Source organism: Oxynema mangrovii CENA135, assembly GCF_016632315.1.
GTDB classification, from domain to species: Bacteria; Cyanobacteriota; Cyanobacteriia; order Cyanobacteriales; family Laspinemataceae; genus Oxynema; species Oxynema aestuarii.
In genome coordinates this window covers 1009235-1066905 of sequence record NZ_JAEOXH010000002.1, presented here as the reverse complement: position 1 = coordinate 1066905, position 57671 = coordinate 1009235, and the positions used below count along the sequence as shown (strand labels likewise).

Genomic DNA, 57671 nt, shown 5'->3' with positions numbered 1-57671 from the left:
CCCAATAGTTAGTCCCAATACTTAGAGCGTCATTTAGAGGGCCGAAGATCGGGCGGCCTTTTCCAGGGAATCGCGCACCAGCTTGGCGAGGCGATCGCTGCTGTCGGGAACGGCCAATTTCCCGGCGTTTTCGCTCATTTCCACCAAGATTTGCGGCTGGTTCAACCATTGCAACACTTGCGCTTTTAACGTGTCCGCCGTCAATTCCGCTTGAGGGTAAACCACGGCGGCTCCGGCTTTAGCAAATCCGGCGGCATTGATCGATTGATGGTCTTCCGCCGCAAAGGGAAAGGGAATCAGCACCGAGGGAGTGCGCGTCACCGCTAATTCGGTCAGGGTTCCGGCGCCAGCGCGAGAAATAGCTAAATTCGCCCGTTGAAATAAGCCCGCCATATTGTCGTAAAACGGGAGGGAAAGATAGTGAGGATGCTCGAAACTGTTGGCGTCCGGGTCGTTTTCTCCGGTTTGATGGACGATCCAAGCCCCCGCATCGAGCCAAGCGCTGGCGCACTGGCGCACCAGTTGGTTGACGGCGACGGCCCCTTGAGATCCGCCGACGACAGCGATTAAGGGGACCTCTGGGGGGATCGGTAAATCGAGGGGAGTGGGGGTTAAAAAGGGGTGGCGCACGGGGGTACCGACCCAGACGACGCGGGCGCCTTGTAAGTAAGAGCGAGCGTGTTGGAAGCCGACGGCGACGACTTCGCACCAGCGACTGAACCAGCGCGTCACTTTGCCGGGTAAGGCGTTGGATTCGTGGAGGATGACGGGTAAGCCGAGGGAACGCGCGGCGAGGATGGCGGGTGCGGCGATGTAACCGCCTGTGGTGAAGACGCCGTTAAAGTGACCGCGTTGGAGCAAGCGACGGACTTGGAAGGTGGAGGTGACGAGGCGAGCTAGGATTTTGAAGGTTCCGAGTCCGAGGCGGGTTTGAAAGCCTTCGACGGCGATCGTGTGGAGGGGATAGCGATCGCCGATCAATTGGGTTTCCATGCGGTGGGGGACGCCGAGCCATTCGATCTGATAGTCGCTCAGTTGCTCGGCAGTGGCGATCGCCGGAAATAAATGACCGCCCGTACCACTGGCGGCAATTAACAGTTTAATCGGTTGGTTGCTCAAGATTCGGGAGTTCTCCTAGGGCTGAAATGCAGTTGAATTGAGATCGTATCGTCAAGGTGAGAAGAGTTCGGGGGGCGATCGCCACCCACGCACTCCCACTGTAAAAGCGAGAGAACCGGAAAATCAAGAGCGATCGCGGTGGCGGAATTTTGCGGACTTCAGAGAGATTTTGCTATGTTTTGCAAGGAATTTGGGGTAGGGACGGTGAAGAGATCCCATAGGATCGGTTGAAATCGCCCAGGCGATCGCCGATCTGGCCTTCTGTAGTTTTGACACGAGTTGCGATGCGTAATTTCCCCCCTATTCCGGCTCTGAGCCTCACCGTGCGCGATCTCGGCCCGATCGCGCGATCGCCCGTTTTGCGTTGGCTGCGCTGCCGCTCGCTCGCTTCCGTACTGTTGAGCGCGACCTTGTGGACCGCAGGGGGAATCGGGCCGCACGCGATCGCCGCCGCCTCCCAACAGCAAGTTCCGCCGACGGTGACCAACTTAATCCGGCAAATCGACGGGGCCGCCAACCGTCAGGATCTCGGCAGTTTGTTGCAATTTTACAGCCCGCGCTTCACCCATTCCGACGGCTTGACCCGGGAGACCCTCGCCGCCGCTCTCACTCGCTTGTGGGAACGTTACCCAGACCTGGACTACCGCACCCGGGTCGAATCCTGGGAAGCAGTGGATAACGGCTTTGAGGTGGAAACGGTGACGGAGATCGAGGGAACGGGGATCTCGAGCGATCGCGCCGTGCGCCTGAGAGCCACCTTGCGATCGCGCCAGCGCTACGAAAACGGGCAAATGGTGCGCCAAGATCTGCTCGCGGAGAATACCGAGGTCACCTCCGGGGACAATCCCCCCGAGGTCAAAGTCAATTTACCCGACGAAGTGCGCGTCGGCGGACGCTATAACTTTGACGCGATCGTCTTGGAACCGTTACGCGACGATTTGCTGTTAGGATATGCGATCGACGAACCCGCGCGGGCCGATCGCCTCTTAAACCCCTCTGAAGTGCAATTACAACCCCTGGCGGCGGGGGGGATTTTCAAAGTCGGTCGAGCCGGGGCGATCGAAGATAGTCTCTGGATTTCCGCCGCCTTGTTCCGTCACGACGGTTTGAGTTTGATCACCCGCCGCCTGCGTATTCTCGATCGCGGCGATCGCAACAGTCATTTGCCCTTCTAACAGACTCGGCGATCGAAGGGGCGATCGATCGTCGCGCCGATCCCCTTACCAGCGCCCCTTTCGCAAGCGTCCGAACCATAGATAGCCGCGCCGTCGAGCCGTTCTGAATCGGCGCGATCGACCGAAAACCATGTATTTGCTACCGGGATAAATCCAAAAGGCAAACACTAAAAACTTCGACGTCAACCAGGCAGTTTCTTCGATGTCGAGCAAATAGGTCGCCAATAACGTCGTCAAGGTCGAGTGTAGGACGAGGGCGCTTCCGGAGACGATCGCATAACGAAAAGCCGCTTCGAGTAAATTGCGCTCGAAGCGAGCAAATACCCAAAAACGGCAAAGGCTAAAGTGAAAAATTCCCCCCGCCAGGGAGCCGAAGACGGCCCCTCGCGGAACTGGAAGCTCGAACAGCCTGACGAACAGCGAAAAAACGATAAAATCTAGAGCCGTGGCTAAAAAAGAGGCCACGCTCAATTTGCTCATATCCTGCAGGTGGCTGCGGAGCGCTCTAAAAACACTCGATTTAATAAATTCCATAGTTACACGAACTCCCCCGTCTCAAATTAGCAGGGCTTGTGGGTTATCTTCACTCCTTGTCGCTCGAATCCATTCCCATCCCAGCCATGACGAGCGATCGGCGGGCGACGGGTAAAGCACTCCTGAAATCGTCAACCCGTCATTGCTGGCGATCGCGCGCCGATCGCCGAGGCTCGGGCTTTCTTTTATTGAGTGGGTTTTCAAGGCCAGTCAGGAGCATCATTATGCCAGTTGCCCAACTGGACCGTCAAAAAGGGCGATCGCCCACCGGGGTCGGAATCGGCTCTGGGTCGATCCACGATCGGCCAACCGCGCGAAGATCGCGACGCCGCCAATCCCTCAAACCCTTAACCACGAACGCCTAGACCCGTCCCTCGGCAGGGAGACTCTAACTGCATGGTAGCCCATACCCACCTGTAGCCATCGGCTGTCTTGGGTGATAATTCTTTAAGGAGCCTCAAGTTCGTCGGCCAGCGATCGCGCTCCATCATCGATCGGCCCGTCTCGAACCGCATCTCGTCCAGCGCAGTCGGACCGTACCAATCCAGCAGAGACTATGGCAATTCGTAGCCGTACCTAGCCAGTCTCCAGTCAGCCAGTAGCATCAGGGAATGGGGGCAATACGCATGAATATCGAGCGCCGATCTGACCCATCGTGGTTTGACGCTAAAGTCAAAGGAAAATCCGATCCGTCGCGTTCGCGCGGCGACTCCCCGGGAGGAGCGAACACTCAGTGCACGTCCGGACAAGCAGGGTGCGAGTACAACGGGAGCGAACGAGAACGAGAATGCGCCGAACTGCGCGAACAACTCGCCCGGACTACGGCCCAACTCGAACAATACCGCAATTATTACGAACAATTGCCCGGTTTTTACTTCAGTCTGACCTCGGAGGCGATCCTCGAGCAAGTCAGTGCGTTTGCGGCGCGACAACTGGGATATTCGCGCGATCGCCTGCAAGGTCAACCCTTCGCTACCCTCTTGGACGGTCCGCAAGAAGTCCGAGCCTTCCGCCAGTGGTGGACGGGCGCCGATTGGCAGCATCGCACCGATACGGAGCAAATCCACGCGCGCGAAGTCACCCTTCAACGCGCCGACGGTTCGCCCTTATTTTTGCGCCTCAGCATCCGCACTGTCCCCGCACTTCCCCCGGGAGACGGTCGAGGGTCGAGGACGTTTCCCCATCCCCCGAACGAACCGGAACGAGTGTTGCTCGTCGGCGAAGACATTGGCGATCTCAAACAAGCGCTCAAACATTTGGAACAACAGCGTCAATTCGGGACCCAATTGCTCGAAGCGACTGATGTTTTAGTGCGCAATTTCGTCTCTACAGTCCTCGATACCGCCAATTCTTTAGTGGTGGTGCTCGATCGCGAGGCGCGGATTATGAGCTGCAATCTCGCCTGCGAGAAGACGACGGGCTACCGCTTCGAGCAAATGAGCAATCGACGGGTGGCGGAGTTGTTTTTAATTCCCGAAGAGGTGGAAGCGTTCCAAACGGTTTTAGCGCAATTGAGTTCGGGAACCGGGCCGAATCACCACGAAAATCGCTGGTTGACCCGGGATGGCGAGTTACGGACGATCGCCTGGTCGAATACGGCGATTTTTGAGGAAGATAGCGATCGCGTCAAATACATTATCTGTACCGGGATCGACATTACCGAACGCCGCCAAGCGGAACAAGCCCTGCGCCAAAGCGAGGAACGCTTGCGAACCCAGTACAAGCACATCCCGATTCCGACTTTAACCTGGCAGTGCGTCGGCAATGAGTTTTTCTTGATCGACTACAACGATGCGGCGTTGGCGATGACCGGGGGCTGTGTGGCGCGCCTGTTGGGAAAAAGCGCACGCTGCATGTATGCGGACTGTCGGGAGTTGGTCGAGGAGTTAAGCTGTTGTTTTCGGGAACGACGCACGATTAAAAGCGAACGGTTTTATCGCTTTTGCGCGACCGCCGAACCGAAACATTTCGCGATCGTTTACGTGTTCGTGGCGCCGGATATGGTGATGGTCCATACCGAGGATATTACCGAACGCAAACAGTTGATGGGGGCGTTGCAACGACAGGCCCGACGGGAACGTCTGGTGGGGGTGATTCAAGGACGGATCCGCCAGTCCCTCGATCTCGATCGCATTCTGGCGACGACGGCGAAGGAGGTGCGCCGTTTCTTGCAAGTGCAACGGGTCGCCATTTACCGGGTCTCCCCTCCCCTCACGGAAGGCGGTTCTCGGGATTTGGGTTTTGTGGTGGAATCGCGCACGTCGGGGGTTCCGTCCCTGCGGGACCAATCTTTGGACTGGCGCTGGTTCGACCCGGAACGGGAGTGTGCTGGCGACGGCTTACCCGTGCGCGCGATCGCCGATCTCGAAACGGCGGATCTCCCCTCGGCGGCGATCGCGCGCCTGCAAGCTTTGGGAATTCGCGCTCACCTGCAAGTCCCGATCTGGATTCGCGAACGTTCCGGGGTCGCCCCCGAGTCCGATCGCCCTCTGGAAGGGGGAGACCGTCTCGAACTCTGGGGGTGGCTGTGGGTCGATCGCTGTTCGGCCCCGGGTCCGTGGGAGGCGCCGGATATCGATTTCGTCGAACAAATTGCCGGAGAATTGGCGATCGCCATCCAACAAGCGCTCCTCTATCGCCAACTCCAACTCGCCAATCAGGAGTTGGAACATTTAGCCAGTCTCGACGCCCTCACCGGATTGGCGAATCGCCGTCATTTTGATGCCTATCTCAATCGCGAGTGGCAGCGACTGGCGGCGGCAGGAGTACCGCTTTCGTTGATTCTGTGCGATATCGATTATTTCAAGGCTTATAATGATACTTACGGCCACTTGGCGGGCGATCGCACGTTGCGCGAGGTCGCCGATGCCTTGCGCTCTACGTTGCGCGAGGGCGAGCTCGGGGCGCGCTACGGCGGCGAAGAATTTGCCCTGATCCTACCCCATACGGGCGCTGAAGACGCGATGAGAGTGGCTCAAACCGTGCGATCGCGCATCCATACGTTGGCGATCGCCCACAAAGCCTCGTCTCTCGGCCAAATCGTCACCCTCAGCTTGGGGGTCGCCACTCGGGTTCCTTCGGCGAACTTGTCTCCCGCTTCCCTGATTGCGGCGGCGGATGACGCCCTCTACAGCGCTAAAGCCCTGGGACGCGATCGCGCCATCTTCCACAATTCCATCGGTCCTCCCCCGCGCCATTCCCCTTAATCGGATCGGTCACTCCGGAAACTTTAATAATTTTTTATAATCCGCCTGTCGTTGTCGGCGATCGCGCCTCAATCCCCACCCCTTGCGGCGATCCGGGTCTCTCTCCCCCCCGACTCGACCCTATGGGGTCGGCCTGACTCGCTCCCTCCGAGTTGCCGCCCTGATTTTGCATAAACTTTGCATTTTATATTCTGGTATCGGCGATCGCGGTGTTGCTTAAATAGAGATCGAATGGCTGAGAAAATGAGTTTAAACGAGTTTTTTTTAAAAAAAACAAGTTAAAAACCTCAAAAAATTAATTTTCTCCTCTAAAATCACTCTTTTCAAGCAGAAAAAATTTTCTCGACGGGTTCCTCTTTTTCGAGTAAAACAGGCAGATATAATACAATTTGCTCCTTAAAAGGGACGGCGATCGCCCACGTCTCGCCCTCGAACTCCCAGCATGATTACTCAAGATCGACCCCTCGCCGACCTCAGACCCTGGATCCCAATTTTGGGCGCCATCCCGTAAATTAGGATAGGCAATGATAAGATCGCAGGGAAAGACCACAATCCCGAGCGGATTATCGGTGATACTGTTGACTTCCCTATTGTATAGCGCATGACGATGCTGACATCTCCAACTCCCTCCGTTCCTACAGGCAAAACATCTAAACTTGAAGGTATTAAAGAACGCAGTAACTTCCTGCGCGAACCCCTCGCTACAGAACTGCTAGAGGATACCACGCACTTTAGCGGTGACGGGGTGCAAATTCTTAAATTTCACGGGTCTTACCAACAAGACAACCGAGATAATCGGGTCAAAGGGCAAGAAAAAGACTATCAATTCATGTTGCGTACCCGGTCTCCGGGAGGCTTGATTCCGCCCCAACTGTATTTAGCCCTCGATCGCATCTCCGAAGAATACGGCAATCAAACCCTGCGCGCCACCACCCGTCAGGGCTTCCAACTCCACGGCATTTTAAAGAAAAACCTGAAAGCGGCGATCGCGGCGATCGTCCAAAACATGGGATCCACCCTCGGCGCCTGCGGCGACCTCAACCGCAACGTCATGGCGCCGCCCGCCCCGTACAAAAATCGGCCAGATTACACCCTGGCGTGGCAGTACGCCGACAACATCGCCGACCTGCTCACCCCGCAAACGGGCGCCTATTACGAAATTTGGCTCGACGGCGAAAAAGCCATTAGCGCCCAAGAAGACCCCGCCGTAGTCGCCGCCCGCCAGCGCAACGGTAACGGCACCATTTTCCAGGATAAAGAAGAACCGATCTACGGCACCCACTACATGCCGCGTAAATTCAAGTGCGCCGTTACGGTTCCCGGCGATAACTCCGTCGATCTGTTTTCCCAAGATGTAAGCTTGGTGGTCATTACCGACGAGGCGGGGGAACTGCAAGGCTTCAACGTCTACGCGGGCGGCGGGATGGGCCGCACCCACAATAAAGAAGAAACCTTCGCCCGGGTCGCCGACCCCATCGGCTACGTCAGCAAAGACGACGTTTACGATCTGGTCAAAGCGATTGTCTCCACCCAACGGGATTACGGCGATCGCGTCAACCGCCGTCACGCCCGGATGAAGTACCTAATTCACGATTGGGGGGTCGAGAAATTCCGCGCCTCGGTCGAGGGCTATTTCGGCAAGGCGATCGAACCGCTCAAACCCTTACCCCCGTTTAAATACGAGGACTATCTCGGCTGGCACGAACAAGGAGACGGCAATCTCTTTGTCGGCTTGTCGATCCAAAACGGTCGGGTTTGGGATCGAGATAGCCTACAGTTGCGAACCGCCTTGCGCGAGATCGTCACTCGCTACAACGTGCCGATGCGGGTCACCGCCAGCCAAAATATTATCCTCTACGAGATCCAACCCGCATGGCAACGGGAAATTCAGGAGATTCTGACGCGCTGCGGCATTCAGTCGGAAACGGATATCGACCCGTTAGAGCGCTATTCGATGGCTTGTCCGGCGCTGCCCACCTGCGGTTTGGCGATTACCGAGTCCGAACGGATTTTACCGTCGATTCTCGATCGCGTGCGGGCGGTGCTCGATAAAGTCGGCTTGTCCGAGGAACATTTCGTGATTCGGATGACCGGATGTCCCAACGGTTGCGCCCGTCCGTATTTGGCAGAAATGGGGTTTGTGGGGAAATCACCCAATGCTTATCAACTCTGGTTGGGGGCCGATCCGAACCAAACGCGCTTATCCCGGGTGTATTTGGAAAAATTAGAGATCGACAATCTCGAAGCGACCCTCGAACCGTTGTTTGTTTATTTCAAACAGGAACAAGCCAGCCGTCCCCAACGGGAGAGCTTTGGCGATTTTTGCGATCGCGTCGGCTTCGAGGCATTGCGTCAGTTTGCGGCGAGTTATGCCACGGGTTCGGCGACGGCGCCCGCGACGGAGAAGTCAGCCAAGCGTCCCCCCCGCCGCCGCATTAACGTCCGTGACGAGGTTTACCAACAAGTCAAGGTGGAAGCCAAGCGTCAGGGCCGACCGATGAGCGAGTTGGCGAGTGAGGCGATCGCGGCGTACTTGGAAGGGCTGAAGTCTCACGGTTAGTTCTATAGACGTTAGCGCGATTCTGCTCGGCAGAATCGCGACCGCCGAGCCCGAGGCGCGTTTGAACGAGGTAAGTTTTGGATCTATGCAACGAGTGGTTATCGATCCCTCGCAAATCGACGGGGGTAGGGTCCGCCTCGATCGCGAGCAAAGTCATTATTTATACCGAGTGTTGCGCTTGCACGGGGGCGATCGCTTTATCGCGATTGACGGCGGCGGTCGCTGGTGGCTGGCGCAGTTGTGCGCCGAAGCCCAAGCGGAGTTACTCGAAGAAATGGCCGTGTCTACGGAATTGCCGATCGCGGTAACGGCGATCGTGGGGTTGCCGAAGAGTGGTTTTGACGAGATCGTGCGACAGACCACGGAGTTAGGGGTGACGACGATCGCCCCGGTGACGAGCGATCGCACGTTGTTGCGTCCGAGTCGGCAGAAGTTGGAGCGTTGGCGGCGGATCGTCAAAGAAGCTGCCGAACAGTCGGAACGGCAGATCGTACCGGACTTGCGCGATCCCGTGCCGTGGGACGCGGCGATTGCTGCGGTGGGGGAGGCGCGCCGTTATCTCTGCGTGGCGCGGGGGGACGACGTGCCGCACTTGTGCGAGAGTCTGCGCGTTAGTTCCGGGGAAGCGGTGGCGATCGCCACCGGACCCGAGGGCGGCTGGACGCCTGCGGAGGTGGAACGGGCGATCGCCGCCGGGTTTCAACCCGTGTCCCTGGGTCGTCGGATCCTGCGCGCCGTCACTGCCCCGGTGGTCGCCTTATCTATCATTGCGGCAGCTTACGAGGGATAAGGTGGCGATCGCGAACGGCTTTGTTGTATTGAGTGTAGATCGGACATGGCAGCGACGACCCTTAAAATTGCGACGTTTAACCTGCGCTACGACAAACCGGATCCGGGGGATTGCGCCTGGAGTCGGCGGCGGCAGGTCGTGGCGGAATTGATTTTAAGGGAAGCGCCGGAGGCGATCGCCACCCAAGAATTGCTCCCGTCCCAGCGCCACGACCTGCATCGCTTATTGCCGGAGTACGAGAGTATCGGGCGCGATCGCGACGGATCCGGGACGGGAGAATGTTGTGCGATTTTTTATCGGCGATCGCGGCTACATTGTGTCGAACACGGCGATTTTTGGTTGAGCGAAACCCCGGACATTCCCGGCAGCGTCTCCCCCGAGTGGCAAAATCCCCTACCGCGCCTCACGACCTGGGGCCTGTTCCAACCCGCCGAGGGGGACGGGGCGAACGCGAAGGGAGAACCAAGCCGGATCGCCATTTTTAACACCCATCTCGACTACCGCAGCGCGATCGCCCGGGAACGAGGCGCCCGCTTAATTGCCGATCGCCTCGCCCAACTCTCCCCGGACGGGGTGCGGGCGATCGTCGCGGGAGACTTTAACGACGAGGCCCACAGCCGACCGCGCCAGATCTTGGGCCAACCCCTCCCTAACGGCATCCACTTGGAAGACGCGATCGCCGCCTTGAGTCCGGAAGAACAACTGACCTTCCACGACTTTCGCGACCGCCCTTTTGCGGCGATCGATACCCTGTACTGCGATCGCCGCTTCAAATGCCACGGCGTCCGCGTCAACCGCGATCGCCCCCACGGGATCTGGCCCTCGGATCACTTCCCGGTCTGGGTCGAACTGGAAGTTTAACCTGTCTCCAGCCCCTCAATCGCTCAATAAGCCAGCACGCAATTACGTCCCCGATCCTTGGCTTGATACAATGCCTTATCTGCCGTGCGATAGAGAGATTGAATATCCTTGCCATCCTCCGGATATTCGGAAATCCCGGCACTGAAGGTGATGTAAAATCGGTCTTCTGGCGGGCCGACGGATAAATCGTGGTTGACCATCTGCAACACCTGATTTAAGCGCTTGACCCCTTCGTGCTTGGTCATGCCGTACATCCCGACGATAAACTCTTCGCCGCCCCAGCGTGCGACCACATCCTCGCTGCGGAAGGTGCGTAACAGGAGTTTGCCTAATTGTCTCAGAACCGCATCTCCCGTGGCGTGTCCGTAGCGATCGTTAACTTGTTTGAAGCGATCCAAATCTAAAATAGCCAAACAAAGCGGTCGGTCGTGACGTTCCGCTTGATGCAGGTACTTGCCCAACTCTTGAGTAGATTTGCGGCGGTTGGCTACTCCGGTGAGGGCGTCGGTTTCCGCCATATTGCGTAACAGTTGGGTGCGTTCGAGACGGTTGACGATCCGGGTGACCAACTCGGGGCCGACGATCGGCTTGCTCACGTAGTCGTCGGCGCCGGAGGCAAAGACTTGATGGACTGTTTCCGGGTCGGTATGGCCCGTTAAAAAGAGGACGGGTAGACCGCTCCATCGCGGATCGTTGCGAACCACCTGACACAGTTCGATGCCGCTCATGTGGGGCATTTCGACATCTAAAACGATCAAATCCGGGGCGGACAGTTCCAAGGTATCCCAGAAGCGCTGGGGGTCGGAAAGGGCGATCACGCGCATTCCCCACGGTTCGAGGAAGGTTCGCAAAAGCGTCAGGATTTGCGGGTCGTCATCGACGACCATGACTTGGGCTTCCGTGGTGTGGGTGCGCTGCAACACTTGGGTGACCGCTTCCATCACCTGGGAGGGAGGAACGGGTTTTTCTAAAAAGGCGTGTCCGCCGAGGCGGGCGACTTCGAGGCGGTCTTCGACGCTGCCGTGTACGGTGGAGACGAGGACGGGAACCGGGGGAGTGCGGTTGGTGAGTTCTTCGAGGAGTTTGAAGCCTTCTTGCTTGCGGTCTTCTTCGTTGGCGAATCCCGTCCCTAGGGGAATCGCGGCTAATGCCTCCGGCGTCGCGCCGCTATCGGAGGCGCCATCGGGATCTACGGGTAAGGAGATGTCCAAAAGAACTACATCCGGGCGGCGGCGGGCGATCGCCTCGCGCGCTTGTGCGACTTGGCGGGCGACAAAGACTTTCATCCCCCAGCGTCCGGCTTCTTGGGCGATCGGTTCGCTCAGTTCGCGATCGTCATCGACGACGAGCAGAAGCGGGCGATCGTCTTGAGATCCTTTGTTATTACGGTCGTCCTCCCGACGTTTGTCGTCGATTTCGGCGCGCAACTGCACGACTAAATCGGCGAGATAGAGGGCTTTTTCTTCGGGAATGTCGGCACAATCTAACAATTGTTCGACTTGGCGGGCGAGTTGGGATCCTTCGTTAAAGCCGAAGGTTCCTAAAGATCCGACCAGTTTGTGGGCTTCGTGCTGGGCGCTTTGGCGTAGTTCGTTGTCGAGGTGGCCTTTTTTAAGGGCGATCGCCGCTTTTTCGACGACGGTGACGCGATCGCAAATCCGGTCTTTAAACCGTTCCCAAACTTTGGCGACGGCGGCTTGGGTTTGTTGTTTTTGTGCTTCGGTGACGGTGGGGGGATCGTTTAAAGAGAGTTGGAGGGTATCGGCGATCTGGCGCACTAAGGTTTCGCCGTCAACCGGATCGCCGACGAAGGCGATCGCCTCCGATCCCTCGTTCGTCTTGCGCCGATCGCCTTTTTTGGCCTTCGTTTTCCGTTTTTTCCCGGTGGCGGCGATCGCCTCGGTATCGGTACCGTCCGGAACGCAGTAAACGATCGGCAACTTGTCCGTCAGTCCTTTACTTCCCGCCTGTCTGAGGACTTCGACCGCCGCCGGATTGCTCAAGCGATGGGCGATCGTCAATAACGACCAACGTTTTGCCCCCAATTGCTCTAAGGTTTCTTCTCCGGTCTGCACGCTGCAAATTTCGACCTCGGACAGGCGCTGGCGCAATTGTCCGACCAATTCCTCATCCAATCCGGCGACCAACACATCGATCGCCCTCGGGCCTTGGGCTTCCGTCGGCAAGGCCTTGAGACGATACCCCAACCCGTACACGGTCTCGATCAAATCTGCCGGAGCTCCGACCGCTTTTAACTTCTGGCGCAATCCCTTGATATGAGCGCGGATCGTATCTTCTGCCGGAGGTTCTTCAAACGACCATAAATGATCTAAAATCGCGCTGCGGCTGTAGACGCGGTTACTATTACGTAAAAATAATTCTAATAAGCGATATTCCGTGGGAGTGAGGGTGACGGGCTTGCCCCCAAAATGAACCTCGCAGGTACTCGGGTTGAGCTGCAACTGACCCCATTCGAGGACCGGAGGTAACGGCGAGTTTCCCCGACGCAACAAGGCGCGAATCCGGGCGGTCAATTCCGCCAATTTAAATGGTTTGACCATGTAGTCATCGGCTCCTGCATCCAAGCCTTTGACTTTATCTTCGGTAGAATCTTTAGAGGTTACTAACAGAATGGGCATTTGATAGCCCTCGGCGCGCAAGCGGTGGCATAAAGTAATACCATCGACTTTCGGCAACATCAAATCGAGCAGAATTAAATCGTAGGCACACGCTTCTATGAGATTCCAACCGACTTCGCCATCGGTCGCCACATCCACTACGTAGTTTTGCTCGCTTAAGTTGGCTACGAGTGCTTCGGCAATCGGTTCGTCATCCTCGACCAGTAAAATTCTCATCGCGGCTTTATCAATCACAAATTTTTACAAGTTTGAGCGCCCCCACTCAAACCATTTCAAACATTTCTAACATTTCACAATCCCAATGCAGATTGGCGATCGCCCGTTTTCCGGCAAGGAAGGCTTTCACGATCGCCGATCCTCCCTGACAACAGCATAAATTCCTGGGATGGCGTTAGTGCATCTGTTGAGAAGAAACTGCACGATCGCGCGGTGACCCGGGGGGCGATCGCTGTTGGAGATGGAATCAGCTTGTGGGAAAAAAAACGTCCCTCGGCCCTCGGGGGAGAACCGCCGCGATCGACATGCCCGCCTGTTTTAATTGGCGATGGGTAAAGTACGAACCGACCTCTTCGCACTTTCCGATCGCGGGAAAACAATAGGAATACGACAAGAGAAATTCAAGTGAACTACCGCTATTGAATCAAAGATTACAATAGCGGCTTCCCTCTTCACTGGGGACTGCGCTAGATAGAACTGAAGTTCTACCACATCGTCTTACATCCCCTCCAAGGGCAGTAGAGCGAGTTCCTAACTCTAATATCCGTAAGCCTTCATTTTTGAGATTGATGGCGGCATTGATATCCCTGTCATGATGGGTTTGGCAATGTTCGCAAGTCCAGCTCCTCACATCAAGAGACAGGCTTTTGATTTGATTGAGGCATACATGGCAGGTTTTAGAGGAAGGAAAAAATCGATCGACTTCTAGATAAACTTTTCCTTCTGATTCGGCCTTGTACTTTAACATCGTACAAAACATCCCCCAACCGACATCACTAATCGCTTTGGCGAGTTGGTGATTGCGAACCATGCCTTTAACATTGAGATTCTCAACCACAATCACTTGGTTTTCGTTCACTATCTTACGGGATAGCTTGTGGAGAAAATCTTCACGACAGCGACTTATTTTGGCGTGAATCTTGGCAACTTTTACCCGCGATTTATGGCGGTTGTTGCTGCCTTTCCTTTTTCGAGCGTGTTTTTGCTGTTTTCTTTTGAGGTTTCGCGCGTGTTTATTAAAATGCTTGGGATTATTATATTTCGACCCCTCACTGGTAATCGCAAAATCGGTCAGCCCTAAATCAATGCCAATGGCTTTTCCTTCAGTTGAGAGAAGGGGAGGTTCTTTTCTACCCTCTACCAAAACTGAAGCATAATATTTACCATCTGGATTTTTGGAGAGGGTTACAGTTTTGATTTTTCCCTCAAAACTTCGATGCTGACGACAACGCACTAACCCAACTTTAGGCAGTTTGATGTAATTTCCCTCAACCTTAACATTTTGAGGATAACTGATAGATTGCCTTCCCTGCTTGGATTTAAATCGGGGTAATTTTGCCCGGTTCTCAAAGAAGTTTCGATAAGCGGTTGATAAGTTCAACGCCACGACTTGCAAGCATTGGGAATAGACATCTTTTTTGAGCCAAGGGTATTCCTTTTTGAGGGTAGGTAATAATCCCTGAAGATAACCCCTTGATAGACCTTTTCCGGTCGATCGATAAGTCTCTTGGCACAAATTTAACGCATAGTTCCAATACCAACGACAGCAACCAAAGCTCTTGGCTAAAGTCGCTTGTTGCTCGTGGGTTGGATAGATGCGGTATTTGTACGCCTTGAACATTATCGCCGATATAGCCAGACGATCGGATTATCACTGATTTGCCGAAGAGTCGCTTTCATTCCCCGATTCTACCGAAGGTGAATCGGGGAATTCCCGCTCCCATTGTTAAAAATTGTCAAGAGTTCGAGAGTTAAAACCTGTACCTCGATCCTACTTCAGGGGCAAGAGCAACACGTTGAGAAGAGGATTGAGAAAACGATTTAACAATCGTTGTCAGAAGATAGTCAGAAGATAACGAGTCGTTAGGGGGATTTAATATTCATAGTAACTTAGTCCACGCGATCGACTGAATAATATCGATTCAAAAGCGATGCGATTTCCACTCTGGAGATATTCAATTTTTACATAAAGCGCGTGGGGACGAACTGCACCGGGAGGGACGGTGGGGGCGCCTCGTCGATGTCCCCGTCGCGCTCATTTTCAGACCGATCCGGCGATGCTGCGCAGGAACCGCCAACGCGATCGCCGAATGACGGTCCGGTATCTTTGGCAGCAGCGCCATTGCCGGGGATTCGTGCTAGACTCGCTGCGTTTGTCATTGCGTCCGTGCGGAAGAAAGGGCGATCGCCGAGTCTTCGCCATCGCATCGACTTGTTTAGAATCTAGAGGTTTCCCCAGTTATCGGATTGGAGTTTTACCCGATCGCACTAGCTTATGAGTTTAGACGTTCAAGTCATTACCCCATCGCACGTCATTTGGGATGCCCCTTGTGACGAATTAATTTTACCCAGTAAAGACGGCTTGTTGGGTATTTTAAGCGGTCACGCCTCCTTGGTGACCTTCGTGACCGTCGGCGTCCTGCGGATTCGCTTTCAACAGGTCTGGATTCCCGTATTTGTGATGGGAGGACTGGCACAAGTCGAATACGATCGAGTGGTCATTTTGGTCAATGATGCTTGTCGGGGAGATGCGATCGACGTGCAGCAGGCCCAGGACGCTTTGGAAAAAGCTCAAGATCGCCTCACGAAGACTCTAAACCCTAAAGAACGCTGGCGGGCCGAACAATGCCTCAAACAGGCTCAAGCCGAACTGAGTGCCGCACGGGAGTTTCCCCAACCGCTTAAGGTAAGCTTACCGGAAGTCAGCGCAGGCGGGCGATCGCGGGCCAGCCAATTTCCTTTAACTTTTCAGGGGTTCGGGGAGCTATAAATCCCGCGCTGTATGTGAAGCATCAGCGTCGGGAGAGATGGACTAACCTTGAAAAGTCGATTCCCCACCCTATGGGAAGGGCCAAGCCCTACGATGGGGATGAGACCAGCATTTACCAGCAGCTATAGCCTGTAGTCAATTACAGTCATACTGACCATGAACTACACTTACCGAATCTATCCAAATGTCGTACAGCAGACTGAACGGCGATCGTGGCTTGAGACGTGCACAGGCGTATATAACTAAGTTTTGCGCGAACTCAAAGACTGGATTGCTTCGCGTAAGTGTCAGGTTGGAAGTCAGAGAGCATCATTATCCTGAGTGTGGGGATCGAACGCATCGCGATACGCCTTCGGCGTCGCTACGCGAACGTGCTGTAGCAGAGATGGTTTTGCATCGTGGACAAGAAAACGTAGTAACCCAGGGACTCTGGGGAATGGAAAGCGCCTGTCAAGTCGGTCTGTCGGGGGTCTATGACCTAAAATAAGTGGCGTGAAATAAGTGGCGTGGGGCCCGAATACCCAATCGCGTTAGCGTAGCGGTGCATAGCACGGTTGGGAAGCCCGCGCTGTAATCTTTGATTCAGCGTCGGGAGGATGTCACGGAAAGTTGCGATTTGCGCGAGAGGGTAGTTGTATGAGGAAGGCACGACTGAAAATGGACTGGATGGCTGATGGGGTTTGGGTTTCGGGGCTTTTACGGCTTGGGGGGTCTCGCGCAAATGCTGTAATACTGATGGGGTCTGGGTTTCGGGGTTTTCGGTTTGGGGCGGGGGTTGTGCATTTTGGGCGATCGGTGTTATTCTTGGGAGGTCTCGCGCAAATGCACCTTGAAAACTGCATACTGTCAAGGTTCTAGAAGGGGGGCCTCGAAATTCCCTAAAATCCCTTTGAGGGATTGAAACTACTGTGTACCCGTGGGTAACCTCAACCAATACGGCTCGAAATTCCCTAAAATCCCTTTGAGGGATTGAAACTTAAGCATTTTTCAGTACCTGGAACTAAAAGAGCGACTCGAAATTCCCTAAAATCCCTTTGAGGGATTGAAACAGACGGCGGAAAATTCGCTACCGGCGGGGTGGTCGATTATTAAGCTCGAAATTCCCTAAAATCCCTTTGAGGGATTGAAACTGAATTTGCCTCTCAGAATTTCTTCATTATTTCGCCTCGAAATTCCCTAAAATCCCTTTGAGGGATTGAAACTAGATTTCCAACTTCCAGCTCCAGACTTTCATTTCTCGAAATTCCCTAAAATCCCTTTGAGGGATTGAAACACTGAATGGGATGGCTCCAAGGCTGGACTAGCGGAATTGATTCTCGAAATTCCCTAAAATCCCTTTGAGGGATTGAAACATTTAGTTGACTTAGTCCGGGTTGAAATTTTGAACTCGAAATTCCCTAAAATCCCTTTGAGGGATTGAAACAGGTGACAGGAAATTTTCGGAACGGTGATCCTAAACTCGAAATTCCCTAAAATCCCTTTGAGGGATTGAAACTGTGTAAGGGCGTGGTGTGCTTGGATGCGAACGCCTCCCCTCGAAATTCCCTAAAATCCCTTTGAGGGATTGAAACCGAGAAAATGGGGAGGATATCACCCTCCCCATCGGAATCTCGAAATTCCCTAAAATCCCTTTGAGGGATTGAAACCCGGATTTGCCCAAGCGATGGGCAGCCAATTATACTCGAAATTCCCTAAAATCCCTTTGAGGGATTGAAACAATCCAATCATCTGGAGTACTCCAAGAAGACTGAACCTCGAAATTCCCTAAAATCCCTTTGAGGGATTGAAACTTTGGCGAAAAACTTGCTTTCTGCCTTCGCTTCCCTCGAAATTCCCTAAAATCCCTTTGAGGGATTGAAACGGCGTAAGTGAGAACGGCACCGCTCAAGTCGGCGCACTCGAAATTCCCTAAAATCCCTTTGAGGGATTGAAACAATCCAAATTGATGATTACTGCCTGGTCGCGGCTCGAAATTCCCTAAAATCCCTTTGAGGGATTGAAACCGGGATAGGTTGGTACCGACCAGGTTGGTGCCGATAACTCGAAATTCCCTAAAATCCCTTTGAGGGATTGAAACATACGGGATCCAATCTCAACCCGGGATCCAAATCACCCTCGAAATTCCCTAAAATCCCTTTGAGGGATTGAAACCTCATGCTATACTGTGAATGCGTCCCGCCTGAGAAGACTCGAAATTCCCTAAAATCCCTTTGAGGGATTGAAACGGCGCCGCTTAAATTGGCGCCACTCAGAGTGGTACCGCCTCGAAATTCCCTAAAATCCCTTTGAGGGATTGAAACTCCAACTTTTCGCTGAAAGACTTGTGCCTGCCTGCTCGAAATTCCCTAAAATCCCTTTGAGGGATTGAAACGCTAAGGTCGGCGCCCTTTAGGTAGGCGCCCTCTAGTTTCTCGAAATTCCCTAAAATCCCTTTGAGGGATTGAAACGAGGTGTCAGTCGCCGGGATCGGAGAGGGTCATCCCCCCTCCCTCGAAATTCCCTAAAATCCCTTTGAGGGATTGAAACGATGCCGCAAGGCGTTCTATAGCGAGAGACTGCAAATCTCGAAATTCCCTAAAATCCCTTTGAGGGATTGAAACGGTGCGGGATAGGTTGGCGCCTGTCAGGTCTGCGCCTCGAAATTCCCTAAAATCCCTTTGAGGGATTGAAACGGCGAAAGCGGAAAAAGGGGAAAGGCTAGCCATTGTTAAAACTCGAAATTCCCTAAAATCCCTTTGAGGGATTGAAACGCTAAGGACATCGGTGTATTGACAAATGTAGCTACAAAACTACCTCGAAATTCCCTAAAATCCCTTTGAGGGATTGAAACAAGGACTCCGAAGAGTCGAAATCCACCGATCGGCGTAAACTCGAAATTCCCTAAAATCCCTTTGAGGGATTGAAACTACTCCATTAAGGAGTTTGCCTCGTAAGTCGGCACCGCTACTCGAAATTCCCTAAAATCCCTTTGAGGGATTGAAACTAGTTTTATATTAGGTACCGGAGCCAGAGTAAGGCTCGAAATTCCCTAAAATCCCTTTGAGGGATTGAAACACACTGATCGGGTCCATGCAGAAATTCCTCACTATCAGCTCGAAATTCCCTAAAATCCCTTTGAGGGATTGAAACATTCGCTTGAAAAACGGTAAAATCACCCAAACTCCAGCTCGAAATTCCCTAAAATCCCTTTGAGGGATTGAAACGAAGCCAATTGCCATCCCTACGAGGAATTGGCTCCGCCTCGAAATTCCCTAAAATCCCTTTGAGGGATTGAAACGTTTAAATGTAACCGCTTAGAGCTCTCCTCATCTGTGACTCGAAATTCCCTAAAATCCCTTTGAGGGATTGAAACTGCCATCAACGTATTTTTGGTATCGAGAATTGATTTGTAACCGCGATCGATCCGGATCGCGAAGCGAATGGATCGCTCAATTTAAAACTGTTTTCCCGGCGACCTTCCCGGTGTTGTCGATTTCGTAAACTAGAGGCACTCCCGTTTTCAGTTCCAACCCGGGGACTTCTTCGGTGTCGAGACCGTCGAGTTCCATGACGATCGATCGCAGGGAATTGCCGTGGGCGGACACTAACACGTTATCCCCCTGTCTCAGGTGCGTCAAAATGCGATCGCGGAAGAAGGGTAGGGTACGGCGGGCCGTGTCTTCCAAGCTTTCTCCCCCAGGCGGTCGGGTCGCAAACGATCGCCGCCAGCGATGCACCTGTTGTTCGCCGACTTTCTCGGCCATTTTTGCCTTATTGTACCCTTGCAAATCGCCATAGTAGCGCTCGTCGAGGGCCTGAGCGAGAAAAATCGGGATTTCTTCGTCCCGATGCCCTTCGTATTTATCCCAGCCATGCCATTGAGGATCGTCGGCATCGTGCTTGAATACCGGGCTTTTGCCGCCACACAGACCCTCGCTTTCCGTCAGACAGATCGCCGTGGTTTCGATCGCCCGTACCAGCAAGCTGGTAAACGCCACATCGACGACATATTCCCCGAGTTTACTGGCGGCGGCGATCGCTTCCCGGCGCCCGACGCGATCGAGGGGAACGTCCACCCACCCGGTAAAGCGATTCGCTGCATTCCACGTACTTTGACCGTGGCGGATCAAAATCAGTTGAGCCATAGGTGATTAAACTTATTTTCTCACGATTGGGAGCTGCCTTCATTATCCGGCGATCGCCCCTACGGCTTTAACTACCCTCCGATAGAGCTTTGCAAGCTTTTCAGCCTACCCGCGCAACCACGACGCCAAACAGTGCCAAAAGCGATCGCCCCACCACGCCGCTAGCACCCCACACAAGACAGCAGAGGCGATCGTAATCACCATCCCGTCCATTCCCCCGCCAAACACAGCCCAACCGACCAGGGCCCCTGCCAAAGCACCGCAAATAAAGCGAACGATATAAAGCGCGTAATCGGGACGTTTGGGCGGGGTGGGAGAGTTCATGGCACGACGTTGAGGGTTGACTGGCGAGAATTGCTTTTCTAGAGCATTCGCCCTCGATGGTTGCAACCTTTTTCAAAAAAAACTCGATATTGCAGCAATCTATACCATATTTTCGATCGAACTCGTAACGATATTTACAAAGATTTATTAACAAAAGCGTTACGCTGAATCCAGAAACTTTCAAAATCGTTTCAGGACGGTTTCCCATGGGTTTAAACAAACACGTCGAAATTGAAGTTTTAGAATCCATGCAATCCGGCATGGCCCAATTCTATACCCCCCTATCTTGTCACGAAACCATGCTCGTGCAAGTTCCGCCCCGTGCCATTGACGACCTGTTCGTGCATCACTTTCAAACCGATCGCCTGTTGGTCGTGCGCGGCAGTTTTGTGTTAGTAGTGTTACAAAATCGCCAATATCGCTATCTGCCGTTGAGCGATCGCCATCTGACAGTCATTACCATTCCTCCGGGGGTTCCCCACGGGGCGTTAAATTTCAGCGACGAACCCTGTTTAGTCGTCAATGCCGCGATCCGACATGGAAAGGCGATCGAACGCGATTATCGTCCCATGAAACCCCGTTTGGCTTACGATTTAGACGCGGCCAAAGCCGCTTTAGATCGGGAATTGGCAACGGCGATCGGCGCCTGAGTTCTCTCCCAAAATTATGCCCCTGATTAAAGTTAAAGTCAAACCGAATTCCAAACAACAAAAAATCGATCGCGAAGCCGATGGCAGTTTGACCATTCGCTTAAAATCGCCCCCAATTGAAGGAAAAGCGAACGACGAACTCATCAAATTACTGGCGAAAACGTTTAAAGTTCCCAAATCCGCAATTACCATTAAATCCGGTGCAACTTCCCGCAACAAACTCGTCGAATTGCCCGATTTGACTTGAAGGGCGATCGGGTGCAATTTTGACCCGTAAAATTCACGCAAAAGCCAAAACCCCAGAACGTTCTCAGAGATAGAGAGATCGAGCGGCGATCGGTTTTTATGATACATTAAAAAATGTAAACATCCTGAAAATCGTTAACTTATCGAATCTCGTGGAATCGCAACTTTCTCTATCCTCCTCACCCAAATCGATTAAATCATTCATCCAAACCATTTGGGCCGACAGCCTCACCATCTTATGGGGAGACTGGCTGGATTTGCGCGTCAGAATCGTTCAAGTCGCCGCCTCCGGACTCGTCTCTCCCCTCATTTACATTCTCGCCTTCGGCTTGGGATTGGGAAGTACCTTAAAACCGGGGATGGGAAGTGGCAATAGTTATTTAGAATTCATGCTACCGGGAATGGTCGCTCTTTCTTCGATGACTATTGGCTTTGGCGGAACCGTTTTTTCAATTTGTGGCGAACGGTTATTTACGAAAAACTTTGAAGAAATGCTTTTATTGCCGATCCATCCGATCGCCTTACATTTCGGTAAAATGATGGCGGGAATTTTGCGCGGTTTGATGACTTCGGGATCGGTGATTTTAGTGGCTATTTTATTTACCGGGAAAATCTGGAGTTTTCTCAACCCACTGTTTTTACTGATCTTAGTTCTCAACTGCGCCGTTTTTTCTGGTTTGGGCGTCATCGTCGGGTTGAGTGTAAAATCCCTAGAAAGTGTGGGTATTTATAATAACTTTATTATCGTTCCCATGTCTTTTCTCGGCGCGACCTTTTTCGATCCCGCACAACTGCCCAGCGCCTTAAAAAGCGTCGTTTATTTATTACCATTAACTTACACCAGTATCGGATTGCGTGCTGCCGCCTATCAAAGCACTCAATTTCCCTGGTATAGCGTAGCCGTTTTATTGATTCTGGCCGTTATTTTATCGGCGATCGGAGCTTATAAATTTGCCACGCAACAAGATTGAATGACTCTCGAACCATCGCCTTTCTAAAACAAATACAGCAATTGACGCTGTCATGAGAGACAAGAGGCAAAGATCCCGCTAAATCTCCCTTAAAAAAGGAGATTTAGGGGGATCGAAATGTACCGCCCAACAGCGAAAATGTAAGCTACCGTCGATCGCCTTTTAACGGATTGGATACAGGAACGATAAAACAGAAGTGGTCAATAGAGAAAGAGGGCAAGCTTCTAACTTGTTTTTGCAGTAAAGAAGAGCAGCAAATCATAAGCGATCGCCCCCTTTTAATGTTACGAAAAATAGGGTTTTCGATCGCCGATTTTCTCAAAACCTTATTTTTTCCTAAAATTTCCCGTTACCGACGATCGCCGCCGAGAAAGTCATCATAATAGAAAAGACGGCGATCGCCCAGGAACAGAACGATGGCAAAACTCAACGCCCTCACCGCGTTTTCGGCGCGAAAATGGCATCAATTGAGTGTAAAACAGCAACGGGGGGTGAAAATTGCCCTGGGGCTGCTCTTCCTCGCCGCAATCGTGCGATCGCTGCCCTATTTAATGCCGATTCGCGCCACGGATATCGCCCAAACCGAACAGGCGATCGTTTTTCGCGATCGCAACGGACTGCCCCTGGGGACTCTCCTCACCCGCGATCGCGATCGCACCGCCGTCGTCGGCCTCGATCGCGTTTCCCCTCACTTTATACAAGCCATCCTCGCTGCCGAAGACAAGCGCTTCTACCGACACGGTGCGTTAGACTTGCAAGCGATCGCGCGATCGCTGCTCGAAGCCGTCCAAGCCCGCCAGATCGTCTCCGGCGCCTCCACCATCACCATGCAACTCGCGCGAATGCTAGAACCTGCGCCGCGCACCCTCCCCCACAAACTCGGCGAAATATGGCTGTCCTGGCGCCTCTACGCAGGCATGAGTCGCGACGAAATCTTGCACGCTTATATCAATCGGTTGCCGATGGGCGGCAATCTCTACGGCGTCGAAGCCGCCGCCCGCACTTATTTCGGCGTTCCCGCCAGCGATCTCACAATCGCCCAAGCCAGTTTACTCGCCGCCATCCCCAACGACCCCAACCACCTCAACCCCAACACCCACTGGGACCCCCTCAAACGGCGCCAGCAATACGTCCTCGATCGCATGGTCGCCGACGGCTACATCACCCCCCAGCAGCGCGATCGCGCCTACGCCGAACAGCCCCAACGCTTAGCGGGCGATCGCGGCATTGAGGCCGCCCCTCACTTCCTATTTTGGCTGGCAAACCAAGTGCCAGATACGGTATCTCAAGTGACCACGACGATCGATCGCCCCTTACAAGAATTTGCCGAAGCCCAAGTCAAGCAAATGGTGCGCGCCCTCGCCCCCCACGACGTGCGCCACGCCGCCGCGATCGTCCTCGACAACCGTACTGGAGACGTTCTCGCCTACGTCGGATCCCCCGACTACTTCGGCGACGATCGCCTCGGACGCAATGACGGCGTGCAAGCCTTACGCCAACCAGGATCGACCCTCAAACCCTTTTTATACCAATTCGCCCTCGAACAAGATATTATCCAGCCGAATACGATTTTGGCCGACGTACCCACTCACTACGCCATCCCGGGGGCTAAATTATACAGCCCCGTCGATTACAGCGAAAAGTTTTTAGGCCCCGCGCGGGTTCGCCTCGCCCTCGCCAACTCCCTCAACGTCCCCGCCGTCAGGGTTTTAGAAAATGTAGGCGTGTCCGCCTTCCTCGATCGCCTCCACCGCTTGGGATTCGACCATCTCACCCAGTCCCCAGAACATTACGGCTTGGGACTCGCCCTCGGCAGTGGTGAAGTGAGCTTGTGGGAACTCGCCCGCGCCTACCTCACCCTCGCCCGTCGGGGAGAGGCGATCGCCCTCAACCCCCAAATCGACGCCCCAACTTCTCACAATCCCCGGCAAATTGGCGATCGCTCTCACTGGGGGTTAATTATCGATATGTTAGGCGATCGTTACGCCCGGGCGCGCGCTTTCGGCGTCGAATCCGTCCTCGACCTCCCCTTCCCGGCGGCGGTTAAAACCGGGACTTCATCGGACTTTCGCGATACCTGGACTGTCGGATTTACCCGGGATTACACCGTCGCCACCTGGGTCGGCAATTTTAGCGGCGATCGCATGAAACAAGTTTCCGGCGTCACTGGGGCCGCCCCTTTGTGGAATCGTATTATTTTACACTTGCACGAAAACCGCGAACCCGCCCCCTTTCCGAACCCTCCCGGTTTCGTCAAACGCCCGATTTGCGCCACCACCGGGGTCAAACCGACGCCGGAATGTTCCGCAGTAGTTTTAGAATATTTTGAACCTCAAGATTTAGCCAACTACGATCGCCCGCATCCGGTCACTTTATCCGACGATTATAATGAATGGTTGGCGCGACAAAACACTCCCAAAGCGATCGCCGATCCCGTTAAAATTGTCTTTCCTCAAAATGACGATTATTTCGTCTTAACGCCTCACGAAGAAACGGCAAAAATTCAACTCAAATTAGCCGGAATTCCCGCCGATCCGGTGGAATGGCGCATCGGCGATCGCGCGGGAGTGCGGAAACGGGTAACGACTGAAGGAAAAAATTCCTTATTTTACGAACTTCCTACCGGAAAATGGACAGTCGAGGTTAACAGTGGCGATCGCCGCGATCTCATTACTTTTGAAATTCAAGCCACTGAATCCCCCAACGCCCCCCGGGGTTTCTCGATTTCCGATCGCCCCCAATCGACACAAAACGACTAAATTTTACAGTCTCTGCTTCACTGCTTGCAAAAGGAACAATTTCTAATTCTTTTTTGCAGATCGGGCAATTCGATTTATCATAAAGATCGGCCACGATCGCCATGGCTAAGTTCCTTATCTTCAATGGCAAGATGAATCGAGAAACCTTGAGAATGCAAGCGGTTCAATCCCCGATTATCCCCATCGTCGGTGAGTTAATTCGGCAACATCCGGGAACAATTTCTTTAGGACAAGGGGTGGTTTCTTATCCGCCGCCGCCTCAAGCTAAAAATGCTGTTTTATCCTTTTTTGAGAATCCAGATAATCATAAATATAAGTCCGTTCGAGGGATTCCCGAGTTACTGGATCTTATTGAAACTAAAGTCATCAGTGAAAATCAGATTAACATGACTGACGATCGCTGTATTGTCGTCACGGCGGGCGGGAATATGGCGTTTATGAATGCGGTGTTGGCGATCGCCTCTCCCGGAGATGAAATTATTATTCAAAGCCCTTATTATTTCAATCATGAAATGGCGATCGCGATCGCTGGATGTCGCGCCGTCATCGTCGAAACTGACGAGAATTACCAACTCCGTCCGGAGGCGATCGCGGCGGCGATTACCCATCGAACTCGTGCAGTGGTGACCATTTCTCCGAATAATCCCACCGGGGCAGTTTATAGCGAATACGCTTTACGTTCGGTCAATAAACTATGTCGCGATCGCGGGATTTATCATATTACCGATGAAGCTTACGAATATTTTATTTATGATGGCGCACGCCATTTTTCGGCGGGTTCGATTCCTGGAAGTGGCGAGCATACGATTTCCTTATTTAGTCTTTCTAAGGCTTACGGATTTGCCAGTTGGCGCATCGGTTATATGGTTTTACCGAAGCACTTACTCGATTCGGTGAAAAAGATTCAAGATACGATTTTAATTTGTCCTCCGGCGATCTCGCAATTTGCCGCGTGTGGCGCTTTAACGGCGGGCTTCGCTTATTGTCGCGATCGCATCGATCGAATTGCCGAAGTTCGTCATCTCGTACTCGATTTACTCGAACCGATTCGCGATTTATGTACGATTCCCGACGCGAAAGGTGCTTTCTATTTTCTGCTCAAAGTGCATACCGATTTAAACGCGATGGAACTCGTCGAAAAGCTGATTCGCGAGTATCGGGTTGCGGTTATTCCGGGAACGACCTTCGGGATTGAATCGAGTTGTTATTTGCGGGTGGCGTATGGCGCGTTAGAACGAGAAACGGCGGCGGAAGGAATCGGTCGGTTAACCCGTGGTTTGCGCGGAATTATCGCTGTTTCCTAAGATCCGATAAGATTCAAGAGGCGATCGGGAATAATAAACCCAGTTAAATAAAAATACTGGGGGCATCTCCATGAAAGAGGGAAGTATAGGATTTTCGATCTTATTTATGATTGCGATCTTGTTCCTGGCGATTTGGAGTTTAATCGAACAAATTGAGGAAAATAAGAGGGAACAGCCCGTCGATCCCCTCAGTTTTGTGAGGGGCGATCGCCTCCAAGTTTGATAAAACTAGCACTAAAACTTTTCTCGTTGGAAAGAAAATAAAGATTTAATATTTCTTTTTTAGTTGGGGGGAGTAGGGTTCGAGTCTAACTTTGTAGGTTGTTTATCTTTTAAAATGCATGGTCACGAGGTGGTCAGAATGCCCGCACTACCAAAAAGTATGGTGTCGAAGTAGGGGTTTAGTCAGCAAAATCTAGAGTAGGGGTTTGGTAACCAAACCCCTACAAGATTTTTTGATATTTTCTTTATAAACAGTCTCATAGGAACTTCACTCGTTTGACTCATGCAGTTTAAATGTCTAACAGCTTAGGATCCAGGGGGTCGGCACTCGACGGCAAAGAGGAAAACCGAAAAAATGATTGTTGAGGACGCATTGGTGGGGAAAAGGCGATCGCCACTGCCCATGTTCGCCGCGAAAGCGGTACAATTCTCAAGCTGAAGTCGCGATCGCATAAGTTGTATGGACATCCAATGGCAAACCGTTAAAACTTACGAAGATATCCAATATCACAAAAGTGATGGCATCGCCAAAATTACGATCGATCGCCCTCACAAGCGTAATGCTTTCCGTCCGAAAACGGTTTTCGAGTTGTACGAGGCGTTTTTAGATGCCCGGGAAGACGGCAATATCGGCGTGGTTCTGCTCACCGGGGCCGGACCGCACAGCGATGGGAAATATGCCTTCTGTTCGGGGGGCGATCAAAGCGTGCGCGGTGACGCGGGTTATATTGACGATGCGGGGGTTCCGCGTTTAAACGTCCTCGATTTGCAACGACTGATCCGGTCGATGCCTAAAGTGGTGATTGCGTTAGTCGCCGGATACGCGATCGGTGGCGGTCACGTCCTGCACGTTATTTGCGATTTAACGATCGCGGCGGACAATGCAATTTTCGGACAAACCGGACCGAAAGTCGGCAGTTTTGACGGCGGTTTTGGGTCGAGTTATTTGGCGCGGATTGTCGGACAGAAAAAAGCCCGAGAAATTTGGTTTCTCTGCCGTCAGTACGACGCCCAACAAGCGTTAGAAATGGGTTTAGTCAATTGCGTGGTTCCGGTGGAACAACTCGAAGCTGAGGGAGTTAAATGGGCGCAAGAAATTTTAGAGAAAAGTCCGATCGCGATTCGTTGTTTGAAAGCGGCATTTAATGCAGACTGCGACGGTCAAGCGGGATTGCAAGAATTGGCGGGCAATGCCACCTTGTTGTATTACATGACTGAAGAAGGATCGGAAGGGAAAAAAGCCTTTTTAGAAAAGCGATCGCCGGACTTTCGTCAATATCCTTGGCTGCCTTAATTGGGGGGAATAAACTTTCGTCATTCGTCAAAATTGGGCGATCGATCGCCAAGGGGTAAATGTTGCTCGATCGCCCAATTTCAAGCCATAGAATTTCTCTTAAAAACGGCGATCGCCTGCCGAGATTTCAATTCGTTCTCAAATTTAGGATGCCATGTACGATCGTTTATCTGAAGATTTAAATCAGCATTTACCCGCCGTTGACGTGGCGATCGTCGGCGCCGGAATGGCAGGATCGATCGTCGCCCGACGATTACGCCAAATGGCTTATCGCGTCGTCATCGTCGAAAAATCCCGAGGGGTCGGCGGACGAGTTGCGACCCGAAGAGTGCACGATACCCATGCCGACCTCGGTTTACCCGCGTGGTCGGTGCAGGGGAAATTCATGCAGGGCATCCTTACCGCAATCTCTCGGCGAGAGACGATCGCCCCTTGGACGGATACGATTTACGAATTCGACGGGGAAAGTTTTGTAAAAAATACGCACTGGTCGCCCGCCTATGTTTCCCCCGCAGGGATCAACCGGATCGCCAAATATCTCGCGTCCGGACTGGAGATTTGGCGGCAACGGCGCGCCGTGGCGATCGCCCCTACCCCGGCTCGTACTTGGTATATTTCCCTCGAAGGGACGGGAAGCGATGGCAGTGAAGCGACACCGATGGGGTTAACGGCGAAGGCGATCGTCCTCGCCATCCCCGCGCCGCAAGCAGTGTCCCTGTTAGAAACAGTAAACGGCCATTTCGCGCCCCATTTCCTCGATACCGCGCGATCGGTGGCATACGACCCCTGTATTACCGCGATCGCGGGCTATTCCCCGGACAAACAAGGGGAGATCCTGCGGCGATCGCCCCCTTGGCGCGCCGTTCGCTTCCCAAGTGACCCCGTTCTCGCCTCGGCGAGCTGGGAAAGCAGCAAACGCACGGGCGATCGCGCTCCGGTTTTCGTGTTCCACAGTAGCACTACATTTGCCGAAGCTCATTTAGATACAATAGATCTTACTCAAGTGGCGCAAAAGTTGCTCGATCGCGCCTCAGAAACATTGTTTCCTTGGCTCGACCAACCGGAGTGGTGGCAAGTCCATCGCTGGCGTTACGCCTTCTGTCGCCGTCCCCACCACGGACCGCTACTGGCGTCCACCCAGCCCGCGATCGTCGCTTGTGCGGGGGATTGGTGCCAAGATGAAACCCATTTAAACCGTTTTAGTTCGATTGAAACGGCATTAAACTCGGGCGATCGAGCGGCGTTCTGGGTCAACCAGCAATTAGAAAATCGGTCTTTTCCGCCGTTCGTGAGTCTTTGGGAAAACTCCTAATTCATGGGCTGTAGGGACACAGCATTGCCCTATCCATCGTGAAACTAGATTGTTTTCCTATATCAATGGCGAACAGCTTACTCCCTACTCCCCAAAAACTCAAAAAGTTTTGAGCCACCTCCTCGATGACCCAAAACTTTTTAGATGTTGCAGTTCGAGATCTGAAACTGTTCGGCAGTTGAGAGCAACAAACTCCTTAAATCTTACGGACAAGACGATGACTCGCCGAGTGGCAGTCAAACTGACTTATTGGTTGTCATCGTCGTTGTTGTTGTTGTTATCGTCGTTATCGCCTTCGTTTCGATCGAAGTTGCTGCCCGAACCTGTCGTATTCTTACTTGCGTAGCGCCGTTTGCCAAAACGACCTGCATTAGACCGTCTGCGATACTTGCGCGCGTAAGCTTCGTTACGTAAAGCTTTTTCTTTTTTCAGATTACGGCGTTTAGCCATTCTCACCTCTAAAAAACAACCAGCGAATTGATTAGCGCCGAGCAACTCTTTCGCTTGTCTGACTCGCTCTGTCTTGTTGGCGCTTGGCTGACCTCTAAGCGAGGGAGCTCAACGGCTCAGAGAGGGCCGAGCATCTAGTTAATTCGCTAGATTACTCAGTTTAGCACATTCATTTTCAGCCCTTGCGAAAATCGTCCCTTTCACAAAAAAGACCTGTAGCAAGGATGGCGGCGAAGGGCGATCGCCTTACCCCGGCTCGATCTTGCCTGTTCGTGTTAATAATTTATTCAGGATCCGCCGACACCGCGATCGCAGCATTGGGCGGCAAAATCGAGGGCATCTTCTGGGGTGTGAATGCGACCCTCGACCCGCGCCAGTTGAATGTCCGCCAGAAGCTGGCCGATTTGCGGACCGCCTCGAAGTCCGAGGGCTTGCATCAGTTGTTTTCCGGTCACCAAGGGAGTCGGATGGGCGATGATATCTTGCGGGTCGAGGTAGCGACCGATCGCCCCGGACCAGCCATCGAGGGGCATTCCCCCGGCGACGGCGATCGCCACCAGGGCCGGAAACATGTTATCGACCGCCTCAAACAGAAAATACAGCGATCGCGGCGACGAGTGGTTTAAATCCAGCGCCGATAACTCCGCCGTCTCCGTCGTCAAGCGCAGCCAGCCTTTGAGAGTACGCACGGCGGCGTGCATTTGGGCGCGGCTGAACTTCAACTGCATCAGTTGGGTTTCCGCCGCTTTGACCTCCCGAGGGAGCAAGGTGGCTAATTTGGCGATCGCCCGGTAGCCGGACACCTTGAAACGAGGGTGCAGGTTTTGTGCAAATTCTCGTTTTAACGCGGGCCAGCGATCGCCGATCGCCGCCGCCGCCCGTTCGATTTCGCCAGCGATCCGGAGGCGATCGCCCGTAGCGTCGGGAAAATAGGGTTGTAGCAGGCCCACTTCCCAAGCGGCAGCAATCCACTCGCCCCCGGCGGGAGAGTCGAGCAGGTATTCCAACTCCGTTTGAATGCGTTCTGCCGCCACCCGACGCAACAGGCGGGCTAACTGGGCGATCGCCCCTTGAGTTTGGGCTTCGATCGCGAAATTCAATTGAGCGGCTTGACGGTAAGCGCGCAACAACCGCAGGGGATCGTCGGCTAAGTTGGTCGGCGAGACCATTCGCAGCACCCGGCGTTCGAGATCGGCCCGTCCGTTGAGGGGATCGAGCCATTCTCCGGTGTGGGGGTTGTAGGCGATCGCGTTAATCGTATAATCCCGGCGCTGTAAATCCGCCACCAAGTTCGTCCCTTCGAGTTTGGCGAAATCGACCGTGGCGCGATCGAAAACGACCCGGGCGATCCGCCGTTCTGCATCCAAGAGGACGAATCCCGCCTTGTAGCGATTGGCAATTTGCCGCGCCGTGGTGACCGCCTGACGCGGCAAGACGAAATCGAGGTCTAAGTGGGGCGATCGCCGCTTGAGGAGGCTGTCACGAACCGCTCCGCCCACCAAATAGGCATCCGGGGGCAGTAAGTTGAGATCGAACGGCCAGGAGTCGGGAGAAAGGATAGACACGGGGAAAGCGGGAGGGACGGCGGAGGACGGTTGAGGTCAATAGCGACCCAGGAGATCGCGGACCGAACGGCGATAGTCGAGGGCCAGTTGATAATCCGGATCGATAGCGATCGCCCGTTCGTAAGAGTCGAGGGCTTCCTCGTAGCGTTCGAGGGATTCGAGGGCAATCCCGCGCGAAACCCAGACAAAGGCATCGTCGGTTTCGAGTTCCACGGCGCGATCGAACGATTCGATCGCCTCCTCGTAACGGCGCAACTCATTAAAGACGACTCCGCGACGGGCCCAGGTTTTGTAATCTTGCGGGTCGATTTCCAACGCGCGATCGAACGAATCGAGAGCCGCTTGGTAGCGTCCTAATAAGGTTTGAGCGATACCGCGATCGCGCCAAGCGGCGGCGAACTCCGGTTGCAACTCGATCGCGCGATCGTAGGCGGCGACGCCGGAGTCGTAGCGCAGCAACCCCGTACTGAGTAACGACGCCAGGTCGTACCACGCCGCCGCCGAGTTCGGATCGAGTTCGATCGCGCGATCGAAGGCATCCCGCGCGTCGTAAAATCGCTGCAAGCGCACTAACAAGCCGCCTTTTTTCTGCCAGATCGGCGCCGAATTCGGGTTCAATTCCAAGGCCCGATCCACGGAATCGAGGGCTTCGTCGAGGCGATCGAGCTGGCCTAAAATGCGCCCTTGTCCGGCCCACAGTTCCGGATTGTCCGGTTCGCGGGCGATCGCGCTAGCGTAAGCTTGCAAGGCCCCTTCGTAAGCCTGCCGTGCGTCTTCCGGGCGGTTTAAGGCGTCTAAAGCTTCCGCTTGTCGTTCCCACGCCTCCAGATTGTTCGGTTCTTGTTCGGCGACGGTTTGGAACTGTTCGAGCGCCTCTTCGTAGCGTTCCAACGCTAATAAGGCGCGACCGCGACCCGATCGCGCGCTCAACAACGTCGGATCCAGTTGTAAGGCGCGGTCGTAAGCGACCAACGCTTCCGCAGGTCGTTCCAGTTCGGCGAGGACTTTAGCGCGATCGCCCCACAACCGGGCCGTATCGGGATCGAGATCCAATGCTTTTTGATAGGCGATCGCCGCCAACTCGTGACGGCCCAAGGTATAGAACGTATCGCCGCTACACTGCCAAGAGCGGGCGTAATCCGCCGCGACTGCCAAGGCTTTGTAACATTCTTCGTTCGCCGCGTTCGGCTCTTCGGCGGCGAGTAATTCGTTGGCGCGATCGACGAACCCATCCGCTTGTTGCATTTGAGATCGTGCCTGCTGCATCTGAACGACGAGAGACACCAGCGCCGCCACCACTGCCACCGCCGCCGCAACTAGCACTCCCCACATCCATTGCGGCGAGGGAGTCAACCCAGTTGCCGAGGAGCGATTGCGGGGTCTTTGGCGATCGCGAGGCGGATCGGTCGGGGTGGGAGACGGCGCGATCGCCTTTTCTGGAGCCTCGGAACGGTTCGGATCGAGTAGGGCCAAATCCGCCAACACCTCCGACGCCGACCCGTAGCGATCGCGGAAATAACTCAAAACCATCTTGTCGAGAATGCGGGCCAATCCCTCGGTCACCGTCGCGTGTTGGCGCCAGCTCAACTCCCCAGTTTCCGGATCGCGACCGAGATGGGTCGGGTGAATTCCCGTCAACAGGTGGATGGCGATCGCCCCGACCGCGTAAATATCGCTATTCGGGCGCGGATTGCCGACTTGCTGTTCTTTCGGCATATATCCCGGCGTTCCCACCACCCCCACACTCTTGAGTTGTCCTCCCTCGATGGTCAGGGTACTGATTTGTTTGACCGATCCGAAATCGGTCAGGGCAATTTTGCCATCGGATCCCCGCACGATCGCGCTCGACGGTTTGAGATCTTGGTGAATGGTATTTTGTTCGTGAACGAATTTGAGCGTTTCTAAAACATCTTTGAGAAACGCGATCGTTTGCCCTTCGTCGAAGCGCCCTCCCGCCGCCAATTTATCCTGGAGCGATTCGCCTTCGACATACTCGCGAACTAAATACAACTGCCCGTTCGCCTCAAAATCCGCCAGTAATTGGGGGATGCGATCGTGGGTTCCCAACCCGTGCAGAATTTGAGCTTCCGTATCGAATAAATTGCGCGCCTCCCACAACGGGAACGCTTCGTGATTGTCAATTTTGAGTTGTTTGAGAATGCAATAACTTTGCCCAGTACGCTGCAAATCTTTCGCCAACCAAGTGCGGTCTAATTGACCTTCACCTAATTCCCTTAATATTTGATAGCGATTGTCAACGACTTCGCCAATTCGATGTAAATTTTTGAGATCTTCAAGCACGTCTTTTGCCCGTTGGTAGCGCTCGTTTAAATCCGTATGCACCATCCGATCTAAAATATCCGCCAAACGAGCATCGACTTCGACTAAAGGACGCCACATCAACAGACCCGTTTGTGGATGTCTTTGCAATTGGCGCGGCGACATCCCCGTTAAGGCTTGAATCGCCGTCATTCCCAAAGCGTAAAGATCGCTGCTCGCCGTCGGTTTGCCGCCGAGTTGTTCGATACTCATGTAACCCGGCGTTCCGATCGCCGCCGTCGTCACCTGTCCTTGCGCGGCGATCGCCAGCGTTTCGATCTCTTTCAAACTTCCAAAATCGATCGCGGCGATTCCCCCCTCTTGCCGCCGTCGGATCAAATTGGACGGTTTGATATTACGATGCACGATATCATAACCATGAACGCACTCTAAAATCTTCAGCACGTCGTAAAGTAAATTAATCGCTTGTCGGTCATTCCAACGGCGACCCTCGCCGATTTCTTCCCCGAGATCGTGCCCTTCGATATAGTCTTCAACCGTATAAAATTGCTCGTCATGCTCGAAAGCATCGCAGATATGAGCCACGTCGGGACAGTTTTCGAGCGCCTCCAACCGTTGCACTTCCGTTTCAAACCGCCAACGTGCCTCTTTGAGAATTGACGGTTCGGCGAGATTCGGTTGAAAATGGCGGACGATACACCATTGCTTCCCTGCTGGCTGTTCGAGTGCGGGTTCCTCCCCAGCCGCTTCGCAAATTTCGGCGAGATAAATGCGGCCAAAAGCCCCTCGTTTGAGATTTTTAACGAGTTTGTAGCGCCCTTTAAGAACAGTTCCGATCATGGGATTTATCGAGTAAATGGCAAAGGAGCGATCGCTCCCGTGAAAGGCAACAGCAAACAGCCCGAAATTGACAAGCCGCGACGATGACCTCCGCACGCAAATCAAGAGAGACTTTCATTCTTACTCAGATCTTAGTCGGTAGCATACGCTAACTCGCGCCCATTTCGATCCGAGGTTCCCCCCCTCTGACCTCGCGCGAGTCGGGACACTACCGACGCGCCCCCCAGCAACCGAGTCGTTTCGACTTCTACCGCTTCCCTCTCGACCGGTGACGCCCCCACTTCCCCTCAATTTCTCGGTGACAAACCACCAAAAGGAACCCGCTTTGTGGCACCCTGAAAAACAGGAGTTCGCCCGATACTTCGATCGCGCGATCGCCCGGACTCGAAGCAGCCAACCCAAGAGCTTCCGCATCCTCTCGGCGATCGACGTTTTTGCACCTATCACCAACCTACCGTATGCAGACACTTCCCAATCCCAGCCTCACCCCAAACCCCGCCAGCGACGCCCTCACCGATACCACGATCCACCGTCGCTCGACCCGTCCGGTTCCCGTCGGCAACGTCACCATCGGCGGCGGTTATCCAGTCGTCGTACAATCGATGATTAACGAGGATACCCTCGATGTGGCCGGGTCCGTCGCCGCCATCCGCCGCCTGCACGAAATCGGCTGTGAGATCGTGCGCGTCACCGTTCCGAGTATGGCCCACGCCAAAGCCTTAGCTCAAATCAAAGAACAACTCGCCGCGACTTATCAAGACGTTCCCCTGGTCGCCGACGTCCATCACAACGGCATGAAAATCGCCTTGGAAGTCGCCAAACACGTCGATAAAGTCCGCATTAACCCGGGACTGTACGTGTTTGAAAAACCGCAAGGCAATCGCACGGAATACACCCAAGCGGAATTTGACGAAATCGGCCAAAAAATTCGCGAAACCCTCGAACCGTTGGTGATTTCGCTACGCGACCAGGGGAAAGCGATGCGAATTGGGGTCAATCACGGTTCCCTCGCCGAACGAATGCTCTTTACCTATGGCGATACGCCGGAAGGGATGGTCGAATCGGCCCTGGAATTTATCAAAATTTGCGAATCCCTCGACTTTCACAATTTAGTTATTTCTCTGAAAGCATCGCGAGTTCCGGTGATGTTGGCGGCTTACCGTTTGATGGTCAAGCGCATGGACGAACTGGGAATGGACTATCCCCTACATTTGGGTGTCACCGAAGCCGGAGATGGCGAATACGGTCGCATTAAGTCCACGGCGGGGATCGGAACCTTACTCGCCGAAGGGATTGGCGATACGATTCGCGTGTCGCTGACCGAAGCCCCGGAAAAGGAAATTCCGGTGTGTTACAGCATCCTCCAGGCGTTAGGTTTGCGCAAAACGATGGTGGAGTACGTCGCCTGTCCGTCTTGCGGTCGAACTTTATTTAATCTCGAAGAGGTTCTGCACGAAGTTCGCGAAGCGACCAAACACCTGACGGGTCTCGATATTGCCGTGATGGGATGTATTGTCAACGGGCCGGGTGAAATGGCGGATGCGGATTACGGTTATGTCGGCAAGCAGCCGGGATATATTTCTTTATATCGAGGCAGGGAAGAAATTAAAAAAGTCCCGGAAAATCAGGGTGTGGAAGAGTTAATTAATTTAATCAAGGCTGACGGTCGTTGGATCGATCCGTAAGGGAGTGAAGTTTAGGAGGTCGGCAAGGGAAAGTCCTAGAAAATCGAGACGTTTTGGCCTTGCCTACCTCTCCTCGCCGGGGGAATGGCGATCTCAATTGGTCTCGGCTGCTGAGTCCGTAAAGCCTATGTTATCTTAGGGCTATGGTTTTGAATTGAGGAGTATTCAAAATCTTTTTTCCTCTGTATTCAAGCTAAATTAGCGGCTGGGAATATTTATCGGTGTAGCTCGATCTTGTGTGTGCTCGGATCCGGAACATTCCCGAAATGCGCGTTACTTAACGTCCCCCTTTCAAACTGAAAACTCGGATCGCCCGATCGCCCCTCGATTCGGAGGGACAGACGATTTGAACGAGGGTTCGTCTTTTTGCAGTTTTTCCGTCCAGGCTCAGAATAACAATGGTCATGACAAAAAGCGGGCTGGTATTAGGTGCAACAGCAGTTGCGTTAACTGCTGTTACAGTTACGGGCGCAGGTCTCCATCTGTCCCAAAGTCAAGCATTTTTTAAAGAAAGTCCCAAAGAACTGGTTGACGAAGTTTGGCAGATTATCGATCGCAACTACGTCGATGCTACGTTCAATCAGGTCGATTGGCGCGCGGTTCGTCAGGAATACCTGAACCGACCCTACGGTAATCGCGAGGAGGCTTACGAGGCGATCCGGGAAATGCTCGAACAACTTGAGGATCCCTACACGCGCTTCATGGATCCTAAAGAGTTCGAGAATATGCAAATCGATACCTCCGGAGAGTTGACGGGGGTCGGAATCCAGCTCGCTCAAGAAGAAGAGACCAACGAGTTGGTGGTGATTGCCCCGATTGAAGATACCCCCGCTTTCCGCGCCGGAGTGCAAGCGCGCGACGTGATCAAGGCGATCGATGGGAAGAGTACGGAGGGGATGGATATCAATCAGGCGGTCAATTTGATTCGCGGTCCGGTCGGTAGCGAGGTGGTGCTGACGATCGAGCGCGAAGAGGAGACGATGGACTTTACGATTCGTCGCGATCGCATCGAAATTCATCCGGTTCGCTACAGCTACAAAGACAGTCCCTATGGGGGGGTCGGTTACATTCGTCTGACCCAGTTTAATGCGAATGCGGTGGCGGAAATGCGCGACGCGATCGAAGATTTAGAAGGTCAGAATGTGGTCGGCTATATCCTCGATTTGCGCTCCAATCCCGGCGGTTTGCTCAATGCCAGTATTGAAATTGCGCGGATGTGGCTCGATCGCGGTACGATCGTCTCGACGGTCAACCGTCAGGGCGAAATAGACCGCGAAAGTGCCAACGGACGGGCGATCGCCGACAAACCCCTGGTGGTTCTCGTCGATGGCGGTTCCGCCAGTGCTAGCGAAATTCTCTCCGGCGCCTTGCAAGACAACGGACGCGGTACGATCGTGGGCACTCAAACCTTCGGTAAAGGGTTAGTTCAGTCGGTACGCGGCTTGGGCGACGGTTCCGGGTTGGCGGTGACGATCGCCAAATATTTGACCCCAAGCGGTCGCGATATCAACCACGAGGGGATCGTCCCCGATATCGAGGTCGATCTGTCGGAGGAAGAACGCAAAGCCATTCGCCAAAATCGCACTTTGATCGGCACCTTGGATGGCGACCCGCAATATAGTCGAGCGGTCTCGATTCTCGGCGATAAAGTGGCGGAAGCCAAGGCGACAACCCCCGCGCCCAATGTTTTATCTAAATAACTTGTGAATCCATAAAGTTATCCCGGGCGAAGGGCGATTCGCCCTCGCAAATCCATTAAAAAGAGGTCGGCACGAACCTGACCTCTTTTTTCGATTTTTTGCGATCGTCGGACTCGCAACGACTCACTCGATCCAACGAACCCCCACGAAATGGCTCGGACGTCCCCATAAATCCTCGACGGGGGACACCTCCTCGATCGCCAAATTAAACGGAATCGCCGTCGTGATGTAGCGTTGGGCGAGTTGGCCTAAATCTGGGGTCAGTTGAGCCGCCGCCGTCGCCGCCACTCCCAAACCGAACAGTTGTTCGAGAGGTCCTTTGGGCGCCAGCCAAGAGATCCCGAATGCCAGTCCGGCGGTCAATAACATCCCCACGGATAAATTCGTGCCGCAACGGGGATGAACGGCGAGGTCCCATTCCCCCTCGGTGAGGCGAGTCAGGGCAGTTTGAGCGGCCCGGCGCAGTTGTTGGGTGTTGACGTGACCGTAAAGGTAAAAACCGCGATCGCTCGACATTCCCCCGAGTTCTTGGTTGTCTCGAAGCTGACCCGATCCGCCACGGCGGCGATCGTCTCGGGCTGCTTCTTCACCGAGAACCCAAACCGTAGCGTGTTCGAGGGCGTGAACTTGTCGAACTAGCAACAGTTCTTTCAATCCCGGGACGAACTCTAACTCGTGTAACAACTCCGCATCTTGAGTGCGTTGGGGAACGAACTCGAAGGGAAACGTAGGGTCTGGCGAAGCAGAACGTCCGTAAGTCATGGCTGCGAAACCTCGATGAATTGAGCGAGCACAGAATTGAGCGAGCAGACTCTAGAAACGCGGGTACCAACATCAGCTCCCCTAAAGGGGGGCACCGTGGCCAGTCTGGAGATCGAACCGTGGGCGATCGCGCCGTCAATTTTCACCGGGACTGAAAGGCTGTCCCTCGCGGAAGACTCCCGGAAAGCGCCTGCCACTCGGATCGATCAAGGTTCCGTTCCCGTGAGGGATCCCCCCGCGTAACTCCCCTTCGTAGCGAACGCCGTTGGGAAACGTGCAGGTTCCTTCACCATCGAGATTTTGATTGAAAAATTCCCCTTGGCAGCGCGTTCCGTCGGGACGGGAAAAGACCCCATTTCCGAGGGGACCACCTGCAAAAAATTCGCCCACATAGCGATCGCCGTTAGCAAACACAAATTGACCGCGACCGGACGGTTGCGAACTAATCACGTCCGTTTCTATGTTCCTAACAATCTCGAATTCTCCTTCGTAGCGATCGCCATTAGGATAAATGACTTTCCCCTGACTAATGACTCCATTTTCAAAGACCCCTTCATAACGGGTATCGTCAGCAAAAATAAACACCCCTTGACCGTTCGGGCGACCGTTACGAAATACCCCTTCATAGCGATCGCCGTTGGCATACACGTAAACCCCGCGACCATTGGGTAAGCCGTTCGCAAACTGGCCGATATAATTATCTCCCCCTTGGTAGTTGCACTTCACCTGACCGGAAGTGCGCCCCCCTTCACAAATTGGGGGTCTAACATCGCTGCCATCTTGCGCCCGTCCCGGTAACACACTGGTGTAAATTGCAACCACTGGCCCGATCGCGAGAGCGAATAAAAATAATCCCAGATTTTTCGGTACTGTTAATATCATTGCAATCGTCCCCTTAGCATCCTTGCGCGTAGTTCCTCAATCCTATTTTAGGTCCGCATTTCGATTGAGTTGCTGCCTCCCGTCACCGAGTTAACTCGCCGATGGGGCGATCGCCGCCCGGTAACGAACCACCTCTTCCCTATAGATGAACACGGAATCGGAAATCCCACCGCCGCAGATTCCCGATCCCAACCAACGGTCTTACGGGCGCATTGCCGTCGCGTTCGGCGAGAGCTTCATCGCACTTTCATTCGCACTCGCCACATTCTGTTCCCCAACCGCCTTACTAATTTCAACGCCGTTTTGTTCCAAAATCACGATCGGCTCGATGCCTTCCAGACGTTCGATCCGCTTGACCAAAACTTCTCCATTGCCGCCAATACGCTGGCCGACTCTAACATAACGGGTGGTCGGTTCCCCAGGCGCTTGGACGATAATTTGGGTCTCTTGACCGACCCGAACCACGCCACTGACCTCTACTCCTTGGGCGATCGCCGTATCCGGCGGCGGCGGGGCTGCGGGTTGTTCCGCGACAGGTGCAGGGGGAATCTCCGGACCGATTGCTTCCGGCAACTCCGGTAAATCGGGAACCCCTCGCGCCGCTTGAGGGGGAATCATTGCGATTTGAGGTTCCCCCGTCCCTCCCGACGGTCCCCCTGGACCGATACTCGAAGGTAATTCCGGCAAATCGGGAACGCCGCGCCCCTCCTGGGGAGGAATCCCGGCAATTCTTTCGCCATTAGGACCGAAAGCGACTTGCTGCGAACCGGAAGGAACCGGGGCGCCGATCGCCTCGGGAAGTTGCTTGAGTTCGGGAACCTGACGCCCTTCGCCTTGGGGTAGTTTGGGCAGATTCGCCACTTGTGTAGCGGTTCCCGGCGCTGTCCTACCGACCGGAGGTTCCACGCGCGGTAAATCTGGCAAATTTGGTACCGCCTGGGCTTCCCCTTCTGGTAAGGTTGGCGCTTCTGCCACCTCTCGCGGTTCTGGAGGAACCTGCACCACGCCAAAGGGGTTGGCGGCGGTTCGTTCTCGTTTTTTCTCTTGTTCGACCTTCTGCACCCGTTCTTCCTGAGACATGGGTGGAATCAGATTCGAGATCGCCGTGGGATCCGACTGTTCGGTAACCGTGGGCGGTTGAGTGAAGGGCTGAGCTTTGTCCCCTTCTGCTCCTGCTTCGGGGGTTTCCGTGGCACTCGGACTGGCGCCGGGACTCGGACTGGCTGTTCCGGTGGGTGTGGAAGTCGGACTCGATGTTGGTGTCGGCGAGGGGGAACTCGTGGTGGTTTCTTCTTGTGGTTCGTTTCCACACGCACTTAACAAGAGAACGAAGATCCCGATTGACGCCTTAAATAGAAGTTGACGCATGGCCGTTGGTTGGATGAGGGTAGTTTCCTGTTCGATCGCGATCGCCCCACTCAAGATCGAGGCGTACTAAAGTTTTGTACTCAATTTAGGAGGAATCGCCAAATTCTCCCCTACTTTATCTCAATTTCTCGATCGCCATTGAGGTTTGGCGATTGTATCGATTTTTTAAGGCTATTTTAGAAATTAGGCGCAATTTTCTGCGATCGGGGGTATTCCCCCTTGCGCCAATCCTATCACGGGCGCTTGGAAGTGGCTACTCGTGAGTTAACTCGGGAAGTCCGAGGCGATCGCCCCGACTCAAATCCCGGCTTTTTTCCTAAATCGAGTTAACATCACCGGACCGAGTAAGCGCACGTGACCGAGACAATCGAGACCGACTTTTTTACCCAGTTCTTCTCGTAATGCTGGCGGGTAAAAGTGCATTGCACTGCCCCCTCGACCGATCGCTTCGCGCCGATCCCACCACCACGAGGCAAAATCAGCTAAATAATATGTTCCTCCCGGTTTTAAAACTCGTTTAATTTCGGATAATACTCGTTCGGGATCGGGATAGTGCAGAAAACTAATTGTATTAAAAACAGCGTCGAACTGCCCGATCGCAAAAGGCAGATTTTCCGCATTGCCACTGATGTAAATTACCCGGGCGCGATCGCGCTTGTTTTGCCTTGCCTGTCGCAACATTTCTGCGGATAAGTCCAATCCGGTCGCCTGAATGGTTGGAAATTTTAATAACAGGCGATCGATCAGGCGTCCCGTTCCGCAACCGAGATCTAAAATTGCGGCGCGATCGGCTAATGCGACATATTCGAGCAAGCGTTGGTGAATCGCTTGATAAAATACGGAAGGCAGTATATTATCGTAACTCGGCGCCCAGCGATCGAAGAAATATTCTTTAGATTTAAAAAGTTGCTCCTCGTTCATATAGAGATCCCATTGAAGTTTTAAAATTGATTAGAGAATGTTTATAGGATAAACGCCATCGGCTTACCCCAACGCTTTCGACAGTCTATTCTGCCTGGTAGGGGTTTGGTTACCAAACCCCTACTTTTTATATTTTCTCGATCGATAGGTTTTAAAAAATTATAAATATTATCCTTCTTTATTGACTTTATTGCTCGCTCAACTCACTCCATCTGTCGTCACCATAGAAGTACAGATTTACCCACCCATTGTTTACTCGATCGCATGTAAAATTGCTAGATTATAACTCTACAAAAAACAGCATAATTATATCATATTTTTTAGTAAATTCAATAAAAAAAGCGGGTCGATCGCCCGCCTCAACTCTGCTAAACTTTCTTAAGCTCGTCTTTTAATCGACAACTTGCGCGCCATGACTGCGCGGGTCGCTAGAACTTGAATCACTCGGCGCGGTGGGTGCTTTAAACCTAGACATTTGCCCCTTTGTTGTCGTAAAGGGTAGCGGTTTTTCCGCCAATAAAGCATCTAAATTCGAGTGCAATACATTCCCTGGCATTTCACCGATCGCACTAGCAATTGCTTCTCCATTGGCATTTAAAAAGACGAAATGCGGAATCCCATCGACCCGATATTTGGCAATTTCCGGTAACCATTTTGTATTATCGACATTGAGCATCACGAAATTAACGCGATCGTCGAATTCTTGTTCGAGTTTTTTGATTTCCGGCGCCATTGCCATACAAGTCGTACACCAATTGGCATAAAATTCGATCAATGTCGGTTTTTCATTCGCCATCGCCACCTCGAATGACGTTGAATTTTTAGCCAAATCCGTGACGGAAACCGTCGTCGCTTGGGTTCGCAACCCCAGGAACAGCGCCACACTTAACGCGACGGCGACTAAAACAATCGAAAAATTCCTCAGCCGGGTTGCTAAGGTAGAAGAAGCGGGTTCCGGTGAATTGACAGTCATGAGTGCTTTTGTTACGAGTTGTTACATGATGCTTCTAGTGTAGCGAAATTGCCGCGATCGTTCCCCGTATTGACCGAATTCCCGACCGAAGGCGACCCGAGTCCCTAGGGTCCACCCGCGTCAGTCCACCCTCGCCACGGAGAGGATCTCAAATCAGTCTGTTATCTTCCCAAGGGCGTATTTCCTATCTGTCTAAAACGACGAACTCAACTCTCAACCCTAATATGAAAAAACGAGTCACGTTAACTTTTCCGAAACGATCGGTACAAATGCCAATTACTTATCGATTGGCGAAAGATTTTAATGTTGCTGCTAATATTATTCGCGCTCATGTAGCGCCGAATCAGATTGGCAAATTAGTCGTAGAACTCGCTGGAGATATCGATCAATTAGATGCGGCGATCGATTGGATGAAAGCTCACGATATCGTCGTTTCTTTCGCCAGTCGAGAAATTTTAATCGACGAAGAAAGCTGTGTAGATTGTGGATTATGTACGGGAATTTGCCCGACCGAAGCCCTCACCCTCGATCGCGAAACTTACAAGCTCAATTTCACGCGATCGCGCTGTATTGTTTGCGAACAGTGCATCCCGACTTGTCCGGTGCAAGCCATTTCTACAAATTTGTAAGTTTCTACGTTGCTCAATCAACAGATGCTCGCCTAAATTACAAAAATAATACTATACTGATCTGTACCGATCTGTAGCGATCTAGAATCGAAACCCTCGACCTTCCATGATGCAATATCGACGTTTTGGACGCACTGAATTGCAAATTCCCGTGTTTTCTTGTGGCGGGATGCGCTATCAATACCAGTGGCAAGATGTTCCCCTTTCAAACATTCCTGAAGAGAATCAACGCAACCTCGAAGCAACGATCGAACGGGCGATCGCCCTCGGTATCAATCATATTGAAACTGCACGAGGATACGGTACTTCAGAAATACAACTCGGTCAAATTCTCCCCAAATTCGATCGCGATCGCCTCATCGTCCAAACGAAAGTTTCGCCGATGGAAAATTCACAAGACTTTCGCAAAACTTTCGAGCAATCTTTGAGTAATCTGAAATTAGATTATGTAGATTTATTAGGATTGCACGGAATTAACACCGACGAACTTTTAGACTATAGCTTAAAACCCGGGGGCTGTTTGGAGGTCGCCCAACAATTACAACAACAAGGAAAAGTTCGCTTTATTGGCTTTTCCACCCACGCGCCGACCGATATTATTCTCAAAGCGATTAACAGCGATCGCTTCGATTACGTTAACCTGCATTGGTATTATATCAACCAGTTTAATTGGCCTGCCATTGAGGCGGCGATCGAACGAGATATGGGCGTTTTTATTATTAGCCCGTCGAATAAAGGGGGTTTACTCTACGAACCGTCTCAAAAATTAGTAGAACTGTGTAAACCTCTCAGTCCGATGGTGTTTAATGACTTATTTTGTTTGAGTCATTCTCAAGTCCATACCTTGAGTATCGGCGCGTCTCGTCCGACGGATTTTGACGAACATTTGAAGACCTTAGATCTGCTCGATCGCAGCTCGGAAATTTTACCTCCAATTATCGAAAGGTTGGAAACTGCGGCTATTTCAGTATTAGGTGAAGATTGGTTTAAAACCTGGCACGTCGGTCTTCCCACTCCGGAAGAAACCCCCGGAAATATCAGCATTCATACGATTTTATGGCTGAGAAATTTGGCGATCGCCTACGACATGATCGAATATGGCAAAATGCGCTATAACTTATTAGGAAATGCCAGCCATTGGTTCCCTGGAGAGAAAGCAGAAAATATCGATTGCCTCGATTTCAATCCCTGTTTATCTCGCAGTCCCCACCGCGAGAAAATCCCTCAATATTTAGCTGAAGCTCACGATCTACTCGTTTCTAGTGAAGTAAAACGACTTTCCCAGCAATAAAATCGTCATGCGAATTTGCTTTGTTGGTGATTCTTTTGTCAACGGAACGGGCGACCCGCACTATTTAGGATGGACGGGGAGAATCGTGGCTGATGCTTGTCAGAAAGGTCACGATATTACCCTTTATAATTTAGGGATTCGTCGGGAAACTACGGCAGATATTGCCGATCGCTGGTTCGCCGAAATTAGCCGCCGTTTACCCCCTGAAGTAGACGGGCGCTTGGTTTTTTCTTTTGGGGTCAACGATACGACGGAGGAGGAGGGTAAATATCGGGTCGATCCGGAGAGTTCGATCGCTCATACCCGGAAGATTTTAACTCGGGCAAAAAGATTATATCCGACGTTAATGGTCGGACCGCCTCCGGTGGGCGATCGCCTTCAAAATCAGGCGATCGCCGAGTTATCCGATCGTTTCGAGGGTCTTTGTGAAAGCCTTGAGGTTCCTTTTTTAGATGTGTTTAAGTCTTTGGTTCGTTCGCCCATGTGGATCCAGGAAGCAGCAGGCAATGATGGAGCGCATCCCCAGCAAGGCGGTTATCAAGAATTGGCCGATTTGGTATTAGCTTGGCCATCTTGGAGGCAATGGTTTTAGATTTTAGATTTTATAGTAATTCTAATTTTTTTTAAGATAGATAATGAGTTTGTTGATTCGTGCTTTTACAGGAATGACGGTTCTAGAATATATCCGCTCGCGATCGAAAGGTTATAGATCGATCTCCTAACTTTGAATTCTCTCTTGCCTACCAACATCCCCCCATGCATATCGATCACGTCCATTTCTACATCAAAGATGCACCACGATCGCGCGATTGGTTTGTCAAAGCGATGAATTTTCAAGATCGCGGATCGTGGCATTCCCGTCATACGCAGACCGGGTGGGTGAGTAGCGGTCCGGTGAATCTGTTGCTGTCTTCGCCGCTAACCCCTGAGAGTCGGTGGTTTGACTTTGCCCGATCGCATCCTCCCGGAGTGGTAGATCTGGCGTTTCGGGTGGACGATCTCGAAGGGGCGATCGATCGCGCGATCGCGGCGGGGGCGCAAGTCCTCGAACCTGCGAGCCAATCTCGGGACGATCGCGGGGTGCTGAAATGGGCGAGGGTCGAGGGTTGGGGGGCTTTGTCTCATACTCTGGTCGAACGTCGGGGACGGACCGAGGGGAGATTTCCGCAACTGGGGGAGTTGAACGTCGATCGCGATCGGGTTGCGTCTGCGTTCGCGAAGCGACTCCAAAGGAGTCAGGAGAATCGCGTCGAGGATGGGGCCGGAGAAGATCCGTTAACGCTGTTAGGGATCGATCATGTGGTGTTGAACGTGGAAGCGGGGGAGTTGCAGGCGGCTTGCGATTATTATCAGAAGAGTTTTGGATTCGAGCGACAGCAGAGTTTTACGATCCGAACGGGGCGATCGGGGTTATATTCTCAGGTGTTGGTTCATCCCCGGGGTCAGATCGAATTACCGATTAACGAACCGACCTCGGACAATTCACAAATTCAAGAGTTTTTAGAGTGCAATGGCGGTTCGGGGATTCAACATATCGCCTTGAGAACCGATCGACTCGTCGAGACGATCGCCCGTTGGCGCCGTCGGGGGGTATCGTTTATCGACGTTCCGGCGACCTACTACGCGGGTTTGGCAAAACGGTGTCCGGTCGAGCTTTCCGAGGAGAGGTGGCGGGCGATCGCGGCGCAGGAGATCTTGGTCGATTGGCAGGACGAGGCATCGGATGCCTTGTTATTGCAAACCTTTACCCAGCCAATTTTCGACCGTCCGACCTTTTTTTTCGAGGCGATCGAGCGCTACCGAGGGGCACTCGGCTTTGGGGAAGGGAATTTTCAAGCCTTATTCGAGGCGATCGAACGGGCGCAGATCGAGCGTTCGCGCCCGGAATAAACGAGGGCGATCGCCGCTACATTCCCCTGGGAGAGGCACGGTTCAGGTGACGCGATAGATGAAGCTCAACGTCGCCCACGCCCGGGTATCGAGAGCCCAGCGATCGCTGCCGATCTCCAACGCTTCGAGACGTTGACTACTCGCATCGTTCAAGTCGTGCAGGACCGCTTGAGCGAAACTCAAGGGATTTTGAAGGGTAATCATCGGTTGTACGTCGCCTCGGGGACGGATGGAACCGGAGAGGCTGGCAAAGGTTTGTGGAAAGGGGCTGGCGCTGCAAATCACCTGGGTTTCGCTCATACCAGCCGACCCGTGGATCGCCCAGGCGGAGGATGCATCGGCGCCCGGAATCGTGGCCGTTTCGCCGGGGGCGATCGCATTTTGCTGTAAGGTCGGTTGGGTTTGTCCCGCTTGTCCGGTGGTGGGTTTGAGGGAAGGATAGAGGGCGATCGGGCTGCCGCTATTGTCGAGGGCGAAGACGATGCAGTAGATCGGGCGATCGCCGTAATTCTCGACGCGGTAGCGGATGCGACTGCCGAGGGCGATCGTGGTCAGACCGTCCGAGGGTTGGGCGATCGCGGTTTTGCTGCCGTTGGCACTCAACAGGGGCAAGCTGCCCTTTTTCGGGGGCGATCCAGCCCGAGGAGTATGCAGTTGGATTAAGGCCCGTGCTTCCGGCGCCACGGTTTCCAAGGTGACGCGGACGCCCAATTGGGAAGAAGTTTCGTTGGCGCTCAAGCGCAGAAACTTGGCGGCGAGTAAGGTTTGCAGTTCGGGAACCAAGCGTTGGGCGGCGGATTTGATCGCTTCGCCGCGTTCGCCGACGGTGTGGGCGAGCAGGTCTTTACCGAGGGAAAAGAGGGCGTAACTGCCGGGGGGGATCGAGGGTAAAGCGGTACTCGGCAAGTTGGCGACCCAGGCATCTTGAGCGCGACCGAAGAGATAGTCGGCATTGTGTTCCCCGGCGATCGCCTGAGAAACGCGGGAAATCCCGGCAAAGGCGCTGGTCGCATCGACGCGCTCGATCCGCTCCAATCCGGAATCGAGGGCGATCGTCAAGCTGACATTGCGCGGAATCACGCGAACCGCTTCTTGAATGAGTTGCCCTTTGCGTAACCGGGTGGGTCGTGGCGGTTGGGCGTTGGGTTTTCCGGTGCCGAGGACTTGGGCCTTGGCGGTGAGTCCGTCCCGCGATCGCATCGAAATCGGCTGTCCGGGGGGATCGGACGGATCGAGGGGTAAGGGGATAAATAGGGAGTTGGGTTGGTAGTTGTCGAGGACGGACACCGGGAGACCGCCGAGCCACACTTGAGCCGTCTGACCGCCATCTTCGACGGAGGTGACCACGCCTTCCGCAGGTCGTCCCTGACGGACGGCGGCGGGGAAGGGGTCGTCGTCAATTTTCATTGGCGGATTGGCGGGGTTGGGGCTGAGGCGTTTTAAAACCGTGGGTTTTTGCAGGGATTGACCGCTCAGGTAGCGGACGACCCGCTTCGCCCCTTCAAAACTGGATTGTAGGGAGGTTTCGGCGGTCACCGACCATAATTGTTGGGTTAAGGCGTAAGTGAACAGACCCGCGCTAAAGCCGTTCCAGTGGGTTTCCGTGGCGACGCGATCGCTCTGAGAAGCGGCGAGGACGACCCCTTCAAACGGAGAGGGGACGTTACCGAAGGGATTGGACCCGCGCAGTTGTTGTTGAAAGGCGAGTTCTGCCGTACTCGGTTTAGACCCGGGGGGACTCGGGCGCGATCGCACCCGCAAGTTCCCTTGTAAGGGATGACCGGGGTAGACGAAGGAGGTATCGAGAACGGCGATCGCCCGTTTGGTTTTCAGGGAACCGAGTAACAGGTTGAGGGTTTCGCCGAGGATGTCGTTTGCCGGATCGTCTTCGTCGGCGGGTAAGCCGCCATCGAAGGGAACCAGGGTATTTTGTACCCCTTCGGGGGAGTCTTCGGCATCGACGCGCCGACCGTAACCGCTAAAGTGAAAGACCACTAAATCGCCGGGTTCGGCGCGTTCGATCAGATGAGAGATAAATGTTTTTTCGATCTGCTCTCGGGTGGCTTGTGCGTCGATCAGGGCGATCGTGTTTTCCGGCTTGAAGCCGAAACGGTGGACGAGGAGTTGTTTTTGTAGTTGCACGTCCGTCGCACATCCCGAGAGGGGCGTCCCGTTCGGATATTGGTCGATTCCGACTAATAACGCCAGTTTTCGCGGGGCGTTTTGAGCCAGAGCTCGGTAGTAGCGATCGCCTGCCGCCAGCCATGTTGTTTCGCCCAGACCCAGTGCCGCTAACACCGAACTGGCCCGTTGTAAAAATTCCCGTCGCTTGAGTGCCATTCCCTATGTTTATCCTTCTACCCTTAACTCTTATTCTGTGACGGCAAGGAACGAGCTGCAACCGGAGAGATCGCGGCGGTCTCGACCTCCTACAACCGTGCCGAAATCTGTCGAACGGCGAGCGGCGATCGTTCCAGTTGGCCTCCGTTACCCGTCGGTGGCGGTCTGACCTTGCCAACCCACTCAACCCCTTGTTTTGTCGGTCTCGGACAAGGATCCGCGAGCCATCCAGTATCGTCCGTTTGTCTACGACTGTCACTTCGACTGCTAGAAGAGCGCAGGATGCTCGCCTGTCGTTCCCGGCTCGAAATTGATTGCAATAATAAATAAAAATAACAATTTGGTTGCTGAAGGTCGAGTTGCTGAAGGATCCTTGCCCCTGAATGTTTGTACGATTTATCCCGATGAGTAGGAAACTTGCGCCGCGATCGCCGCTCGGTCGCGATCGCGCTCGGAGGTTTTTTTGCTTTGAGCGTGCAAATTGACTCCCGTTTCTCCGGGGGCGATCCGAGGCACGGCGATCGCGGCGAACCGACAACCGCAATCGCCTGCCTTGAGCCTACGATACTCGCAAAACGGCGAACTCTTCAACCTTCGAGTCCAAAGCCGCCAGGGCGATCGCCAAGCGGCTCCTAACTCCTTTGGAGTCGCTTCGCGAAGGGAGTATCGCTTCCCGTGGGCCGCCGGGATCGGACAGGGATCGAACCCCTCCAATCCCTTTCCCTTCAAGGTTTTTGCCCACTTCAAATCGCTTTAATACGATTCCACACTCACCCGCATCGCCCGAGCCAATTCCGCCGCCACTTCCGGGCGCGAAAATTCCGGGGGCGGTAACTCACCTTGGCGCAGCAGTTCGCGCACCTTCGTTCCCGAAAGGTGAATGCGCTCTTCCGGCTGACTCGGACTCGTTTTCGTCGTCGCCATGCCTTTCGTGACCTTGCAGTAAAAAGCGTGCTCGAACTTCATCGGCGCGATTCCCAACTCGTCCGCCTCGAACTCTTCAAAAATATGTTGGGCGTCGTAAGTTCCGTAATAATCGCCGACTCCCGCATGATCTCGACCGACAATAAAATGAGTGCAACCGTAGTTTTTCCGCACCAGGGCGTGGAAAATCGCCTCTCTCGGTCCGGCGTAACGCATCGCCGCCGGATTGATCGCCAAGATCACGCGATCGCGCGGATAGTATTTCTCCAAAAGAATCTCGTAGCAGCGCATCCGCACGTCCGCCGGGATGTCGTCGGCTTTGGTCGCCCCCACTAACGGATGCAAGAACAAGCCGTCCACGGTTTCGAGGGCGCATTTCTGAATATATTCGTGGGCCCGGTGAATCGGGTTGCGGGTTTGGAAGCCGACCACGGTTTTCCATCCCTTATCCCGGAACATCTCCCGACTTTTCGCCGGGTCGATTTGATACTTGGGAAACAGGGGATGGGGATCGCGTTCGAGCAACCAAACGGGTCCGGCTAAGTTGATCGGGCCTTGGTCGTAAATGACTTTAACCCCCGGATGCTTCTCGTCTTCGGTTCGATAGACGTTGACCGCTTCGAGAGCTTTGTTATAACGATATTTCTGCGTCAGTTCGAGAACGCCGACAAAGCGACCGGAGGGGTCGTCCAAACGCACCCAGGAACCCTCTTTTAAGGGTTCGGCGACTTCTTCGCTCACGGACAAGGTAATCGGAACCGACCAGGGGAGTCCGTTGGCTAAACGCATGTCGGTGACGACGGATTCGTAGTCTTTCTGCTCCATGAAGCCGACCAGGGGGCTGAAACCGCCGATCGCGATCATGACCAGATCGGAGAAGGTGCGCTCGTCCATTTGAAGGCGCGGTAGGGTTTCGGCTTGCCCCAGAAATTCTTGCTTTTGGGCCGCATTAACGAGACGGTCGATCAGGTGACCGCCATGAGGGGGGATTAAGTCGCGTTGCTGAGTCAAAACGATTCCTCTTGTGGATGAACTGCGTTGGCTTGAGTCTGTTTTGGCTTGCCTCAACTATCCTACTGCGCCGAGGGGCTTACTCGAACGGTTCGATGACGCCGCCGCCGAGGACGCGATCGCCGTCGTACCAGACTGCGGCTTGTCCCGGCGTGACGCCGAATTGCGGGGCTTCAAAGACCAGTTGCACCCGGTTGTCCCCCAGGGGGATAACGGTGGCGGGTACGGGTCGGGTTCGATAGCGGATTTGAACCTCGGTGAGGATGGGGGCGCTCGGTTCGGCGATCGAAACCCAATTGACGCGACTGACGTTACACTTCGGTTGGGTCGCCGAGGCGCGATTGCCGACGATCACCTGATTGCGTCCGGGGTCTAAAGCGACGACGTAGAGCGGTTCCGGGGCGGCGATGCCGAGTCCTTTACGCTGACCGATGGTGTAGCGGTGTACGCCGTCGTGCTGTCCGAGGACGTTGCCATCGAGATCGACGATCTCGCCTTTTTGTTGGAGGATGTATTTTTCCAGGAATTGCTGCATCGAACCGTGGGATTCGACGAGACACAGATCCTGACTTTCCGGTTTTTTGGCGGTTTTCAAGCCGTATTCGTCAGCAATTTCGCGGGTTTGAGTTTTCTCGATCGCCCCCAAGGGGAACAGGCTACCCGCGAGCAGGTCTTGGGGCAGGTCGTAGAGAAAGTAAGATTGATCTTTATTACGATCTACGGCGCGCAGCAGTTGGTAGCGATCGCTCGCCGCGTCGTATTCGATCCGGGCGTAATGTCCCGTCGCAATTTTGTCCGCTCCGAGTTCGGCGCGCGCGTAGGCGAGCATCGGCCCGAATTTGACCGCTTTGTTGCATTGAGAACAGGGTAAGGGGGTTACCCCATTGCTATATCCGGAAACGAGATAATCGACGATATGTTTTTGGAACAGATCGCGGCTGTCAACGACGTGATGGGAAATGCCGAGCTGTTCGCAAATAAAGGCTGCATCGACCATTCCTTCCGAGCAGCACTGACCTTTCCCTTTCATCAACCATAGGGTCAGACCGAGGACTTCGTAGCCTTGATGGTGTAAGAGGGCTGCTGCAACGGAGCTGTCAACTCCACCGGAGAGACCGACAACAACTTTATTCATGGTAATTCAGCAGGGAAATGGGATGCAGGACATCACGATCGCGGCGGCGATCGCGCATAGGTCGATTTTAACGATTTTTGAGCCGGGGTTGAGATCGGTGGCGCGAAGCGATCTCCTCCTGATAGTTTTTTTCAAAAATAATGAGAGAGATCGAGGATAGGGACACTGCCGTGTCTCTACCCTCGATCCATCTCCATCGAGGTTTTAGAAAAATGGTATGACTACAAAAAGCACAACCAGCTTGGAACGGTTTTGCGTAGAAGTATCAATTCATTTCGATATATCCTTTGCTGGCGAGATAGTCGAGCACTTTTTTAACGCTCTCGTCGATGCTTTCCTTATCGGTATGGCAGTTCACTTCCGGCTCTTCGGGAGTTTCGTAAGGGTCGTCAATTCCGGTAAACTGCTTGATTTCACCCGCCCGAGCTTTTTTATAAAGTCCCTTGACGTCGCGTTCTTCGCAAACGGCGAGGGGAGCATTGGCGAATACTTCGACGAAATCGCCGATCCGCTTGCGAACTTCTCGACGCATCTCGCGATAGGGAGAAATCGCCGAAACTAGGACGATGACGCCGTTGCGGGTCAGTAGGTGGGAGACGAAGCCGATCCGGCGGATGTTTTCGTCGCGGTCTTCTTTACTGAAGCCCAATCCTTTGGTGAGGTTGGTTCGCACGATATCGCCGTCGAGAATCTCTATCGAGTATCCGCGCGCTCTGAGTTCTTTTTCGACTCCCCGGCTGATCGTCGTTTTACCTGCACCACTCAGACCTGTAAACCACACGGTTACACCACGCTGTTGCATTTTGATTTAACTCCAATAAATGTTCATTTCGATCGACAGCGATCGGGTTCGATCCCGATAGAGCTTTTAGATTGTACTGAAATTTGCCCCCGAATCACGCCTTTCCATCGATGTCAACAAGAGGCGATCGCCTCCTAACGGTCGATGGGAGAGGGTCAGTCGCGCTTTTTAATCTTCCAAAATCCATTCCACGGGTCGGGGAATTTTTTCAACCAGTGGACTTAAATCCTTCGACGCACTCACCCAAATGCAATCGCTTCCTTGCTGTACGAGGCTTTGGAGGTAAACGCTCAAAGGCGCTTCTTTGACTTCGGTGTTTACGGCGATCGCGCGATCGACACATAACTGTTCGACTTCTTGCAAGATATCCGCCGCTAACGCTCGATAGCCTTCTAACATAGACGCTTGCAAGCTGCGCCGCGACCCGATCCCGAGCCAGCCGTTTTCGCCGAGATCGCGCATCAGTTCGTCTACCGCATTCGGATCGATCGCGAAGACCACTTTTAACTGAAGCCGACCCTCTCGAGCGCTTGCTAAGGCTCGGTTGAGGGCAGTTTCGTAGCTATAGGGGTTAGTCAAAATCAGCACTAGGCTTGCCATGCTACCACTTTAATCCGACGAGGGGCCAATAGAGTTTGCTGGTGGCTAAGAAGAGGACGTAGCCGATCGCGTCGAGCCAAATCCCCCACCGCAGCACGGATAGGGGGCGCACGTAGCCACTGCTGACCGCGATCGCGATCGCCGGGGTACTCACGGGCAACATGAAGCCCAAACCCGCCGGAATGACGACGCCGAGGGTCATGGCCCGGGGGTCGATGCCGTATTTCTGGGTCAGGGCCAGGGCAACGGGCAAAATGACCGCGACGGCGGCGGCATTGCTCATAAATTCAGTCATTGCCAAAGCGATTACAACAACGGTAGCGAACACCAGAATAGGAGAATTTATACCGGAAGCCAATATCAGTTGGGTGAGGGCGGATGCGGCTCCGGTGTCGGTCAAGGCTGCACTGAGGGCGATCGCACTGCCGTACATGACGAAAATCCCCCAGTTGACATCTTCTTCAACTTCGCGCCATTGCGCCACGCCGACGATGAAGGCGAGGCAAACGCCGATAAAGGCAACGCTATCGAGTCCCCAGTTGTCCCCTTCCACGACCCACAGCACGATCGTCAGTAGGGTGATTCCGGCGGTGTACAGTTCTCGTCGCGAGATCGGTCCGAGTTGCTTGTTGCGTGCTTCTAAAAAGCGGCGGGCTTTCGGGAGGGAGACTTTTTCTCCTTGCGCCATGAGTTGGAGCAAGCCATAAGCGAGTCCGAGCAAGATCAGGACGAGGGGAATCGTCCAGACGATCCACTGGAGAAAACTAATCGAATCTCCGGTGGTGTTGAATAAGATTCCCAAAGCGAGCGGCCCTCGGGCGCCCCCGAGTAAGGTGGTGTTGGAGCCGATCACGACGCCCCAGGCGAGGGCTAGGAATGCGGCCAAGCCAAAGCGTCCGCCGGGTTTGGCGCCGGAAGCGCGCACGACTTCGAGGACGATCGGAAACAGCATCGCGGCGACGGCGTGGGCGCTAATCACGCAAGACATGATCGCGGCGAGCAGTAGAATGGATCCGAGTAAGGTGGTTTGTTTTTTGCCGAATCGAGAGACGACGGCTAGGGCGATGCGGGTACTGAGTCCCGATCGCACGATCGGACTGGAGAGGATGAAGGCGCCGAGGATGAAGAAGACGGCCCGATTGCCAAAGTAGGCGTAGGTGTCTTCGTGGGAAATGGCGCCGCTAAAGGGTAGCAGGAGGAGAATCAGGAGGGCGGTGACGGGAAGGGGGAGGGTGCTGGTGCCCCACATGAAGACGGCGACCCCGAACACGGCGAGCGATCGCCGCGCTTCTGGTGTAAAGTCGGGCAAGGGAATGACCATGACGGTCGCGAAAATCAAGGCCGCGATCGCGCAACCGATCCAATGCTTGCCCAGGCGATCGGAATATCGCCTTAATGAGGTCAATTGCTGCCAAATCAACAGAAAATATTGCTGTATGCCCATGCAAATCCTTTTCGCTCTCGGTCGATAGCCGAACTCACCAATGTTGTCAGCCCGTTCTGGGTTCGGTACTGGCGATGCTCCTGACAGAATCCGATGCCTCGCTCTACCTTCGACAAGCGGGCATCGCTTTCTAGCTCAATGAATTATACGCGATCGCGCTGAAATGCAGGGGCGATCGGCCCGAGGGTTCCCTCTCAAATTTATCGCCGCTTTTTGCCGAGCCAACGGGTTCGAGAATGAGAGCAGTTTATTCTATAAATCTCACATTTATTGAGGGCGATCGCGTAATATAAAATATTCTATAAAACAGAATTAAAACAATACAAAGTCATTGAAAAACAATAAAAAAAATACAATAAAAACAATAAAAAATAAGAATTGAAACCGATTCGACCGTAAGTAAGCTTCGAGACGTAGCTTTGCTCGCATGGGTGGCGATCGCCTCACTTGCATCGCCTCACCTGTAGGGACACGGCAATGCTGTGTCCTTAATCCATTAGAAGTTGTTAGAAACAACTATACTATCTTTCTAAAACTCGATCTCTCTCATTATTTTAAAAAATGGTATTAGAAGTTGTTGGAAGTTAGAAAATGCTATAGGTTATCTTAGAAAACAGGAAAAATTGGGTTTCTCCTTTGCCAGTTGCCTCCATTCCCGAGAACCTGCACGAACCCGATGTTCCTCTATTCCCCAACCAGACAAGCGCCAGACCGATGTCTATAGATTTTATCGGCCAACGTCACCTCCGCTTGTTGACCTTCACCGCTATCCTGGCGGGAGGCAGCCTCTGTCCCTTGGCGATTCCGGCCCTTGCTGGAGTGGGTACGATGCTGGCGGGGGTTGCAGGCGGTATCGTCGCTAACGACGTCATCGCCTATCACCTCACTCAACTGTCCGCCAAGTTGCGCCAAAGTGGAGACACTCTCGCCAATCAAGATATTACCAAAGCCACCGGGTTGACCGTCGGGTTGGTGATTCAGTCCGTCGCCGAATCCGGGCGTTATCCCCAAGCAGCGAAAGAGCTCAAACACCTCGCCACCACGGCGGCGCAACAGTGGACGATGTTTGCGCAAGTCAATCGCGACGGGGAGTTTGGCGAGTTAGACCCGTTGCAAGAAGAGCAAATTAACAATCTCTTTGCTAAATCCGGTCGGGAGTTCTACGAACAAACGGTTTTAACGGTAGACGATTGGTGCAGCGTGTTGCGCGATGGCTTGTGTGTGCGTGCGAAAATCACCTTACCCGACGATGCCGTGAGTTTTAGCCAAATCCGCAAGAATCCTCCGCTTCAAATCTATGATTGAAGCGTGAGATGAATGGCGGCAGTAACTTATGGTAGAGTATTTATGGTGAATTCAGTTGACCCTAATGCTTAAAGCTGTCAAGGTCAGATTATACCCAAATGAGCAGCAGAAGCAATCGCTGGAGCAATCCTTCGGCAATTGCAGATGGCTGTGGAACTATGGTCTGAACTTGATGAACCAAACCTACCAGGAGACTGGAAAAGGACTATCTAGTTACGACATCAAGAAAAAGATTCCCAGCCTCAAACAAGAGCATGAGTGGTTAAAGCTGACATATTCACAATGCCTTCAACAGGTTTGCATTAACCTGGGAACCGCTTTTAATAACTTCTTCGAGAAACGAGCCAGGTATCCACGATTCAAATCCAAACACGGCAAACAATCCATCCAGTATCCCCAAAATGTCAAGGTGTTGGAAAACGCCTTGAAGCTACCGAAGGTTGGGGAAATTAAAGCGGTTGTTCATCGACCAATAGAAGGCAAACTCAAAACCGTCACAGTTACCAAAAATCGCTGCGACCAGTATTTTGCTTCCATTCTCTTTGAAGATGGGAAACCCAATCCAGACTCATCCACTGAGGGAAAAGCGGTCGGTGTAGACCTTGGATTAAATCATTTTGCTGTAACTTCCGATGGGTCTAAGTTTAACAACCCAAGATGGATTGCTAAACATGAGCGTAACCTGAAACGCAAGCAGCAAGACTTATCGAGAAAACAGAAAGGCTCTAACAACCGAAATAAAGCACGAAAGAAAGTCGCTAAGGTACATAACAAGGTAGCACGTTGCCGGGAGGATTTCCTACACAAGCTATCGCGTAGGATAGTTGACGAAAACCAAGTCATCTGTGTGGAAAACCTCAATGTCAAAGGCATGCTCAAAAACCCGAACCTGGCTAAGGCGATCGGCCAAGTCGGTTGGGGAATGTTTTTGACGATGCTGAAGTACAAAGCCGAACAGGAAGGGAAAGTCTATATTGAAGTTGATAGATTCTTCCCCTCTTCTAAAACCTGCAACGTTTGCTTGAATCAAATCGATAGCCTGCCACTAGATGTCAGAAATTGGACTTGTTCTAGCTGTGGGACGAGTCACGATCGCGATCTCAATGCAGCTATCAATCTCAGAGAAGAGGGGCTACGACTCTTGACCTGCGGGACGCGGGGCCAAGCCTACTGTCGGGATGTAAGACCGAACCGTAGAGGACGCAAGAAATCTACGATTGGGCAATCTGTTGGGTAGGAAGCCGCTATTGCAATCTCCGATTCAATAGCGGTAGTTCACGCAATGCTTACAATTCCCTGGGACAGTACCGAGAGGCGATCGCCTTCCACGAACAATCCCTCGAAATTAAACGGGCGATCGGCAACAGAGGGGGGGAAGCCACTTCTTTACAAAACTTAGGTGCTTTGTACCAAAAAATCGGCAGAATTAAAGAAGGATTTGCGGCGAGTCAGCAAGCACAATTAATTTATCAAGAATTAGATTTACCCCTTGAGGCTTACCCGATTCCCAATTGGATGAAAACCATTGCTAAATTTGCCCGACGAGGTAAATTTCATCTAATTGGATGTGCGATTCTCGGTATTTTTGCGTTCCCGTTTGGTCTGATATGGATAGTTTTCGTTATCCTTTACCGCCTCATCCGCAGTCGCTTCGCCCGCCGCTAATCTCCCATTCCCGATCGATGGTAAGTCGATCGCCTTTCTCAATTGGATAGGGGGCGAGTTGGGTTGGGTTCCAGGAATACGAGGGGGAAAGAAACCGGGTTGCTTCTGACAATTGGCCCATTAAAGCAACAGC

General features: G+C 53.2%; 47 protein-coding genes, 1 pseudogene and 1 CRISPR repeat array. Of the genes and pseudogenes, 25 read left to right on the top strand and 23 right to left on the bottom strand.

Annotation, left to right across the window (positions count from 1 at the left end; all coding sequences use genetic code 11):
* Positions 1 to 33 precede the first annotated feature (33 nt).
* Positions 34 to 1119 carry an undecaprenyldiphospho-muramoylpentapeptide beta-N-acetylglucosaminyltransferase gene (gene murG, locus JJD41_RS18315; protein WP_200668932.1) on the bottom strand — a complete coding sequence of 362 codons (1086 nt, stop codon included), beginning with the start codon at positions 1117 to 1119 and terminating at the stop codon, positions 34 to 36.
* A 284-nt stretch (positions 1120 to 1403) separates the two neighbouring features.
* Here murG and JJD41_RS18310 point away from each other — a divergent pair, with 284 nt between their 5' ends.
* Positions 1404 to 2294, top strand: coding sequence for a nuclear transport factor 2 family protein (locus JJD41_RS18310; protein ID WP_200668931.1), 891 nt, complete (start codon positions 1404 to 1406; stop codon positions 2292 to 2294).
* Positions 2295 to 2339: 45 nt separating this feature from the next.
* Here JJD41_RS18310 and JJD41_RS18305 read toward each other — a convergent pair whose 3' ends face one another.
* On the bottom strand, positions 2340 to 2828 hold the full coding sequence (locus JJD41_RS18305) for a GtrA family protein (RefSeq protein ID WP_200668930.1): 489 nt from the start codon (positions 2826 to 2828) through the stop codon (positions 2340 to 2342).
* Positions 2829 to 2849: 21 nt separating this feature from the next.
* Positions 2850 to 3032 (bottom strand): hypothetical protein, encoded by a 183-nt coding sequence (locus JJD41_RS18300; RefSeq protein WP_200668929.1) that lies wholly within the window; start codon positions 3030 to 3032, stop codon positions 2850 to 2852.
* A gap of 20 nt (positions 3033 to 3052) precedes the next feature.
* Between JJD41_RS18300 and JJD41_RS18295 the strand changes: the two genes are divergently transcribed.
* From JJD41_RS18295 to JJD41_RS18275, 5 genes are all read left to right on the top strand, one after another.
* Entirely contained in the window at positions 3053 to 3193 is a 141-nt protein-coding gene (locus JJD41_RS18295) for a hypothetical protein (protein ID WP_200668928.1), read from the top strand.
* A gap of 261 nt (positions 3194 to 3454) precedes the next feature.
* On the top strand, positions 3455 to 6034 hold the full coding sequence (locus tag JJD41_RS18290) for a diguanylate cyclase domain-containing protein (RefSeq protein ID WP_200668927.1): 2580 nt from the start codon (positions 3455 to 3457) through the stop codon (positions 6032 to 6034).
* A 607-nt stretch (positions 6035 to 6641) separates the two neighbouring features.
* Positions 6642 to 8594 carry a sulfite reductase, ferredoxin dependent gene (gene sir / locus JJD41_RS18285; RefSeq protein WP_200668926.1) on the top strand — a complete coding sequence of 651 codons (1953 nt, stop codon included), beginning with the start codon at positions 6642 to 6644 and terminating at the stop codon, positions 8592 to 8594.
* Positions 8595 to 8679: 85 nt separating this feature from the next.
* A complete protein-coding gene (locus JJD41_RS18280; RefSeq protein WP_200668925.1) occupies positions 8680 to 9384 on the top strand; it encodes a 16S rRNA (uracil(1498)-N(3))-methyltransferase in 705 nt (234 codons plus the stop codon).
* A gap of 45 nt (positions 9385 to 9429) precedes the next feature.
* Entirely contained in the window at positions 9430 to 10245 is an 816-nt protein-coding gene (locus JJD41_RS18275; RefSeq protein WP_200668924.1) for an endonuclease/exonuclease/phosphatase family protein, read from the top strand.
* Between the two features lie 23 nt (positions 10246 to 10268).
* On the opposite strand, the gene JJD41_RS18270 is transcribed toward JJD41_RS18275, so the two are convergent.
* From JJD41_RS18270 to JJD41_RS18260, 3 genes are all read right to left on the bottom strand, one after another.
* The gene (locus JJD41_RS18270; protein WP_200668923.1) at positions 10269 to 13100 is read right to left on the bottom strand and encodes a response regulator; all 2832 of its coding nucleotides are present in this window, start codon (positions 13098 to 13100) and stop codon (positions 10269 to 10271) included.
* Positions 13101 to 13524: 424 nt separating this feature from the next.
* Entirely contained in the window at positions 13525 to 14721 is a 1197-nt protein-coding gene (tnpB, locus tag JJD41_RS18265; protein ID WP_200668922.1) for an IS200/IS605 family element RNA-guided endonuclease TnpB, read from the bottom strand.
* Positions 14722 to 15062: 341 nt separating this feature from the next.
* Complete coding sequence (locus tag JJD41_RS18260; RefSeq protein ID WP_200668921.1) at positions 15063 to 15308, bottom strand: hypothetical protein; 246 nt, start codon at positions 15306 to 15308, stop codon at positions 15063 to 15065.
* A 67-nt stretch (positions 15309 to 15375) separates the two neighbouring features.
* Here JJD41_RS18260 and atpC point away from each other — a divergent pair, with 67 nt between their 5' ends.
* Positions 15376 to 15870: an ATP synthase F1 subunit epsilon gene (gene atpC / locus JJD41_RS18255; protein ID WP_200668920.1), complete on the top strand. Its 495-nt coding sequence runs from the start codon at positions 15376 to 15378 to the stop codon at positions 15868 to 15870.
* A 156-nt stretch (positions 15871 to 16026) separates the two neighbouring features.
* Positions 16027 to 16116 (top strand): helix-turn-helix domain-containing protein, encoded by a 90-nt coding sequence (locus tag JJD41_RS18250; protein ID WP_200668919.1) that lies wholly within the window; start codon positions 16027 to 16029, stop codon positions 16114 to 16116.
* A gap of 621 nt (positions 16117 to 16737) precedes the next feature.
* Positions 16738 to 19222: direct repeats of the CRISPR family, unit length 37 nt; unit sequence CTCGAAATTCCCTAAAATCCCTTTGAGGGATTGAAAC.
* Between the two features lie 76 nt (positions 19223 to 19298).
* Here the strand turns inward: JJD41_RS18250 and JJD41_RS18245 are convergent.
* Both JJD41_RS18245 and JJD41_RS18240 read right to left on the bottom strand, forming a co-directional pair.
* Entirely contained in the window at positions 19299 to 19994 is a 696-nt protein-coding gene (locus tag JJD41_RS18245) for a 2,3-bisphosphoglycerate-dependent phosphoglycerate mutase (protein WP_200668918.1), read from the bottom strand.
* 105 nt (positions 19995 to 20099) lie between these two features.
* Positions 20100 to 20318 (bottom strand): hypothetical protein, encoded by a 219-nt coding sequence (locus tag JJD41_RS18240; protein WP_200668917.1) that lies wholly within the window; start codon positions 20316 to 20318, stop codon positions 20100 to 20102.
* A gap of 206 nt (positions 20319 to 20524) precedes the next feature.
* Here JJD41_RS18240 and JJD41_RS18235 point away from each other — a divergent pair, with 206 nt between their 5' ends.
* From JJD41_RS18235 to JJD41_RS18205, 7 genes are all read left to right on the top strand, one after another.
* On the top strand, positions 20525 to 20968 hold the full coding sequence (locus tag JJD41_RS18235) for a cupin domain-containing protein (RefSeq protein ID WP_200668916.1): 444 nt from the start codon (positions 20525 to 20527) through the stop codon (positions 20966 to 20968).
* A gap of 16 nt (positions 20969 to 20984) precedes the next feature.
* Complete coding sequence (locus JJD41_RS18230) at positions 20985 to 21215, top strand: DUF167 domain-containing protein (RefSeq protein WP_200668915.1); 231 nt, start codon at positions 20985 to 20987, stop codon at positions 21213 to 21215.
* A 151-nt stretch (positions 21216 to 21366) separates the two neighbouring features.
* Entirely contained in the window at positions 21367 to 22185 is an 819-nt protein-coding gene (locus tag JJD41_RS18225; protein WP_168568898.1) for an ABC transporter permease, read from the top strand.
* Positions 22186 to 22601: 416 nt separating this feature from the next.
* On the top strand, positions 22602 to 24944 hold the full coding sequence (gene pbpC / locus JJD41_RS18220; protein WP_200668914.1) for a penicillin-binding protein 1C: 2343 nt from the start codon (positions 22602 to 22604) through the stop codon (positions 24942 to 24944).
* A 131-nt stretch (positions 24945 to 25075) separates the two neighbouring features.
* The gene (locus tag JJD41_RS18215) at positions 25076 to 26248 is read left to right on the top strand and encodes a pyridoxal phosphate-dependent aminotransferase (RefSeq protein WP_200669257.1); all 1173 of its coding nucleotides are present in this window, start codon (positions 25076 to 25078) and stop codon (positions 26246 to 26248) included.
* 682 nt (positions 26249 to 26930) lie between these two features.
* Complete coding sequence (menB, locus tag JJD41_RS18210) at positions 26931 to 27764, top strand: 1,4-dihydroxy-2-naphthoyl-CoA synthase (RefSeq protein WP_168568896.1); 834 nt, start codon at positions 26931 to 26933, stop codon at positions 27762 to 27764.
* 154 nt (positions 27765 to 27918) lie between these two features.
* Complete coding sequence (locus tag JJD41_RS18205) at positions 27919 to 29076, top strand: NAD(P)/FAD-dependent oxidoreductase (protein WP_200668913.1); 1158 nt, start codon at positions 27919 to 27921, stop codon at positions 29074 to 29076.
* Between the two features lie 246 nt (positions 29077 to 29322).
* Here the strand turns inward: JJD41_RS18205 and JJD41_RS18200 are convergent, their stop codons facing one another.
* The 3 genes from JJD41_RS18200 to JJD41_RS18190 all read right to left on the bottom strand — a co-directional run bounded on the left by JJD41_RS18200 (position 29323) and on the right by JJD41_RS18190 (position 34211).
* Entirely contained in the window at positions 29323 to 29526 is a 204-nt protein-coding gene (locus tag JJD41_RS18200; protein WP_168568894.1) for a hypothetical protein, read from the bottom strand.
* Positions 29527 to 29813: 287 nt separating this feature from the next.
* Positions 29814 to 31091 carry a CCA tRNA nucleotidyltransferase gene (locus JJD41_RS18195; RefSeq protein ID WP_200668912.1) on the bottom strand — a complete coding sequence of 426 codons (1278 nt, stop codon included), beginning with the start codon at positions 31089 to 31091 and terminating at the stop codon, positions 29814 to 29816.
* Positions 31092 to 31127: 36 nt separating this feature from the next.
* A complete protein-coding gene (locus JJD41_RS18190; protein WP_200668911.1) occupies positions 31128 to 34211 on the bottom strand; it encodes a serine/threonine-protein kinase in 3084 nt (1027 codons plus the stop codon).
* A 458-nt stretch (positions 34212 to 34669) separates the two neighbouring features.
* Between JJD41_RS18190 and ispG the strand changes: the two genes are divergently transcribed.
* Together ispG and ctpC are read left to right on the top strand one after the other, a co-directional pair.
* The gene (gene ispG, locus JJD41_RS18185) at positions 34670 to 35896 is read left to right on the top strand and encodes a (E)-4-hydroxy-3-methylbut-2-enyl-diphosphate synthase (RefSeq protein ID WP_200668910.1); all 1227 of its coding nucleotides are present in this window, start codon (positions 34670 to 34672) and stop codon (positions 35894 to 35896) included.
* A gap of 398 nt (positions 35897 to 36294) precedes the next feature.
* On the top strand, positions 36295 to 37596 hold the full coding sequence (gene ctpC, locus JJD41_RS18180) for a carboxyl-terminal processing protease CtpC (RefSeq protein ID WP_200668909.1): 1302 nt from the start codon (positions 36295 to 36297) through the stop codon (positions 37594 to 37596).
* Positions 37597 to 37719: 123 nt separating this feature from the next.
* On the opposite strand, the gene JJD41_RS18175 is transcribed toward ctpC, so the two are convergent.
* From JJD41_RS18175 to JJD41_RS18155, 5 genes are all read right to left on the bottom strand, one after another.
* Positions 37720 to 38358 (bottom strand): DUF6391 domain-containing protein, encoded by a 639-nt coding sequence (locus JJD41_RS18175; RefSeq protein WP_200668908.1) that lies wholly within the window; start codon positions 38356 to 38358, stop codon positions 37720 to 37722.
* A 135-nt stretch (positions 38359 to 38493) separates the two neighbouring features.
* Positions 38494 to 39240: an MORN repeat-containing protein gene (locus JJD41_RS18170; protein WP_168568888.1), complete on the bottom strand. Its 747-nt coding sequence runs from the start codon at positions 39238 to 39240 to the stop codon at positions 38494 to 38496.
* 201 nt (positions 39241 to 39441) lie between these two features.
* Positions 39442 to 40662 (bottom strand): hypothetical protein, encoded by a 1221-nt coding sequence (locus JJD41_RS18165; protein WP_200668907.1) that lies wholly within the window; start codon positions 40660 to 40662, stop codon positions 39442 to 39444.
* A gap of 243 nt (positions 40663 to 40905) precedes the next feature.
* Positions 40906 to 41529, bottom strand: a complete 624-nt coding sequence (locus tag JJD41_RS18160) for a class I SAM-dependent methyltransferase (RefSeq protein WP_200668906.1) — start codon at positions 41527 to 41529, stop codon at positions 40906 to 40908.
* A 391-nt stretch (positions 41530 to 41920) separates the two neighbouring features.
* On the bottom strand, positions 41921 to 42502 hold the full coding sequence (locus JJD41_RS18155; protein WP_200668905.1) for a thioredoxin domain-containing protein: 582 nt from the start codon (positions 42500 to 42502) through the stop codon (positions 41921 to 41923).
* 224 nt (positions 42503 to 42726) lie between these two features.
* Between JJD41_RS18155 and JJD41_RS18150 the strand changes: the two genes are divergently transcribed.
* The 4 genes from JJD41_RS18150 (at position 42727) to hppD (ending at position 46312) form a co-directional block, all read left to right on the top strand.
* Entirely contained in the window at positions 42727 to 43131 is a 405-nt protein-coding gene (locus tag JJD41_RS18150; RefSeq protein WP_200668904.1) for an NIL domain-containing protein, read from the top strand.
* A gap of 109 nt (positions 43132 to 43240) precedes the next feature.
* A complete protein-coding gene (locus tag JJD41_RS18145; protein ID WP_200668903.1) occupies positions 43241 to 44422 on the top strand; it encodes an aldo/keto reductase in 1182 nt (393 codons plus the stop codon).
* 7 nt (positions 44423 to 44429) lie between these two features.
* Positions 44430 to 45014 (top strand): GDSL-type esterase/lipase family protein, encoded by a 585-nt coding sequence (locus JJD41_RS18140; protein ID WP_200668902.1) that lies wholly within the window; start codon positions 44430 to 44432, stop codon positions 45012 to 45014.
* 164 nt (positions 45015 to 45178) lie between these two features.
* Positions 45179 to 46312, top strand: a complete 1134-nt coding sequence (hppD, locus tag JJD41_RS18135) for a 4-hydroxyphenylpyruvate dioxygenase (RefSeq protein ID WP_200668901.1) — start codon at positions 45179 to 45181, stop codon at positions 46310 to 46312.
* Positions 46313 to 46354: 42 nt separating this feature from the next.
* Here the strand turns inward: hppD and JJD41_RS18130 are convergent, their stop codons facing one another.
* The 7 genes from JJD41_RS18130 to JJD41_RS18095 all read right to left on the bottom strand — a co-directional run bounded on the left by JJD41_RS18130 (position 46355) and on the right by JJD41_RS18095 (position 54568).
* Complete coding sequence (locus JJD41_RS18130; protein WP_200668900.1) at positions 46355 to 48652, bottom strand: caspase family protein; 2298 nt, start codon at positions 48650 to 48652, stop codon at positions 46355 to 46357.
* Between the two features lie 396 nt (positions 48653 to 49048).
* On the bottom strand, positions 49049 to 49399 hold the full coding sequence (locus tag JJD41_RS18120; protein WP_234488906.1) for a hypothetical protein: 351 nt from the start codon (positions 49397 to 49399) through the stop codon (positions 49049 to 49051).
* 6 nt (positions 49400 to 49405) lie between these two features.
* Complete coding sequence (gene sat, locus JJD41_RS18115; RefSeq protein ID WP_200668897.1) at positions 49406 to 50587, bottom strand: sulfate adenylyltransferase; 1182 nt, start codon at positions 50585 to 50587, stop codon at positions 49406 to 49408.
* Between the two features lie 79 nt (positions 50588 to 50666).
* The gene (mnmA, locus tag JJD41_RS18110) at positions 50667 to 51722 is read right to left on the bottom strand and encodes a tRNA 2-thiouridine(34) synthase MnmA (RefSeq protein WP_200668896.1); all 1056 of its coding nucleotides are present in this window, start codon (positions 51720 to 51722) and stop codon (positions 50667 to 50669) included.
* Positions 51723 to 51987: 265 nt separating this feature from the next.
* Positions 51988 to 52524, bottom strand: coding sequence for an adenylyl-sulfate kinase (gene cysC / locus JJD41_RS18105; RefSeq protein ID WP_200668895.1), 537 nt, complete (start codon positions 52522 to 52524; stop codon positions 51988 to 51990).
* A 168-nt stretch (positions 52525 to 52692) separates the two neighbouring features.
* Positions 52693 to 53124 carry a hypothetical protein gene (locus tag JJD41_RS18100; RefSeq protein WP_200668894.1) on the bottom strand — a complete coding sequence of 144 codons (432 nt, stop codon included), beginning with the start codon at positions 53122 to 53124 and terminating at the stop codon, positions 52693 to 52695.
* 1 nt (position 53125) lies between these two features.
* Complete coding sequence (locus JJD41_RS18095; protein ID WP_200668893.1) at positions 53126 to 54568, bottom strand: SLC13 family permease; 1443 nt, start codon at positions 54566 to 54568, stop codon at positions 53126 to 53128.
* A gap of 636 nt (positions 54569 to 55204) precedes the next feature.
* Here JJD41_RS18095 and JJD41_RS18090 point away from each other — a divergent pair.
* The 4 genes and pseudogenes from JJD41_RS18090 to JJD41_RS24975 all read left to right on the top strand — a co-directional run bounded on the left by JJD41_RS18090 (position 55205) and on the right by JJD41_RS24975 (position 57538).
* Positions 55205 to 55873: a hypothetical protein gene (locus JJD41_RS18090; RefSeq protein ID WP_234488905.1), complete on the top strand. Its 669-nt coding sequence runs from the start codon at positions 55205 to 55207 to the stop codon at positions 55871 to 55873.
* 64 nt (positions 55874 to 55937) lie between these two features.
* Positions 55938 to 57110 (top strand): RNA-guided endonuclease InsQ/TnpB family protein, encoded by a 1173-nt coding sequence (locus JJD41_RS18085; RefSeq protein WP_200664654.1) that lies wholly within the window; start codon positions 55938 to 55940, stop codon positions 57108 to 57110.
* Positions 57083 to 57268, top strand: a pseudogene (locus JJD41_RS25780) (tetratricopeptide repeat protein); the annotation flags it as partial. The gene JJD41_RS18085 and the pseudogene JJD41_RS25780, both read left to right, overlap by 28 nt.
* Before the next feature lie 9 nt (positions 57269 to 57277).
* Positions 57278 to 57538: a hypothetical protein gene (locus tag JJD41_RS24975; protein ID WP_234488904.1), complete on the top strand. Its 261-nt coding sequence runs from the start codon at positions 57278 to 57280 to the stop codon at positions 57536 to 57538.
* The last annotated feature ends 133 nt before the right edge of the window (positions 57539 to 57671 follow it).

Coding starts and splice junctions, on each gene's coding strand:
- JJD41_RS18215 (WP_200669257.1), top strand. CDS start 25,076: ATGAATCGAGAAACCTTGAGAATGCAAGCGGTTCAATCCCCGATTATC.
- JJD41_RS18260 (WP_200668921.1), bottom strand. CDS start 15,308: ATGCGATGGCGAAGACTCGGCGATCGCCCTTTCTTCCGCACGGACGCA.
- JJD41_RS18305 (WP_200668930.1), bottom strand. CDS start 2,828: ATGGAATTTATTAAATCGAGTGTTTTTAGAGCGCTCCGCAGCCACCTG.
- JJD41_RS18245 (WP_200668918.1), bottom strand. CDS start 19,994: ATGGCTCAACTGATTTTGATCCGCCACGGTCAAAGTACGTGGAATGCA.
- JJD41_RS18275 (WP_200668924.1), top strand. CDS start 9,430: ATGGCAGCGACGACCCTTAAAATTGCGACGTTTAACCTGCGCTACGAC.
- ctpC (WP_200668909.1), top strand. CDS start 36,295: ATGGTCATGACAAAAAGCGGGCTGGTATTAGGTGCAACAGCAGTTGCG.
- JJD41_RS18250 (WP_200668919.1), top strand. CDS start 16,027: ATGAACTACACTTACCGAATCTATCCAAATGTCGTACAGCAGACTGAA.
- JJD41_RS18295 (WP_200668928.1), top strand. CDS start 3,053: ATGCCAGTTGCCCAACTGGACCGTCAAAAAGGGCGATCGCCCACCGGG.
- JJD41_RS18200 (WP_168568894.1), bottom strand. CDS start 29,526: ATGGCTAAACGCCGTAATCTGAAAAAAGAAAAAGCTTTACGTAACGAA.
- mnmA (WP_200668896.1), bottom strand. CDS start 51,722: ATGAATAAAGTTGTTGTCGGTCTCTCCGGTGGAGTTGACAGCTCCGTT.
- JJD41_RS18270 (WP_200668923.1), bottom strand. CDS start 13,100: ATGAGAATTTTACTGGTCGAGGATGACGAACCGATTGCCGAAGCACTC.
- JJD41_RS18155 (WP_200668905.1), bottom strand. CDS start 42,502: ATGACTGTCAATTCACCGGAACCCGCTTCTTCTACCTTAGCAACCCGG.
- JJD41_RS18240 (WP_200668917.1), bottom strand. CDS start 20,318: ATGAACTCTCCCACCCCGCCCAAACGTCCCGATTACGCGCTTTATATC.
- JJD41_RS18145 (WP_200668903.1), top strand. CDS start 43,241: ATGCAATATCGACGTTTTGGACGCACTGAATTGCAAATTCCCGTGTTT.
- tnpB (WP_200668922.1), bottom strand. CDS start 14,721: ATGTTCAAGGCGTACAAATACCGCATCTATCCAACCCACGAGCAACAA.
- JJD41_RS18150 (WP_200668904.1), top strand. CDS start 42,727: ATGAAAAAACGAGTCACGTTAACTTTTCCGAAACGATCGGTACAAATG.
- atpC (WP_200668920.1), top strand. CDS start 15,376: ATGAGTTTAGACGTTCAAGTCATTACCCCATCGCACGTCATTTGGGAT.
- JJD41_RS18085 (WP_200664654.1), top strand. CDS start 55,938: ATGCTTAAAGCTGTCAAGGTCAGATTATACCCAAATGAGCAGCAGAAG.
- menB (WP_168568896.1), top strand. CDS start 26,931: ATGGACATCCAATGGCAAACCGTTAAAACTTACGAAGATATCCAATAT.
- JJD41_RS18175 (WP_200668908.1), bottom strand. CDS start 38,358: ATGACTTACGGACGTTCTGCTTCGCCAGACCCTACGTTTCCCTTCGAG.
- JJD41_RS18130 (WP_200668900.1), bottom strand. CDS start 48,652: ATGGCACTCAAGCGACGGGAATTTTTACAACGGGCCAGTTCGGTGTTA.
- JJD41_RS18100 (WP_200668894.1), bottom strand. CDS start 53,124: ATGGCAAGCCTAGTGCTGATTTTGACTAACCCCTATAGCTACGAAACT.
- cysC (WP_200668895.1), bottom strand. CDS start 52,524: ATGCAACAGCGTGGTGTAACCGTGTGGTTTACAGGTCTGAGTGGTGCA.
- JJD41_RS18280 (WP_200668925.1), top strand. CDS start 8,680: ATGCAACGAGTGGTTATCGATCCCTCGCAAATCGACGGGGGTAGGGTC.
- JJD41_RS18235 (WP_200668916.1), top strand. CDS start 20,525: ATGGGTTTAAACAAACACGTCGAAATTGAAGTTTTAGAATCCATGCAA.
- JJD41_RS18190 (WP_200668911.1), bottom strand. CDS start 34,211: ATGATCGGAACTGTTCTTAAAGGGCGCTACAAACTCGTTAAAAATCTC.
- JJD41_RS18290 (WP_200668927.1), top strand. CDS start 3,455: ATGAATATCGAGCGCCGATCTGACCCATCGTGGTTTGACGCTAAAGTC.
- JJD41_RS18205 (WP_200668913.1), top strand. CDS start 27,919: ATGTACGATCGTTTATCTGAAGATTTAAATCAGCATTTACCCGCCGTT.
- pbpC (WP_200668914.1), top strand. CDS start 22,602: ATGGCAAAACTCAACGCCCTCACCGCGTTTTCGGCGCGAAAATGGCAT.
- JJD41_RS18310 (WP_200668931.1), top strand. CDS start 1,404: ATGCGTAATTTCCCCCCTATTCCGGCTCTGAGCCTCACCGTGCGCGAT.
- JJD41_RS18160 (WP_200668906.1), bottom strand. CDS start 41,529: ATGAACGAGGAGCAACTTTTTAAATCTAAAGAATATTTCTTCGATCGC.
- JJD41_RS18140 (WP_200668902.1), top strand. CDS start 44,430: ATGCGAATTTGCTTTGTTGGTGATTCTTTTGTCAACGGAACGGGCGAC.
- hppD (WP_200668901.1), top strand. CDS start 45,179: ATGCATATCGATCACGTCCATTTCTACATCAAAGATGCACCACGATCG.
- sir (WP_200668926.1), top strand. CDS start 6,642: ATGCTGACATCTCCAACTCCCTCCGTTCCTACAGGCAAAACATCTAAA.
- ispG (WP_200668910.1), top strand. CDS start 34,670: ATGCAGACACTTCCCAATCCCAGCCTCACCCCAAACCCCGCCAGCGAC.
- JJD41_RS18230 (WP_200668915.1), top strand. CDS start 20,985: ATGCCCCTGATTAAAGTTAAAGTCAAACCGAATTCCAAACAACAAAAA.
- JJD41_RS18170 (WP_168568888.1), bottom strand. CDS start 39,240: ATGATATTAACAGTACCGAAAAATCTGGGATTATTTTTATTCGCTCTC.
- JJD41_RS18095 (WP_200668893.1), bottom strand. CDS start 54,568: ATGGGCATACAGCAATATTTTCTGTTGATTTGGCAGCAATTGACCTCA.